The following is a 57,331-nucleotide window of genomic DNA, read 5'->3' on the forward strand; positions in this document are numbered from 1 at the left end:
GCCCTCGCTGGAGGAAGCAGAGTTGATCCGCCGGGGGCTTTCGTCAGCCACCTCGAAGGCATTTCGCACCGGGGATGGCAGTGTCGGCGCCGCCTATCGCGGTCTTGAGAGAGAAATGCGCGGGGTGCTGGACGAGGCATCGCCATGGCTGAAGGCCGTGCGAAAAGCCTATGCCACGGCATCGCAGATCCAGGAGGCGGCAGACGAGGGGTTGAAGCTCCTGAATAAGTCAGCCGACGAGGTGGAATTCATCGTCTCGAATGCTTCCAAGCCGGAACGCGAGGCAATGCGCAAGGGGCTTGCATCCGCCTTGAAACACGACATCGAGCGCGGGCAAATCAACCGCGACAAGGTGCGCAATATCTTCGGCAGCGAGCGAAATCGCCGCGTTCTGGAAACCATGTGGCCCGACAAAAAGGGTTTTGAGACCTTCCGAAAGCAGATGGAGAACGCTGCGGAGTTTTCCGCCTTCCGTCAGAATGTCCAGGGCAACAGCCGTACGCAGCAGGATCTCGCGGATGCTGGCGCCATGGGCGGAGGACTTGGGAGCGCCGCACGGAATGTCGTCATGACCGGGAACCTCCGCGGCGCTGCGGTCGATGCGCTGATGACCATCATCGGCCGCACGGTGAACCCGGCCAAGGGGATGCCGCCGGAGACGCTGAAGCGCATGGCGCAAATCTTGGTGGAGAAGAACCCCCAGGAAGTTCAGCGCCTTCTGACGCAGGTGGACCGCAATGGAAGGATCAGCGGGGATCTGCTGGTAAAACTTCTAGAACGCGCGCAGGCGTCTCCTGAATTACAACGAAACCTGACTGTGGGTCTGGTGACTCAGCAGTGAACCAGAGATAGCCGAGATAGATGGCGCCGACGATCACGGCGCCGAGAAGGTCGCTTTTGATCGTCTCGGCTTTTTCTTCTGCCGTTGGTTCTTTGCTCATGGAAACCTCAATTGCATACTGTATTAGCAATGTTTCCCTGATAGACCGTCCTGCAGCTCGTAGCCATCCGCGTTGGTTGTGGAGTCGACAGAAGCATACTGCCCATCATTGCCCCTGCCGCGAGTTGAGAATTTCTCGATCGCTCATTCTGCGCATGGATCGCCGCATACCTGGGCCAGTCGCATTGAATGCCGCTCTCCCTGACAATCTGTTTCGCGGCGCGGGTTTTATTCTCGTCAACGAGAAGCGGCTTAGGGTTTGATGCATGAAAGCAGATATCGCCCTGCGTTCCGTAGTTGATCATGTTGGCGCGTTCATTTTCAACTGATTGGCAGCTTGCAAGAGCGATAGCCGAGACAGCCAACAACGTAAAGCGGGTCATTGTATTAACCTCTAAATCTTATTGGTTTCGAGTGAAATTTGAATAGTCGTGATAGAAGTCGCTGAAAAAGCGCATCTCATCAACGGTTCGACTTGGCTTTACCCACTCGCAAGCCGAAATAATGGCGTCTGGTGCAGCAGAAATTGGAACAATGCGCTCTGCTAGATAGCCATCTTCTTCGCCAACAAAATAGAACAGGTCGCCCCGCTTTATCGGCTTGCCGCCGACTTGGCCCCGGCACTCTAGCGCAACCTTCCAATCCTCATATTCCGGCTCCCCGCGCGCGAACTGCGCAGCGGACGCCGTTGTCATGCCAGCGAGGGAAAGAATGGCAAGGCTAAGCGAAAGCCAAAAACGAACAGTCCGTGAGATGTACGAAGCGGCGGCAAAGGCGGGGTTAGGCGGCCCCCAGGCTGATCTTGCTGTCATTCAAGCAATCCATGAAACGGGTTGGGGTCGTTCTCCATCAGGACGCAACAACTACCATGGCATCAAGGACTTTTCGGGGCAAGGCACGAAACGCACAACCTGGGAGGTTGAGAACGGGCGGCGCGTGACCCGCAAAGAGCCGTTCGCCAACTTCGACAGCAAGGTGGGCAGCTTTGCGGGCTGGAAAGGCCTGATGGAGCGCGTTTACCCCGGCGTTATGCAGGCGAACACGCTCGATGAAGCCGTCTTGGGCCTCAATATCGGCGTTCCCGGCAAGCCGTCTTACGCCACCGACCCTCGCTATAACGAAAAGGTGCGCTCGATTGGCGGTCTGATTTCAGACTACCGACCCGAGATCGCGCCCAAAGGCCTCTTGGATTTCGCCGGCAACACCGAACTCAACGCCGACATCGAGGGGCTGTTCGGAACAGGGGCACAAACGGGACCATCGATCCTCGACGGCTTCGAAATCGTCTCCAACACCAATCTTTTCGGAGCGCCCCCGCCGACACCGAAGCCTGGGTTTGAGGCGCCGACGCCTCAGGCGAAGCCAAGCGCCATGCTTGACGCCCCTGCGGTTGTCGCCGCCCCGGTCGAGCCTGTTTCGCGGGGATTTCTCGCCGATCTTCCGGCAAGCCCGCGCGGTATTGGCGCGACACCGGCGACGGCCTATGAGCCGGGCCGCTCCATCTTCGACGGCATTGCGAATGTAGGTCCAAATGGCACAAAACCGGAGTGGACTGGGTTTCACAGTGTATCTGGCCGCAAAACCTACGTTGATCCAGAGGGCGTTTATTCAGAAAAAACGATCACTGTTCCGACAAATAAGGGGTGGGTTTCGTTTCCCTCAATTGATCGTTTTGGAAACAAACTGTCTGAACGACAAGTCACGGATTATATAAACAAAAATGGTCCAGTTGACCCGATCACAGGCGAAACTTTCCCGACGTTTGATAACGTAGACCAAGCCGTTGAATACGCGGTGCAACGCTCTCCTGGTTTAGTGCGTGATAACGTTGACGATCTTGAAATGGGTCGCGCCGCTGTCATGGCTACGAACCGCACGGCCATTGGAAGCGGCGACTACGGCCCCGGCGCGATGGACATGGGCGGATATGCCGGCATGAGCGTTCCGGAGGTTTCGCGTGCGCCGGCCGTTTCCGCCCGCGCTTCCGGTGAGATCGGCACCACGCCCGGCCTGACCGGGGCCGCCACGGTGCAGGTTGCCGAGCCGAAGAAGGACACCGGCCTGTTCTCCGATTTCGCGGACCCGGATACCGAGGTTCCGCGTACTGTCGGCGGTCTGCTTGGCGCACTTGGCGCCCCGACCAGCACCCCGATGATGAGCCAGGCGCGTCCGGACCTCCCAGGCATTGACGAGGTGGTCCCGGGGCAGACCCCGCCGCAGGTGGTCGATATGCCTGCGCCGGGAATGCCTGCTCTCGAAGCGCCCCGCACGATTGCGACCCGTGGCGCACCACGCGGCCCGGCCAATACCCCGGCGAAAACCCTGGCCGGCGCCGTGCCGGCGGTGGCGGAAGCGGTCGGCCGCTACGGGTTGAACCCAGACCCCGGGCCTGGCTGGTCCTATGGCTTCTCCCCCTATGGCTCCGGAATTTCCAAGGTGCACGACAACGCGCCGGAGCGGGTCAAGGCGGCCGGCACCGGGTCCGGCCTGTTCGGGGCGTTCAAGGACGATTTCGGCATCGATCTGACCCCGAGCGCGGGGCTCATGACCGGGCCCATTGCAATGGGGCTCGACGCGGCCGGGGGCGGCGGGCTGTTCAGCCTGGCGAATGCTCTTGGCGGGTCTAAGGCCATTGTCGACCGCATGGACGTTGTGGACCGGGCGACACGCGACCGGATGGACGGGGCGCAGAACGAGGGCGGCGGGTTCCTTGGCGGCCTGTTCAGCGACCCGATCGGCCGCGTCTCGCGGCAGGCGAGGTCTGAACTCGGCACCCTCGGCGGGGTGTTCGGTGGCGGTGGCGGGGCGACGGCCACCCATGGTGGCGGAAGCGGCGGCGGGTTCCTGTCCGGGGTTGGTGATTTCCTTGGCGGGATTTTCGGTGGCGGCAATGTGGCCGGGCCGATGGACAGCGTTGGCGCAAGCCGTGGGTCGGCGGGCGCTGCATCGGCGCGCGGCAGGTACTGAAGGGGCACCCATGAGCATTTACGATCTGAGTACGACCGCTGGTGATAACACCACGGTCGGCGATGTGAACGTGGCCGAAGGCTGCACCCCGGCCAATCTGAACAACGCCATTCGCGGGCTGGCTGCAGACCTGCGCGCGCTGCTCAACGATATTGGCGGCAAGGCGACGGCTGGCGGTTCGGCGAACGTCTTGACGCTGACCACGGACAGCGGGCTGACGAATTACGGTGATGGCTTCATGTTCGCGTTCGTTGCGGGCGCTGACAACACCGGGCCGGCCACCCTGAGCATCGACGGCGTGGGAGCGAAGGCGATCCGGAAGAACGGGGACGCGGCGCTTGAAGGCGGCGAGCTTGTCACGGGCGGCCATTACCTGGTGCAGTATGACGCGAGCGCAAACGGGGGCGCCGGGGCGTGGTTGCTCGTCAACCCGACCGTTGTGCTTGACGCTGCCCTTGCAGCGCTGGACGGGCTGACGCCGGCCGCGGACAAGCTGCCGTATTTCACCGGGGCGACGACTGCGGCACTTGCCACGCTCACAGGCTATGCGCGGACGCTGCTTGACGACGCCGACGCGGCAACGGCGCGGGGGACCCTCGGGCTCGGCACGATGGCCACGCAGGCGGCGAATAACGTTGCGGTCACCGGCGGCTCCATCGACAACACGCCCATCGGTCAGACCACGCCAGCGGCGGTTGCGGCCACCACGTTGAATGTGACGCACTCGATCAGTATCTCCGGCCCTACGCCGGTTATCAATTTCTCCGACACAGACGACACGGTTACGGGTCAGATCGGCTCCGGGACGAGTGATTTCAACCTCACGTCGAACAAGCCGTTTGACCTTCGCCCGGAGGGTACACGCGCGGGTTTCATCACGGCCAATTATTGGGCGTTTTATTCCGCAGGCGTGGAGACGGCCAGGCTCACCCCGACCGGCCTCGGCATCGGCACGAACAGCCCGGGCAAGCGCGTCGAAATCGCCGGCGATGGCGGATCGCTTGAGGTCGGCTTGCGCCTGCGGACGACGGGCGTCGCGCATTACTTTGATTGGGTGCTGGATACGTTCGGAAACCTGCAGGGGTATCTGGACGGCGTAGAACGGTTGCGGGTCGAGGCCGACGGCACGCTTGATGTGGACGCGCTCACGATCAACGGCCAGCCGTTGCCGATCACCAAGCCGCCCTACAACAGCGGAGAGCAGGTGATTACCGCCGGTGGTGCACTAACGCTGCCGCACGGGCTGGGCGAGGCACCGAAGGTCCGCGAGATGGAACTCATCTGCAAGACGGCCGAGCACGGATATTCTGTCAACGACGTCTACCCGCTACCGTTTGGCGCGCTGTATGTTGCGGCTGGCATTGGCGTGGGTGCTACCGTTGATGCCACCAACTTCAATATCATCTTTGGCGCGGTCGGCATTTACATCCTGAACAAGACGACGAAGGCCGGCGCCACGATCACGCCGGCAAACTGGCGGTTGATCGTGAGGGCTTACGCATGACCACGAAATACTTCGCAGACGCCACGACTGGCAAAGACCTTGGTGGTTTCGCACCGGCTCCGGCCTATGAGGTGCGCACACCGCAACCGCCGATCATTGACCCGGAGACTGGCGCTGAAATCCCGCAGGACGATCTAGTCGAGACCGTCACGCCGGAGGTGGTTCCGCCGCCGAACAGCGTGGGGGTGCCGGGACCGCCTGAACACGGCGACATGGTGTGGAACGGCAGCGCATGGGAGTGGCCAGCTCCTACCGTCGCCGATCTTCATGCGCACCTGTCACATATTCGTCAGATGCATGAGGCGGTCGGCGTGACCGTCACGGTCGGCTCGGATGCCATGGAGATCGAAACCGATCTGGCGTCACAGGCTAAGATCCTCGGCGCCCGCGTTGCTGCGGATAATGACCCAGGGTTCGCGACTACCTGGTCGGCGAAGAATGGCTATTTCTCACTCGACGCGGCGGGCATCGTTGCCGTTTCGGACGCTGTCCTTACCCACGTCAACACGTCGTTCGCGGCCAAGAAGTCCGTTGCCGATCAGATCGAGGCGGGGACCTTGACCACCCCGCCGGAGGTCGAGGCGGCATTCACTGCCGCGCTGGCCGGATAAGCCTCTACGCATTCCGCATCACACCGCCTCTGGGCGGTTTTTTTGTGCCTGAACCAAGGACTCTACCCATGAAGATCAGCAAGCGCGGGCTGGCGTTCATCGCCGGCCATGAGGGCTTTGTGTCCAAGGCCTACCGTGACTCGGTGGGCGTCCTGACCATCGGCTACGGCTTCACGATGCGCAGCCGTATCTTCGCGGCCTACTGGCGGGCCAAGCGGGGCAGGGCGCTTCAGCTTGGCGACAGGATCAGCCGCGACGATGCCGATACCGTCTTGGCGAAGCTGGTGGACGAGGAATATGGCGTGGCGGTCACGGCCTACTTCGGCGATCTGCCGCAGCACCAGTTCGACGCGGCCTGTTCGGTCGCCTTCAACCTCGGCCCAGGCGCGGTGAAATGGCGCTGGGGCCGGGCGCTCAAGGCCGGCGATGTCGACGGCGCGGCAATGATCCTCGCGGCCAACTACAACACCGCCGGTGGTCGCCGGCTGGCCGGGCTGGTCCGGCGTCGCAAGGAGGAGGCATCTCTGCTCGCCAATGGCAATTATGGCCACGGGTCAGCGCCCGCGCCCGATGCCCAGCATGACGGCGATCTTCTCCGCCAGCTTGGCTACGACACCGACAAGTGGCCGGTCGCGGTCCGCTCGTTCCAGCGGGACAACGGCCTTGTGGTAGACGGCATCTTCGGCCCGGCCTCCCGCGCCACGGCAAAGCGGCTCCTCACAGTGAAGGCAACGCGGAAGGACATCGGCGGCGCCGGGGTTGCGGCCTTCATCGCAGCCATTGCCGGCTATGTCTCCGATCTGCCCACTGCCCAGGTTTTGCTGTTCGTTGGCGGCATCGCCGTTTCCGTTCTCGCCGTCTGGTGGATCCGCGGTTTCATCGCCACCCGCAAGCCGAAGGGAGACTGAGCCATGAAATACGCACCCTACGTGCGCGTTGCCCTGCGCTACATCATCGGCCCGGCGCTCGGACTGGAAGGCATGGCCGACGATCCGGACATGGTGATGGTGGGCGCATTGCTGCTCGCCGCCGCGATCAATGAAGGCTGGTTCATCCTCGCGAAAATGCGGGGGTGGTCGACGTGACCATCGCCGCCCTTCTGTCCGTCCTGCGCTCCAAAGCCGGCCTTGTGGGGCTGTTGATGGTCGGCGTGATGGTCGCCGCATGGTGGCATGGCCGGACGCAGTACCGGGCCGGATACCAGGCTCACGAAACCGAAATGGCGGTCGCGGCTGCCCAAGCTGAAAAGGAGCGGCAGCATGATGACACGCGCCTCCGCAATCTCTCTGATCACGATCTTTGCGTTGAGTACCTTGGCGCTCGCGGGATGCCAGTCGTCGGGTGCGACCGGTTGCGCGGGCTTCAGGCTCAATGACCTGTCGCCTCGGGGCTTCTCAGCGCTGGTTCAGGCCGATCGGTCCGGCGCCGAGCGGGTCGCCGGCAATGACCGCAATTTTCGCCGCCGGGGGTGCTGATGACTGACGCCGACCAGCGCCGCGAATGGCACCTCGACCGCAAGGTGACCATCGGCCTTATCGTCGCCCTGATGATGCACGCCGGGTCCACCGTCTGGTGGGCCGCCAGCATCAGCAACCGAGTTGCTCACCTTGAGGACGTCGCCGACCGGACGCAAGAGCAGCCGGAACGCCTCGCCAGGCTCGAAGCACAGATCGCCAGCCTGTCTGATTACCTGCGCCGGATCGACAGCAAGATGGACCGGCTTTTCGAAACCCGGAAATAACGGGGGCTCCCATGACCGCCGACCAGCTTTGCAACATCCGCCGGCCAACCGGAGAGACGTATATCGTGGTCGAGATCGGCGCGCAGCGGCACGTCATCTCCGATCGCTACGTCATGGCGAAGCTGGCGCGCCAGCTTGCCGAGGCGCTGGAAGGGATCGCCATGAACGAGGCAGCCCGGCCTCCGCCCCCGCGATGAGCCTACAGCGGGCGCTTTAAGGAGTGCTCGCAGGTTCAATGAACCTGGGTTCAGTGCCGGCGATGCAAATCAGTGCGTTTTGCCCCATTGTAAAGACTGCTCTTTTCGCCAGAAAACAATAGGTTAGGCGAAAACACGTTCCTTGGTAAGGGAGAGGTCGAGAGTTCAAATCTCTCCGGCAGCACCATTCTTCCCCTTGAAATCGTTATTCCCTCTTGCTTTTCAGCCGCTTGCATACATGCTGCGTCTACACAGACGCATACACATGGGCATGTCATGGCAGGCAGGATCCGGTACCTTCACGAGGACACCCGCGGTCGATCCTACGCGAGAGTGAGCGCCGAAGATCGAGAGCCTGCGGAAATAGCGCCGCTGCATGGTTTTCGGCACTTCTTCAAGACGAACGCCAGGACGCGATCCTGCCGCCGAGACCAATACAGTTACGGATGGCGCTTCGGCACTGAAACCTGCGGGCGGGGGATGAGTGTCTGAGTTGGCGCAGAGCCCGCCTGCTTCGGATTACACCGCCGCGCTGCGGTTGATCTCGTTGATCGCGTCGACCAGCTCGTCGGCCCGCGTCAGGTCGAAAACCTGCTCCGGTCCACTCGGTGCCACATCCGTGAACGGGCTCTCGTAGAGCAGTTGCGGATCCATCACGCCTTTTTCGGTCAGGTGGTCGACGATCATGTCGATGAACTCGATCTGTTCCGGGGTGGAGGCGGCATCTGCGACGAACGCGGAGAAGGCGCCGCGAACCGCCTGGCGGTCGAGCACGCAGACCTCGATACCAAACGGTGGCGCCCCCTTCCGGAAACGCCGCCGTTTGCCTTTTCCGATGCCATCGGCCCAATCAGGCGTCGATATTCACCTCAACATCGAGCAGCGGCGCATATTGCTGTGCGCCGAAGATGTCCGGATCGCCTGGGCTCCCGCTCGGACGGGGGCGCAGGATGGTGAACTTGATCGCATTGGCCGGATCGTATTCGACAAAGTCGGTGATGCGGTTGTCGCTGATATTGAACAGGGCCGAAACGGTTGCCCGCGTCAGCGCGCCGGAGCGCTTGACCGTCTCGTAGACCTCACGTTCGCGGAAGATCACATCGAAGGTGATCTTGTCCGTGCCCGCGTTCTTCGACCGAATGGTCTTGGCCAATTCGGAGAGCTTCTTCGTCGTCATCATCATGCGGTCTCCAGAACGTCGGCACCGACGATCTCGCTGTGGGTGGGGAACAGGGCGAGCGGGTCATTCACCGCCATGGTGTGATTGAGGGTCCAGCGGCAGCCGGGGCTTGCCTCCATCACCTCGTCGAAGACAAAGGAGACACCACCGGCCGTCCCCTTGACCTCCGGCAGGCGGGCATAGAACAGCTGCCGCGTGCCGGTGATGGTCAGCTCCTCGGCCATCTCCCGGGTCGGCGCCACCCCTTGCACGACAATCAGCAGCTCATGGGCCGGCTTGTCCTTCAGCGGCTCCATCTCGCCCATGATGCCGTTGCGGCCGAAGACGTTGTAGTGAAGCTCCCAGCCGCTGTCGCCGAAGCGCTCGCGTACCTGGGTCCGCGCCCATTCGATCACCGCATCGACATTGGCGATGGTGTAGGGATCGCGAATCCCGGCCATGCCGACAAAGCGTGCTCCGAGCCGCCCCGAGCCCTCGAGCTTGACGCGGAACTCCTCAGCCGGAACGAACTGCATTCCCGTGACACGGGTGGTCTTCTCGGTGACCTGCTCGTAGCGACAATCGGTCATGTCGAGCAGACCGCCGGCGACATATTCGTGGAACGGGTTGGAGCGTTCGTACATGGCGTGTCCCGCCACCGAGGCGACGGTGCAGCGTTGCTCGGGATGCATGGCCGTGACCTCGACCCACTCGGGCGTGATCTCGCCCATCACGGTTTCCTTCGCGCCATAGGGCTCGGCGCAGAAAGACGCGCATTCCAGCACCTTGCCGAGGTAGTAGGCCTGGGCGTCCGGATAGCCCTCGTGCAGGGCTGCGGAAGCGAAGACCGCACTGTCGGAAGAGCGCCCGCCGATGATCACGTCGCAGCCCTCCTCCAGCAGCGCGCGGAACGGGTGCACGCCCGCCATGGCGACAATGCGATCCGTGGCGTCCAGCTCCGCCTCATCGAGATCCGGCCGTCCGTCCAGTCCCTGGACCGGCGATCCACCGCGAATGCTGGCGCGCACGACCTCCTTGTCGACCTCCGAATAGAACCAGCCGAGGCGGAATGGCGCCAGATCGTGCTTGCGGGCCAGGTCGCGAATGATCTGCACATACATGTCGACCCGGCTGTTGGTGCCGGTGTCGCCGGCCGAGCCGATGATCATCGGCTTTCCGGTGCGGCGCGCCGCCAGCAGCATCACTTCCAGATCGTGCTCCTGCCAGGCGCGGGGGCTGGCGCATGTGTCGCTGCCGAGCGGAACCGGACCGATATCGTCGCTGCCGGAATCGGCGGCGATATAGTCCGTCCCCGCCGCGACGGCGATATGGAAACTCTCCGTCTTCAACGGCGCGAAGCCCAAATGCCCATTCGGGCAAATGACCTTGAGCGATTTCGTCATGTCTGAATTCTCCGATCTGCAAAATCCCGACCGGCTCTATGCACGGGGTGTGCCAACTCAAAATATCAAATCAAGTCACTGAAATATTTGATAAATAAAAAACAACCTCAACCACCCAGAAAAGAGGCGCGCCATTCACACGCACCCGCGCGCGGATCTCACGCGCCCGTCATTCCCAGTTTGATCATCTGATGGCGCAGTGCGTGGCGGCTGATCTTCAACAACCCGGCCGCCTCCTTGAGATTGTTCCTGGAGGCCGCCAGCGCCTGCTCGACAAGCTGACGCTGATAGGCTTCGGTCGCGGCGCGAAACCCCATCGCCAGATCGATTCGGGCAGTTGGATGTTCCGCACAAGCCCCGCCCCGGACGGTTCGCAGGATTCGGTCCGGCAGGTGATGCGGCGCGATCACGTCGTCATCCTCAAGAATGAAGATGCGCTCGATCAGGTTTTCCAGCTCGCGAACGTTTCCAGGCCACCGGTATTGCAGGAAGATTTCGGCGGTTTCCGCTGCAAGCCCCTTGATGGTCCGCCCATACCGCCCGTTGTATTTGGCGATGAAATAGTCGGATAATTTCAACACATCGTCGCCCCGCTCAGCCAGCGCGGGAATGTTGATGGCGACGACCTGAAGCCGGTAGTAGAGGTCCTCACGGAAGTTACCGGCCACCACCTCCGACAGGAGCACCTTGTTGGTCGCCGCGATAAAACGCACGTCGACGGCGGTGGTCCGCACCGCGCCAACCCGGCGAAATTCATGGGTGTCGAGCAGGCTGAGCAGCTTGGTCTGCAGCATCGGCTCCATTTCCCGGATTTCGTCCAGGAAGATGGTGCCATGGTTTGCCGCCTCGACCAGCCCGACCTTGCGATCGATGGCGCCGGTGAAGGCTCCCTTTTCGTGGCCGAACAATTCCGATTCCAGCAGGCTTGAGGGAATCGCGGCGCAGTTGATATCGACGAACTGTTTCGACGCCCGGCTGGACAAGCGGTGCAGCATGCGCGCGACCATGCCCTTGCCGGTGCCGGTCGGCCCGTAGATCAGCACATTCTGCGCCGGCGAGCGCGCAACCCGCTCGATCAGCGCACGCAGCGCCAGGATGCTCGGATGATCACCGATCAGGTCATTCTGATAGCCCGTCATGCACGTCCCTTGCCGCGCCTTGGACGCGCCAACCGCGCTCACAGGGCGAACCGTTTCCACTTCCCGAGACATGGGGTTCCCTCGTGGAAATATAGACACCGATCACGCCAGGAATAAACCACCGAGGAAATGGTTTGCGCTTCGGCACCTTGTGCATGCTGACACACCGGTGCGGAACGGCCCTCGTCGTCCGCATGCCGGGCCATCAGCCGCATGACCTCCGTCACCTCGCCGGAAAGCCGGGGCAGGGCACTGGAGAGAAACGCCAGACGGGTTTCCGAATTGGCGGCGACCCGATCGTCCTCCGGCGGCAGCGTATCGCCGGCCAGAGCCTTGGACACGAAGTGGTTGGTGCGCAGAACCCTGTTCTTCTGCTCCACCGCAACCTGCCGCGCGCCGAGCTCAACTGCCGCCACCGCACCGCCGGCATCGGCAAGAACCAGCGTCCCGCCGCCGGCATGGGGCACCGAGCGGATGAAGGCGAGTGCCTCGGCCACGCTGGCACAGCTGGCGAGGATCCGGTTCATCAGGAAGTACCGCAGCCAGCCCATTTTATGGGTTTTTGCGCCAACCTGGGTATCGGCCAGCATCAATCCGCGCCCATTCATGCCGCTGGAATAGGCACCGGGACTGCCCAGGCTGCCAACGCACAGCATCGACCCGGTGGCGATGTCCGGCCCGGTATGGCGAAAAACGGTCTGCACCCCCAGATGGGTTCCGGAAAAATCCCGGTTCTTGGCGACGACCGGGCCGGCCTCGCCGGCGCCAATGGCAAGCGCACTACAACCATCGCCGTCAAGCGGGGCTCCATCGAGCATGGCGCCCTCGCCAAGGTCACCGACGATCCGCAGATGCAGATGGTCGAACAGGTCGTCCATATCGAGGCCGAAGCCTTCGGCGATGCCGGAAAGCTCCGCCAGAGACCAGGGATCATGCATTTCGGCGAAGCGCCGCTGTGCCACAAGATAGGCGCGGACCTCCTCGTTGAAGGCGCCGGCACGGCGGGCCTGCGCCACCCGCGCCACCGTCGCGGCGATGACCTGCGCCGGCGCGACGTCGCCCGCCTCCGCCTGACCGAGACCGCGTTGCCGGCTGTCGCCGCGCAGATCGAGGGCTTGCCCCTCTTCGATCCTGACCGCCTCCATCAACACCCCTCCGCGCGCGATGCCGTCTCCAGAACGGACAGGTTCTCATGCAGCCGGTGGCAGGCCACCCTGTGCCCGGGTGAGACTTCCTCCGGCACCGGCGCCGCGTGCTTGCAGGCATCGGTAGCCAGTGGACATCTTGTGTGAAACTTGCAGCCCGGTGGCGGATCGAGCGGCGAGGGAAGGTCGCCGGTCAGGCGCACGCGCTGGTGATGTCCGGGCGCATCGACATCGGGCACCGCCGACATCAGGCTCTGGGTGTAGGGGTGGCGCGGCCGGGCCAGCACATCGCTCGCCGGCCCCATTTCGACGATCTCGCCGAGATACATCACCGCGACCCGGTTGCTCAGATAGCCGATCACGGAAATGTCGTGGGAGATGAACAGGTAGGTCAGGCCCATCTCGTCCTTCAACTCCAGCAGCAACTGGATGATCTGCGCCTGGATCGACACATCGAGCGCCGACACCGGTTCGTCGCAGACGATGAATTCCGGATGGCTGATCAGCGCCCGGGCAATGCCGATCCGCTGCCGCTGACCGCCTGAGAACTGATGCGGATACCGGTCGAGATGTGCCGCGTTCAGCCCGACCTTCTCAAGGATGCCCACCACCTGATCGCGCATCTCGGACCGGCTGGCCGCCAGCCCGTGCAGACGCAGCGGCAGCCCGACGATATCGGCCACGGTCGAACGCGGATTGAGCGAGGCATAGGGGTCCTGAAAAACGATCTGCATGCGCCGGCGCATGTCCTTCAGGGCGCCGGCGGACAAGGCGGTCACGTCGGTGCCATCGAACAGCACACGGCCTGCGGTCGGTTCATGCAAACGCAGCACCGCGCGCCCGAGCGTGGACTTGCCGCAGCCGCTTTCGCCGATCAGACCAAGGATCTCGCCTCGATCGACGTGAAACGAGACATCGTTGACCGCCCGAACGGAAAAGGGCTCGACCCCGGTCAACCGATTGGCAAGGCTGCGCCGGCCCTCATAGACCTTCGACAGGTTCTCGACCTGCACCAGCGGATTTGTCAGGGATGTCATGCAACCGCCTCCTCCGCGATGGCAATGCAGCGCGCCCGGCGACCGGGCCCGGCAGGGCGCATTGCGACAGTTTGCAGACAGCTGTCCATCCGTTCCGGGCAGCGCGAATAGAAGCGGCATTGGGGTGGCAGTCCGACAAGGTTCGGAACCTGCCCCTCAATCGGCCGAATTGGCTGACCACGCATGGACAGCCTCGGGATCGAAGCGAGCAGACCGCGCGTGTAGGGATGGCGCGGATTGGCGATGACATCGACCGTCGCTCCCTCCTCCACGACCTGCCCGGCATACATCACCATCACCCGATCGCAATGCTCCGCCACCACGCCAAGATCATGGGTGATCAAGACAACACTCATCCCGAGCCGGGCACGAATGTCGGAAATCAACTCCAGCACCTGCGCCTGGATCGTCACATCGAGCGCTGTGGTCGGCTCATCGGCGATCAGGAGCTTCGGTCCGGGCGCCAGGGCAATGGCGATCATGATGCGCTGGCGCATGCCGCCGGAAAACTCGTGCGGGTATTGACCCAGACGGCTATCCGGCGAGGGAATGCCGACAAGCCGCAACATCTCCACCGACTTCTCTCGGATCGCGCGGCGCCGCGCGCCGCCGCGCGCCGGCAGGTCCTCGTCGTGGGCATTCAGCATCTCTGCCAATTGCTCGCCCACGGTCAGCGCCGGATTGAGCGCCGTCAGCGCGTCCTGCATGGTCATGGAGATATCGCGGCCGCGAATGGCCCGCATGTCACGCGGACCAAGGCCGATCAGATCCCGGCCGTCGAAGCGGATCCGCCCTCCGGCGATCCGCCCCGGCGCGCGAACCAGCCCCATGACGGAGGAGAAGGTCACGCTCTTGCCCGAACCGGATTCACCGACAACGCCAAGGCATTCGCCGCGCCGCACGGTAACATCCACCCCGTCGACCGCGCGCACCGCGCCTTCGCTCGTGTCGAAAACCGTACGCAGGTCCTCAACCTCAAGCAGGATATCGTTCTGGGACATGGTCACTCCTGAAACCTCGGATCGAAGGCATCGCGCAATCCCTGGCTGGCCACGTTGATGGCGAGCACCAGCAGGAGGATCGCCAGGCCGGGGAAGGTGCTGACCCACCACGCGCCGAGAATGAAGGCGCGGCCATCGGCAACCATCGAGCCCCAGGACGCGGTCGGCGGCTGCACACCAAGACCGAGAAAGCTGAGGCTGGCCTCCAGGATGATCACATGGGCGATGCGGATGGTTGAAACGACGATCACCGGCGACAGGATGTTCGGCAGGATTTCCCGCGCCATGATATGCGCCGAGGAGGCCCCCAGCGCCCGGGCCGCCTCGACATACTCAAGCTCCCGGGTCGCCAGGGTCTCCCCGCGCACCACCCGGCAGGGGATCACCCATTCCTTGTAGGCCAAGGCCAGGATGATGTTGACGAGGCCCGGTCCCATCATCGCCATCAGGCCGATAGCGAAGATCAGGTAGGGGAAGCTCAGCAGGATATCGACGAGACGCGAGATCGTCACATCCACCCAGCCGCGGAAATAGCCAGCGGCCAGCCCGGCGGCGATGCCGACCGTGGTGGCGACGAAGATCACCGCCGCGCCGATGAAAATCGAAATGCGCGAGCCGTAGATGATGCGCGACAGGATATCCCGCCCCAGCGCATCGCAGCCCAGCAGATAGCTCCATTCGCCCCCCGCCTGCCAGGCAGGCGGTTGCAGCCGGCGGAAGAGATCCGTCTCGTTCGGATCGTGCGGCGCGATCCATGGCGCAAAGATCGCCAGCAGCACGAACAGGAAAACAACTGCAACGCTCGCCATCGCCAGACGATTGGCGGCGAACCGCGCAAGGTTGCGTCGGAAGATCGTTTGCCCAGCACCGGACGCGACGGCGACCGGACCTGCATCGATGTCGGCGACCGTCACAGCTTCACCCTCGGATTGAGCGTTGTGTAGAGAAGGTCGGCGATGAAGTTCAGCAGCACATAGGTCACCGCGTAGAACAGCACCGCCGCCTGGACGAGCGGGTAGTTGCGCAGAAAGACGCTCTCCACCACCAGCCGGCCAAGCCCTGGCCAGCCGAACACGGTCTCGACGATCATGTTGCCGCCGAGCAGCGAACCGGTTTCGATGGCGGCGACCGAGACGGTGGGGATCAACGCGTTCTTGAGAGCGTGGCGGAACAGGATCCGGCCACGCCTCAGCCCCTTGGCCTCGGCAAAGACGATGTAATCCTGCCGCATCACCTCAAGCATCGATGTGCGGGTGACCCGCATCAGAATGGCCGTCATCGGCAACCCAAGGGTGATCGCCGGCAACAGGATATGCTTCAGCGCATCCCAGAATGCGTCCGGCCGGCCGCGCAACAACGTGTCGATCAGGAGGAAATGGGTGATCGGCTCGATCTCGCTGTCAAAACCGATCCGGCCGGAGACCGGCAGCAGTTGCAAATGCACCGCAAACAGCATCAAGAGCAGAATGCCGAACCAGAAACCGGGCAGGGACACGCCAAGCAGCGACCCGACCGTGGCCATCTTGTCGAGGATGGAATTGCGCCGGATTGCCGCCAGCACACCGAGCGGAATTGCCGTCATCAGGGCGATGACCAGAGCCACCAGGCTCAGCTCGATGGTCGCGGGCAACCGCTCGACGATCACATCGAACACAGGTCGGCGATGGTAGAAACTGGTTCCGAAATCGCCCTGCACCGCATTGCCGAGGAACACCAGAAACTGACGATGGACCGGCAGGTCCAGCCCCAGATCCTCGCGCATCGCCTGTTCCTCTTCCGGCGTAACGCTCTGATCCCCGATCATGATGTCCACCGGATCCCCCGGGGTAAGCGCCATCATCAGGAAGACGATGACGCTCACCCCAAGCAATACGGGGACGAGATGGAGCAGCCGTTCAGTGAGCTTGCCCAGCGACATATGCTTGTCCCGTCCGTGTTATGGGTCAGTCGACGCAAGCGTCGTGCAGGTTGATGCGGCTGTCCGCGCTCGGACGCCATCCCTTCAGGCGCTTGGAAACGCCGTAGATGTCCTGCGGCACCCAGAGATAGACATAAGGCAGGTCGGCGTTGACCATCTGCTCGGCCTTGCGGTAGAGCGCCGCCCGCTTTTCCGTGTCCAGCTCCACCGCTGCCTCGTCCAGCAGCCGATCCAGTTCGGGATTGGCATAGCCGGCGGAGTTGCCACGGTCATTGGTGCGGTGGGTCGGGGTGAAGATGTCGAACGGATCGAGCGAACCGTTGCCCCAGGAGGTGAAATACATGTCGCCGGACTTCGGACCGCCCTTGGTGCGCCACTTCTGGGTCATCTGCGCGCCCTCGCCCACCGCGACCCGGGTGCGGATCCCCGCCTTGGTCAGCAGGGAGGCAACCGCCTCGGCGATATCCTTGTAGGCCCCGACCGTATCCATGGTCACGTCAATGCCGTCCGGGTAGCCGGCCTCGGCCAGCAGAGCCCGGGCCTTGTCCGGATCGTACTCGTAGCGCGGCAGGTCGGTGCTGGCGGCAAAGGCATCCGGCGACAGGATGCCCTCGATCCGGGCGGCATTACCGCCAAGAATCCGGTCGATGATCAGATCCTTGTCGATCGCATGAGCAGCGGCACGGCGCACCTTGGCATCGCCGAACAGCTCCCCTTCCATGTTCATGGCAATGAAGAAGCTCCGGGTCCCGTTGACGGTCATCACATCCGTGCCCGGGTTGTTCTTCACCTGCTCGACGGAGAAGGGCGGCAACTCGTTGATGATGTCGACGTCGCCGGAGAGCAGCGCGGCCACCCGAGACGCGGATTCGGGAATGATCTTGAAGATCGCCCGGTCGACACAGGCCTTGCCAACCGGCTCAATGGAGGCGGCGCCGCCATAGTAGTCGTCGAAGCGCTCCATGATGATGGCATCGCCCTTGCGCCAGGCAACCAGCTTGAACGGACCGGTGCCGTTCACCTGGGTCGCCAGACCTTGCGTTCCGACCTTTTCTACGAAGGCCTTGGAGACCACTTCCTGAAACGGCAACATGGCCGGCAGGATCGGCCAGGGCTCGGACAAGGTAATGCGCACCGTGTTGCCATCGCGCACCTCAACCGACTGTAACGGCCCCAACAGGCTCTTGCGCGGGCTGGTCTGGCCCTCGCCCATTGCCCCTTCGGCCGTCAGTCGTTCGAGGGTAAAGCGAACATCCTCGGCGGTCAGCGGCGAGCCATCGTGAAAGGTAATGCCCTCCCGAATCCGGAAATCATAGACCGTCGGCGACACCATGACGAAGGCTTCGGCGATTTCCGGCACCACCTTCATCTCCCCATCGCGGGTCAGGAGGCCGTCATACATGTTGCGGATAATGGTCTCGGTTTCGCGATTGCGGTGATTGGCCGGGTCCAGCGTATGCGCATCCAGCGTGAACCCGACCCGCAACTCGGCCGCTTGCGCAGCGGTGAGCGATAAGGCCAGAGCCGTCGCCGACGCAAACAGTATCCGTTTCAGTTTGACCATCCTAGCTTCCTCCCATCGATGTTCTGGCCGGCATCGGTGCCAATGAGGCCGCACATTGCCAGCTTTCCCCATCTACGCAAACCTCGTGCCAAATTATCACCTCCGGAACGAGTTATTTTTTTATTATTTTTCAGAAGCTTAGATCCAACCTATTCATACCCCCCGCAAAACGTCGAGAGTTACGCGCGATTTACACGCTCATGTAGATTTTTCACGCACGCACATTCATCGAATGGAAGCAGTCCCTGGCAAGACGCGTTGGCGCTTCACCATCCCCCTGACCTTCCGCTGAGCGGGTCCACCGTTATGGTTAGGAAAACGGAGGATTCGAAATGGCGAACAAGCGCGATAAGCTAGAGGAAATTGTTACTGAGCTGCGGTAGGTTGAGGTTCTTGTCCGGCAGGGAATGGCGCGTATCGATGCGATCCGGGAGTTCGGAGAGGCGACTGAGTGCAAGCTTGGCTCACTCTTCACCATGTTGCCCAAGGGATCATCTTCGTTTCCTCGCCTTGGGAAATCGATGGAAGCGACTCCAAAGACGGGGGACACGCCAGTTCGACTACATCGAGATGTTCTACAATCCGAAGCGCAAGCACGTCAGGAACGGGATGCTGTCACCCGTCGAGTTCGAACGGCAGCAGGAAATGTAACACGAGGGTGTCCACCAAACTCGGGGCTATTCAGATCGAGACTGCGGCGCTCTCAAACCTGTCGATCACCCCGGCGGGTCGCCCCTTTCGCAGGGGCGGAGAGCGTAACATCCCCGCCCGGTGGACACCTTGACGGGGGCCGCTCTCAAGGCTCATCCGCCGAGGATCAGGCGCGGCAGGGTGAGAGAGAGTGCTGGCAGGAAGGTCGTCAGCAGCACCACCGGCAGATAGGCCAGGAAGACGAACACCAGCGTTGGCAGAAGCATGCGTGCGAGCGGCACATTGCCGATCAGCCCGGCGAAATAGAGGATCGGCGCCGTTGGCGGCGTGATCAGCCCCATTCCGAGGTTCGTGGCGATGATCGCCGCGAATTGTACCTGATCGACGCCTGCTTGTTGCATCACTGGAAGCAGCAGCGGGGCGGCCAGCAGGATGCCGCTGACATCCTCCATGAACATCCCGACGATCATCAGGAAGATGTTGGCCATCAGCAACAGGATGATCGGGCTCTCGCTGACCGCCAGGAAGCTTTCGAGAATCTGCTGCGGCACGTCTTCCAGCGTCCAGACCCGGCCCAGCATGGATGCGAAAAAGATCATCAGCAGCAGCACGCCGGTGGTGCGCCCGGCGCGCCAGATCACGTCCGCCAGATCGCGCCAGTCGATGTCGCGATAGAGATAGATCGACACGGGAATGGCGTAGAGTACCGCCACGGCGGCAGCCTCGGTGGGGGTGGTCACCCCGCCATAGATGAAGCCCAGGATCAAGACCGGCATCACGAGGCCCATGCCGGCCCTGCGGCCGCGCCGGGCCACTTCGCGCGCGAACTGGCGGGCGTCGACCGATGGCGGCGTCACCAGCGGCATGCGCCGGGTCAGCACGCGATTCCAGAACGCCAGCAGTGCGCACAACAGAAGACCCGGCACCACCGGCGCCAGAAAACTTGCCAGGATCGAGGTGCCGGTGACCCAGCCGAACAGGATCATCGAGGCGCTCGGCGGGATCAGCAGCGCCAGCACCGCCGAAGCCGAGACCAGCGCCGTGGCGTAGCCCCGGTCATAGCCTCGGGCCTCCATGCGCGGGATCATGATCGTGCCGATTGCCGCCACCGCCGAGGAGGCCATGCCGGAGATGGCGCCGAACACCGCCGTTGCCAGGATCACCACGATGCCGAGCCCGCCGCGCATTCGGCCGACGAGGCTGTCGGCAAGATCCACGAGCCGTTCGGCGATCCCGCCGCGGCTCATGATGCTGCCGGCCAGAATGTAGAGCGGAATGGCGATGACCACGATGGAGGAGAGTTTCGAATAGCCCGCTCCGACCAGAAAGCTGGCCGAGCCGAAATCGCCGAACAGCACGAGAAATAGAACCGCGCCGGCGAAACAGAAGGGCACCGGCACGCCAATGACAAGAAGCAGGGTCAATAGGAGTGCATCGTAAATAATGATGTCGCTCACGCCGTAGCCTCCTCGTCGGTCGCGGGGCCCAGCACCAGGCGGCGCAGCCGCTCCAGCAGCTCGACCACGAAGTAAAGCGTCATCAGGCTGAGGCCGACCGGTTTGATTGCGTAGACCCAAGCCATGGGTAGGCCGGTTTCAAGCGACATGGTGCCTCGGCCGATGGTGTAGTCGAGGTACTGCCAGGCCCACAGTGACATCCAGCCGGCAAGAACCACGGTGATCAGTCCGGCGAGAACGCTGAGCGCTAGGCGGGCCCGACCGACGGGCAGCACCAGGTCCACGAGGCTTGCCGAGATATGGCCACGTTCCCAGGCGCCGTGGCTGGCACCGAGGAAGTAGAGATAGACTGCGACGAAACTCGCCAGCTCCTCGATCCCGAAAATCGAGATGCCAAGCACGTAGCGGGTGAAGACCTGAACGGCGATCAGCAGTGTGAGTGCCGCGCCGCAAACCACGAGCAAGATCCGCTGCACGCGCAGCGTCCAGTTCCATGCCGTCAACGCGCCGCCTCGCAGAAAGCGGGGGGTGTTCACCGTGTCCGGCGCGGCGGCGAGCGGCGAGGCCCTGACACCCGCCGCTACGGTTTCCGTTTCCGTCTCGTTCTGCATGTCTGGGCGTCCTCCCGATCGCCGTGTCACTGCCCTGCGACAAAAAGCGGATCGCGCGGTGGCCGCGACGATCCGCTCCGTCTCCCGAATGGTGTTCGGATTACTCCACGCCGAGCGAAGCCTTCAGCTTGTCGAACGTCTCCTCTCCGAGTTCGTCGGAGATCTCCGGCCAGACGTCGCGACGCACGATCGCGGCCAGTTCCTCAAGCTCCGCCTTGTCGAAGGTGACCACGTCGATGCCGACCTCGCGCATTGTCTCCAGGGCGGCGGCGTCGGCCGCCGCGACATCCTCGAAACGTTCGGCGCTGACCTGTTGCGCGGCCGCCAGCAGCACCTTGCGATCCGCTTCCTCTAGGTTCGCGTAGGTGTTGGCATTGACGATGAACCAGTCGCCCTCGAAGTGGGTGTTGTACTGGACCCACGTCCTGGTGATGTCCTCGAAGGATTCCAGCGTCATGTTCGCGGTACCGCCGACCTGGCCGTCGACCACGCCGGTCTGCATGCCGGTGTAGAGTTCCGCCCAGGGCACCGTCGCGGTGTTGTAGCCCAGACGCTCCAGCAGCACCCGGTGGGTGATGCCGCCCGGCCACACCCGCACCTTCAGGTCATGTTTGGCGTCGAAGTCCTTGACGTTCTCGACCGGCTTGGCGAAGCCCGCGCCGCCCATGCCGGCGCCGAACACACCCAGTGGGGTCAGGCCCTGCGGTTCCAGAACGTCGTTGACGATGGAGAAGACTGCGCCGCCGGGCGACAGCGATTCCCGGGCTGTGTCGTAGTCGATGAAGGCATAGGGAAACCAGGTGATGGCGAGGCGCTTGTCGCTGCTTGTCGCCAGCGGCTGCATGGCCATGTCGACCGCGCCCTGAATGACCTGTTCGTATACCTCCGTCCAGTCGCCAAGCTGGCTGGCGGGATAGACCTTGATCTTGATGCGCCCTTCGGTGCCCTGTTCGACCAGATCGGCAAAGCGCAGCGCCGCCGTCTCACCCTCGGAGCCGGGCTTCTTCAGGGTCGACAGACGCAGGGTTTCCGCCTGAACGCTGCCGCTCATCAGCACCGCTGCGGTCGCTGCGGCAATCGCATAGGTGGCGAGTTTTTTCGCGTGATGTCTCATTCGGGTGCTCCTCCAGCATTGCCCCGCTCTTTCGCGCCAGTGCGGCGCGGCCTCCGTGAGCGAAGATTGTGTGACCATACAAAACGATCAATCAAACGCTATCAGTGATTTTTTTGGTCCGTCAATCGGAGATTTAGGAGATTTTATGAAAGAATCTGGCGCGCACCCGATATTGCGTCGCGTAAGATATCGTGCTTGTCTGGCTATTGTCCGGTATTTACGTCAGACAAAAAGCGGTGCTATGCCATGGAGTGGAAGGTCTGGCGGTCGAGGGCGACACGCGAGCGGTGAGAGGCGCAAGGCGAGACGGGCGAACCACCTGGCGGCGTGGCTGACGGCGCAAGGGTCCGTCGACGCGATGGGGCGAACGGCCAAACGGGTGCAAACCGGTCGAAAGGCCAGACAGGGGCGTGCCGGTCGAAAAGACGGAGAAGAGAGGAGAGGGCTGCTGTCCGCACTGTTCGACAAGACCGCGTTCACTGACGCGGAGACGCCGATCTACCGTCAGATTGCCAACGCCATTGCCGCGAAGATCGCATGCGGCGAGTTGGTCGCCGGGGAACGTTTGCCGCCGCAACGTGACATCGCGCGTCAGGCGGGCGTGAATCTGACCACGGTCACCCGCGCCTTTGCCGATCTGCAAGAGCGGGGCCTGGTCACGAGCCGTCCGGGGCGGGGGTCAATGATCGCCGAGGGGCGGGAGGCGGCGCGTTTCAAATCCGCGCCGCTGGATGAGCAGGGCTACATCGACCTATCGGTGAACCGGCCGGCGACGACCGGCTATCTGGAAGCGCTGGGAGCGCTCTTGCCGCGCCTGCCGGAAGACCCGCGTTACGCCGCGCTGCAGGATTTCCACGAACCGGAAGGCCCCGACTGGGCGCGCGAGGTGGTCGCCGGCTGGCTCGCCACGCAGATCGGGAGTGAGGCGCCGCCTCAGCGTCTGCTGGTGACCAACGGCGCGCAGCACGGACTGTCTTGCGTGCTGTCGGCAATCGCGCGACCGGGCGACGTCATTCTCGCCGACGCAGTGACCTATCAGGGCATCGGCGCACTGTGCCGGTCGCTCGACCTCGTTCTGAAGCCGGTGGAGATGGACGGTGAGGGCATGCGGCCCGACGCCTTTGCTCGTGCCTGTGCGGAACTGACGCCGCGCGCGGTGTTTCTGGTGCCGACGCTGCATAATCCGACCACCGTCACGCTGGCCGGCGACCGCCGTCGTGCCTTGGCCAAAACCGCCCGGAGCCATGGCGTTCTGCTGATTGAGGACGATGTCTACCGGCCGCTAAAGGACGATACGCCCCAGGCTTTCGCAGCCAGCGATCCTGACATCACGATCCATCTGGGGAGCTTTTCCAAGAGCATCGCTCCAGGGCTGCGCTTCGGTGCGGTGCTGGCGCCGTCTGCCTTGGTCGGGGAGATCGCGGCGATGCTGCGCATCAATTGCTGGAGCACTGGGCCGCTGACGGCGCTGATCGCCGCACGGATGATCGAGGACGGGGACGTGGGGCGGATCCTGGAGGGGCAGAAGCGCGAGTTCGAAGCGCGGCAGGCGCTGGTTCGCGACGTGCTGCATGAGATCGATCTGGTACAGGACCCGCAGGCGCCCCACGCCTGGGTGCATCTGCCGGAGCCGTGGCATGCCAATGCCTTCGTGCGTGCGGCGGGACTGGCCGGTGTCGGTGTGCTGTCGGGCGAAGCTTTCGCCATCAGCCGCAATGCCGTGCCGCATGCGGTGCGGATCAACGTCGGCGCGGCGCGCTCGCGCGCGCAGCTGCGCGAGGCGCTGACGCGCCTGCGCAAGGTGTTGCGGGACGGCCGACACCTGCTCGAGCCGGTGATCTGATCCGCCGAGAGTTTCCGTGAGGGCGGGGCGCTCGGGGGCGCGATTTTCAGGATTTTTTGAAAGCGGGAGGGATGTCCATGGCAGGGGCGTCGGACACGGAAGTGCTGGTGATCGGCGGCGGAGCCATTGGCCTGACAATTGCCTTGCGGCTGGCGGATGACGGGCGCGCGGTGACCTTGCTGGAGCCCAATGAGCCGGGCTCCGGCGCCTCTTACGGCAACGCCGGTACGATCGCCGAATATGCCATCATACCGGTCGGCACGCCGGGGGTGCTGCGAAACCTGCCCGATCTGCTGTTCAGCCGTGTTTCCCCGCTTTCGGTGCGCAAGGCGGCGCTGCCCACGCTGTTTCCCTGGCTGCTGCGTTTTGCCTATGAGTCTCTGCCGGGGCCCATGCGCCGCAACGTCGCCGCGCTGGCGCCTCTGCTCGCCGAGGCCTCCGCAGGGTGGCATGAACTGTCCGCGCAGATCGGGGCGGAGGATCTGTTCCGCCACAATGGCTGCGTTTACGCCTATACCTCAATGCGCGATTTCAAGGCTGCGGAAGCGGACATTACGTTGCGTGGCACTTACGGTATCGCGCAGGAGTTGCTGTCGAGCGACGCGTTGAGCCGGCTGGAGCCGCAGTTGCCGCCCTTCGAGGGGGGCGCGGTGCTGTTTCCCGGTGCGATGAGTATGACGGATCCGGGTGAGGCGATGCGGCGTCTCGCGGTGGCGGTCACCCAAGCGGGCGTGCGCATCCTGCCCCGGCGGGCCATACGGCTGGAACGCCAGAGCACCGGCGTGCGGGTGACCACACCCGAGGGGGCCATCACCGCGCGCCGCGTCGTGATCGCGGCCGGTGCGCATTCCAGGGCGCTTGTGGCGCAGGCCGGCGAGCGGGTGCCGCTCGACACGGAGCGCGGCTACCACATCGAGTTCGATATGCCGACGCCGCTCTTGTCGCGTCCCGTCTCGCCCACCTCCCGGGGCTTCTACATGGTGCCGATGCAAGGGCGTTTGCGTATTGCCGGGCTGGTGGAACTGGGCGATCTGGCCGCGTCGGCGAACGAGCGGCGGTTTGCCCAGTTGGAGGAGGGCGCGCGGACCTTCTTCCCTGATCTGGGCAAGCCGGATCGGAGCTGGCTGGGCTTTCGCCCGTCGATGCCAAATTCGGTGCCGGTCATTCGTCCGGTGCGGGGCGCGCCCGACGTGATCCTTGCTTTTGGCCATGGCCATCTGGGGCTGACGCTGGCGCCCGTCACCGCCCGCATCGTTCGCGATCTGGTCGCCGGGCGCGCGCCGGCCAATTGACTTCGCTGAAGCTGCTCCCTGATCATCGGACAGGATCTGGCATAATTTAAGCTCTTCGTTGCACTTGCTGATCGGTGCCGGCATCGTCAAGGCAGATGGCAAGCCGAAGTTCTCATTCCACGCGCTTTCTCATGCCGCCGCCTCGCTCTTTATAGAGCGGGGTTGAGCGTCTGAGTTGGCGCAGAGGCCGCCTGCTTCGGATTACACCGCCGCGCTGCGGTTGATCTCGTTGATCGCGTCGACCAGTTCGTCGGCCCGCGTCAGGTCGAAAACCTGCTCCGGTCCACTCGGTGCCACATCCGTGAACGGGCTCTCGTAGAGCAGTTGCGGATCCATCACGCCTTTTTCGGTCAGGTGGTCGACGATCATGTCGATGAACTCGATCTGTTCCGGGGTGGAGGCGGCATCTGCGACGAACGCGGAGAAGGCGCCGCGAACCGCCTGGCGGTCGAGCCCCACCAGCGAGCGGATGAACGTGCCGAGGCCGTTGCTGGCCGTGGACGCCTTCTCGATCAGGTCCGCATCGCCGACGCCGGCCGTCACGAGCATGTCCTGGAGCTGGTCGAGATCCGTTGCCGTGAGCGGCTTGCCGCGCCTGAGCTTCTGGAGCGCGAGATTGTCCTCGTGCTCCAGCAGAAAATGCCGGGCCTTGCGTTTGAACTTGACGAAATCGACCTCGCCGACCTGCGGCAGCGTCACGTCGCCGGCCACGCCCAGTTCGTCCTCGAAATTCGAGTAGACGATCGCCTTGCGCTTCTTGTCGATGTGCGGGACGAGGTCGCGCAGGCGTCGGCGCACGAGCTCCAGAAGCGGTACGGTGACGCCGTCCCACCACGGATCGCCCTGGATCTCCTGAATGAGCGCGGCTTGCGCGGCAATCGCCGGGATGGCCGTCTGCTCCTCCAGCGCCGAGGCGATCTCGACGAGCTGTTTCTTCAACCTGTCGAAGGAGGGGCTGGCCTTCAGCAGCGCCAGTTCCAGCGAGAACATCAACAGGTCGAAGCGCTTGCTCTCCTCGGCCTCGTGCTTCGTTTCCGTCGGCAGGCCGGCGACATCGTTCAGAAGCTCGTCGCGCTTGTCGTCGCTGAGCTGGTTCCAGCTCTCGCGCTTCTGGTATTTCTCGACGGCGCGGCGTTTGGCGCGGACGATGAAATTGTCGAGGTTCATGCGCGCGACGTAGTCGATCAGGAATTCGAGCGCGTCGTCGCGGATCGTCCTCTCGTCGAGCGGCCCGCGCCCGCGTTCCTCACCCTCGCCTTGGTAGGGGGCTCCATCCTCGTCCATCTCGAAACGGATATCCGTCGCCTGCTTCTCGTCGATGGCGCGCACCAGGTCGAACCGGGCCTGGAACAGGCGCTCGCTCAGCGACTTCGCCGAAGCGCCGTCGGTCACGGCCGGGTTCTGGCCGAAGAACTCCAGGTTCTGGCAGAAGTCGAAGACGTAGAAACACTCCTTGTCCCGGCCCGGACCGAAGAGATCGGGGCAGAGCCGCGTTCCGCGGCCGAGGATCTGCCAGAACTTGGTTTTCGAGCGGATCAGCTTGAACAGAACGAGGTTCACCACCTGCGGCACGTCGATGCCGGTGTCGAGCATGTCGACGGAGATGGCGATATGCGGCGCCTTGTCCCTGGTCGAGAAGTCATCGATCAGGCTCTGGGCATAGTCGGTCTTGAAGGTGATGACGCGGGCGAAATGGCCGGCGAGTTGCGGATAGGCCGCGTTGAAGCGCTCTTCGATGAACTCCGCATGGGCCTGGTTCTTGGCGAAGATGATCGTCTTGCCGAGCCGGTCGCCGCCCTCGACCTTCAGCCCGTGGGTCATGACGTGGGCCAGCACCTTGTCGACCGTGTCGGCGTTGAACAGCCATTTGTTGACGGCCGCCGCACTCACGCTGTCGGGGACGTCGTCCTCGTCCCATTCCAGCATGTCCCACTGCTCTTTTTCCGCCTCGCTCAGGTCGTCATAGCGAATGCCCTCACGGAGAAACCGCAGCGGCACGGAGACGGCCTCGGGCGGCACCAGGTAATCGTCCTCCACGGCCTTGTCGAGCGGATAGGCGTCGGTCGGAACCCCGTCCTCAAGACCGAACAGCCCGTAGGTGTTGTGGTCGATCTCCTCCTTCGGCGTGGCGGTGAGGCCGACAAGCAGGCTGTCGAAATAGTCGAAGATGGCGCCGTAGCGCTGGTAGACCGAGCGGTGCGCCTCGTCGATGACGACGAGATCGAAATGACCGGGGCCGAACATGCGCCCCTCGGCGCGTTTCTGGTCGATGAGGTTCATCATCGTCGGATAGGTCGAGACGTAGACCCGGCCCTGCGTCGCCTTCTCCGTGACCAGATTGACGGGCGCCGCCGAGGGCAGATGCGTCTTGAAGGCGGCAACGGCCTGGTTCACCAGCGCGACGCGGTCCGCCAGAAACAGGATGCGCTTGGCCCAGTTGCAGCGCATGAGGAGGTCGGCGAGCGCGATGACGGTGCGCGTCTTGCCCGAGCCCGTCGCCATGACGAGCAGCGCCTTGCGTTGGCGCTCGTTCTCGAAGCTGCGGCCGATCGAGGCGATGGCGCGGGTCTGGTAGTAGCGGCCGGCGATGGACCTGTCGATCTGCTTCACATCGGCGATCGACGCGCGGCTGGTGCGCCGCTGGATGGCGAGTTGCAGCTCGTCCTTCTTCAGGAAGCCGGAGACGGTGCGCGGCGGGTAGAACGCATCGTCCCAGATCCAGTGCTCGTAGCCGTTGGTGTAGAAGATCACCGGCCGCTGGCCGTAGCGCGCCTCAAGACAGTCGGCATAAAGCTTCGCCTGCTGCTGGCCGGCGCGGGCGTCGCGCTTCGTGCGCTTGGCCTCTATGACGGCGAGCGGCTTGCCATCGTCACCCCACAGCACATAGTCGGCATAGCCCTTGCCCCCGCCGTTTGGCATGCCGGTGACTTCGAACTCCCGGTCCTCGGGCTTGTCCAGCCTCCAGCCGGCCTCGGCCAGCAGCAGGTCGATGAAATAATCCCGCGTCTCGGCTTCGGAATAATCGTGGGTGTCCGGCCGCTGCGCGTTGGCCTTGCGCAGCTCGGCGACCTCGGCGCGCCGCGCTTTCAGCTCCTCATCGAGCGATGCCGTGTCGCGCAGCACCCTGGCAAGGTTCTCGTCGCGATCCTCAAGCTGCTTCTGCATCTCCTGGATGCGGGTGAGGGCGGAGCGGACGATGTCGTCCTTGCGCGACAAGTGCCTTTCGTCAAAGGCGAGATCCGGCGGCGGTTGATGGCGGGCATAGGTGCGCGCCAGCCAGTAGCAGACGTGGAAGAGTTCCTTGACCGCCTGCCGCGCATCGCGCTGGGGGATGTCGCGCGCCTCGTGCACGGCGCGGTTGCCGATGCGGATGATCAGTTTTGCCTTGGTGAAGACGGCGTCGCCCATCGCCGCCTTGAAGCTCGGCTCATGCACCAGAGCGGACAGGTTGTCCTGATAGGGAAAGCGCAGCGAAGCGTCGTTTTTGAAGGCCCATTTGACGGCGATCTCCAGCGTGCGCCGGGCATAGAAGGCGCTGGCGCGCGGGTCGCCAAGGCTGAGCGTTTCGGCGCGCAGCGCCGAGGCATGGATGTCGGGAAAGTCGGCATCCAGAAAAGCGAAATTGGACATCCAGGACCTGATCGAAAACGAGCAACGCGGGCAGTCGCCTTCAGACTAGCGGCTGGATTGCAATCAGGACAAGAGGAAAGGGGTGTTCGACGGTGTCGTGCGCCGCTCGTCGCGAAACGCGCTGGCGTTTCGTTTGCTGTCGCGTGGCTCTGACGCCGGAAGCCGCGCCTGAGCCTGGGAGCCGGCAGCGCGCGCGTTCAGGTCCCGCCGGTTATTCAGAGCTCCCCGGTGAACGCGCGGTGCTGGAGGGAGGTGAAGAATTCTTCAAAAATAGCTAGTTGTCGCAATAACTTCGTACCATATGCCCTGATCGCATCGACATTGTCTGTGTACCGCTGTTGATCTGATCGCGTGGGGACTGGGATTTCGAGTTCTCCAACTTGCCTTGCAGTCAGTTGCCTGACGGCTGATCCTGATTGTGTTCGTAGCAATTCTTTTCGCGTTTTCTGATTTGTGATGTAGTCGAGAAGATATCTTGGAGTTATTTCGTTACCGACTCGGATGATCATCATCTGCGCGTTGATGAAACCAGTTTCAAAACATGTGTCAAAAATCGCAGCGCTCCCGAGCGTTCCCCGCAACGTGATGATGATATCTCCCCGCTTGAGCTTGCCTCGTGAAAGAGATTCAAACTTAGCTTTGGTTATGAAGTCGCATTTCTCGAGGTCGAGCTTTGAATTTCGAATATTCTTTGTGCTTAGAAACGGAATTCCAGAAGTCTGAATGTCATCGCCGCTAGGATACTTCGACGACCGATCGCCGTTGATGAGTTCTACGAGTGCGCTGAGCTTCCTCGTTTTGTGTTTCTGATCCCCGAACATCTCCAGAAAGATCGACTGGGTGAGGCTGTCGAGCAGGGCGATGGCTTGCTTGCGCTTCTGTCGCAGGCTGTCGGCCTTATCGAGGATCGCCGCGATCCGCCGCTGCTCGTCGAGCGGCGGGAGGGGGATTTCGAGATTGGAGATCTGGTCTCGCGTGACCGACGCTTGATTGACCCAGCTTCGGCACATTGCCTTGAAGCAGCCAAGCTCAAATTGCCGCCGAAGCCAGCGTGCCACGTAAGCAGGCTCAGCCCAATCGACTCTCGTTCGTAGCCGAAGGAAGTGGTTGCTGAACGTCATTGCTTCATCCGCTCCTTTAAAGAGAGCGGTTTTTCCGACGAGGTCAGGGCTATTTGTAACGTTTAAAAGAATATCTCCGGACTTGAGCGTGAGTTCTTCCTTGACCTTTTTCATCGGAACTCGGCGGATCTTTGTCCAGTTTAGCGTTCCGTCTCGCTCAATATTATTCATCCTAAATTGGATGGTGCCATTCGGGTCGTCTATCCCGCATGCAAATCCGCTTCTTAAATCGTCTGCAATATCTCCCAGCCTAGCAGTGCGAACACTCACAGCATCGCCTCCAGCTCATCGAGCCCGGCGACGATCTCCGCTTCCAGCGCCTTCAGCTCGGCGATGATCTCCTGCGGCGGGCGGTGCTCGACCGCCTCATGCTCCACTTCCTTGTAGCGGTTGATGGAGAGGTCATAGCCGGCGGCGGCGATATCCGCCTTCGGTACGCAGAAGCTTTGCGCGGTGCGCGGCCGGTCCCGCTCGGCGCCGCCGCGCTCCGCCCAGCGCATCAAAACGTCGGGCAGGTTGTTCTTCGCGTGCTCCTCCTCGCTCAAGTCGCTTTCCGGCACCGGGCCGAGCTTGTCCTCGGAAAGGAGCGTCTGGCGCTTGTCGTCGAGGCTGAGGCCATCGGCCTGCACATCGTAGAACCAGACGTGATCCGTGCCGCCGGAATCGGTCCTGGTGAAGAGCACGATCGCCGTCGATACGCCGGCATAGGGCCGGAACACACCGGACGGCAGCTTGACGATGGCATCCAGCTTGTGATCCTCCACCAGCATCTTGCGGATCGTCTTGTGCGCCTTGGAGGAGCCGAACAGCACCCCGTCCGGCACGATCACCGCCGCCCGCCCGCCGGGCTTCAGGAGCTTCAGAAACAGCGCCATGAACAGAAGCTCGGTCTTCTTGGTCTTGACGATCTTCTGCAGGTCCTTGGCCGTCGTCTCGTAGTCGAGCGCGCCGGCAAACGGCGGATTGGCGAGGATGAGGGAATAGGCGTCGGCATCGCCGGTGTGGTCCTCGGCCAGCGAATCCTTGTAGCGGATGTCGCCGCCCTCAATGCCGTGCAGCTGCATGTTCATCGAGCCGATGCGCAGCATGGTGCTGTCGAAATCGTAGCCGTGGAACATGCCCTGGTGGAAATGGCGGCGCAGCGCCTCATCGCGGAAGATCTCGCCGTGATGCGCGCGCAGGTACTCGCCGGCGGCGACCAGAAAGCCGGCGGTTCCGGCGGCCGGATCGCAAATGACATCCTTCGGCGTCGGCTCGACCAGTTCCACCATCAACTGGATGATGTGGCGCGGCGTGCGGAACTGGCCGTTCTGGCCGGCCGAGGCGATCTTCGACAGCATGTATTCGTAGAGATCGCCCTTGGTGTCGCGATCATCGAGCGGAATTTCGGCGAGAAGGTCGACCACCTTGGCGAGCAGCGCGGGCGTCGGAATGGTGAAGCGCGCGCCCTTCATGTGCTCCGCGTGGGCGCTGCCGTCCTCGGCCATGTCGCGCAGGAAGGGGAACACGTGCTCGGCGACGATCTCGAACATCTCCGCCGGCGCCTTGTCCTTGAAGACGGACCACCGGAGGTCGCTGTACGGCCGGCCACGCGGATCGTCGCCTTCAGGGAAGATCACCCGCTCCATGGGCTTGCCGAAGCGGTTCGCCTTGCGCTCCTCCCGCGTGTGGATGTCGTCGAGGCCGCGCATGAACAGCAGGTAGGTGATCTGCTCGATCACCTCCAGCGGGTTGGCGATGCCGCCGGTCCAGAAGGAAGTCCAGACCGAGTCGATCCTGTTCCTGAGTTCGCCTGTGAGCACGACCGTCGAATCCCCGTTGTGTCGATGCGTTTGCGGCGCACCTTATGGGGGAGCGGTGCACGGTGGAAGAGGCCACCGTGATCGCAGTGCTTTAGCGGTCCGAAACCGCCGCGCCATCAGTCGCAGAAACGCATTGTCTTCGCATGGCAAGGCTCACAGTGCGTCGAGGGGAAAGACAGGGCGACGGAGCCGGGTATAGGTGCGCCGGGACAGATCGGGCGAACACAGTCCCCCCGCGTCGGTCACGATGATTTCGGAGGCAATGGGCCGGAAGGCGCCCTTGAAGTGGTTCATGGACTTCACGGCGAGGATCGATTTCTCGGACGGTTCGATCCCGACCACGCGCAGGATGTTCTGGTCGTAGACCTGCATCCGTTCGGAGACGATCATGATGTCGAGGCCGCCGACGCGCAGGCACACACTGGTTCCGGTCGAAGCGGGCAGGCCGGTGAACATCGGTCCTTCAAAGTGGAAGTGACCGTCGCTGACCGCCATGACCGTGCCGGTCACCTCGATCGGTCCGCCGCCCACCGTCGGGTCGGTCTTTCCGCCGATGGCAAGGGTGACTTCGGCACCGACGCCGCGTCCCGCCAGCAGCTCGGCCGCCTCTGGGTCCAGCAGCGCGCCCGCGGCCGCGTTCTCGACACCGGCGTCGAGAAGCGCCGATATCAGCGCCGTGCAGTCGCTGTGCGCACCGCCCCCCGGATTGTCCGCGTAATCGGCGATGACGACGGGGCCATTGCCGGTCCTTGCGGATTTCAGTCTGCGCATGCACTCGTCGAGCGGGACGGGGCCGTTCCAGGTGTCGCGGCGGTCCCAGATTTCACCGCAGATCCGCCGTGCCACCGCATCGGCGGCCGCGCGGTCCGTGGTCTGTTCGTCGTAGGTCACCAGAACGCTGGGGCCAGACGCCCAGACATCGGCGTCGGGAAAGCCGGCATTGATCGCCACGTTCAAGATGCCGGGCGCTTCCATCTCGCGCGCCGCGCTTTCCAGCAGGCGGCACATTGGCCCGTCATCGGAGGTCCGGCCGTCATCGCACCCCAGCAGGACCGGCGGGCGGTGAACCACGGTCTTCGGTGCGCTGCGCCCGGCCATGGCCTCATGCAGGCGTTCGCTGGCCTCCTGGCCAACCTCGCGCAGGTCGACATGCGGATAGGTGCGGAAGGACACTGCAATCTGGGCCAGGTCCGACAACTCATCGAAGACATTGGCATGCAGGTCGAGCGTGATCGCGACGGGAACGTCGTTCCCCACGACCGCGCGGATTTCCCGGAGGAACTGGCTTTCGCCGTCCTGATCGGTCTCGGTCACCATGGCGCCATGCAACGCGACGAAGACGCCGTCATAGGGACCGCCGTCCTTGAGCCGCCGGATGCATTCATCTGTGATTTCGGTGCGGGCCGCTTCCGAAACCGGCCCGCCGGGCTGGGCGTGGGCGCCAAGGATATAGTCGGGCGACCATCCCTTTTCCTCTGCGACATCGATACAGCCGCCGATCTCGGACCCCGTGCCCCTGAATTCCGCAAGAACATCCTGCCCCAGGAAATATTGGGTGGAGCGGAAATCCTTCATTTCGGTCGACAGCGAAGTGAATGTGTTGCTCTCGTGAATGAAGCCGATAACGGCCACGCGGAAACGCATGCCCTACCTCTCGTTTTGCTTGAGAATGGCCCCTGAAATGCCGGGGCGGTCGATGCGATCAGTGATTGATGATCTGTTTCAGAAACTTGGCTGAACGTTCTTCCTGCGGATTGGCGAAGAAGCCTTCGGGGTCGTTGACCTCGACGATCTCGCCTGCATCCATGAACACCACCCGGTCCGCGACCTTGCGGGCAAAGCCCATTTCGTGGGTGACGCACATCATGGTCATGCCGCCGCCGGCCAGATCGACCATCACATCCAGGACCTCGGAAATGCTTTCCGGATCAAGGGCGGAGGTCGGTTCGTCGAACAGCATGATGTCCGGCTCCATGCACAGCGAACGGGCGATCGCCACGCGCTGCTGCTGTCCGCCCGACAATTGGGACGGGTACTTGTGCGCAAAGCCCTCCATGCGCACCTTGGCCAGATAGTCCATGGCCTGCTTTTCCGCGTCGGCCTTCGGGATCTTGTGGGTACAGATCGGCGACAGGGTGCAATTTTCCAACGCCGTCAGATGCGGGAACAGGTTGAAATGCTGAAAGCACATGCCGACGTGATTTCGCACCTTTCGGATCGTGCTGGTTGTTTCATCGAGCTCGATCCCGTCCACATAAAGATGGCCGGACTGGTATTTCTCCAGCGCGTTGACACAGCGAATGAGCGTCGACTTGCCCGATCCTGAAGGACCGCAGACCACGATGCGTTCGCCCTTGGCAACGTCCAGATTTATGTCCTTCAGAACATGGAACGCACCGAAGTACTTGTTCATGTTCGCGAACTTGATGGCGGTATCGGCAAGCATGTCCGATCTCCTTGTTGATTGACCCGGGATCAGGCGCGTCAGGCCATCCATTTGATTCTGGCTTCGAACCGGCGCAGGGCCCATTCGATGAGCAGAACAAGGACCAGGTAATGCGCGGCCGCGATGTAGTAGACGCGCAGATCGAAGGTCTCGGAGAAGATCATTCGCGCCTGTCCCATCAGGTCGAAGACCGTGATGATCGCCAGCAGCGAGGTCGCCTTGACCATGAGGATGTATTCGTTGCCGAGCGGCGGCAGCGCCTTGGCGAAAGCGATCGGCAGCAGAACCCGGCGAAAGCTCGTCCAGGGGGTAAGGTTCAGTGCCGCATTGGTTTCCAGGACCGAGGCCGAGATGGTGTCGAGACTGCCCCGGATGATTTCCGCCTGGTAAGCGGCTGTGTTCAGCACAAGCGCGAGAAGGCCGCAGTAATAGGCATCGCGGAAGAACCACCACAGACCGAGCCCGCGAAGCTCCCGGCTGAACTGTCCGGAGCCGTAGTAGATCAGGAACATCAGCACCAGAAGCGGAACGCCGCGGAAGATGTTCACGTATCCAAGCGCCAGAAAGCCCAGGATGCCCTTCGATTTCGACCGGGCAAGAGCGATCGGCAGGGCCACGAAGAAGCCGATCACGACCGACAGGGTGCTCATGACCGCCGTGAGGATCAGGCCGTCGTTCCAGCGCGACATCTCTCCGAAATAGAGCTCAAACATCGCCATTCTCCTCGCGGATAAAGCCTCTGGAGACGCGCTTCTCGATCTGTTTCTGGGCCCTGGTCGAGAGGGTCACCAGCAAGACATAGATCACCGCGATCAGGCCGAAGAACAGGAACGGCTGGCGGGTGGTGTTGATTGCCAAGGTTGCCACATGGGTCAGTTCGAACAAGGTGATGACCGACACCAGGGAGGTGTCCTTGAGCAGGATGACCCAGAGATTGCCGAACCCGGGAATGGCATGGCGCCAGACCTGCGGCAGGATGACCTTGAAGAAGGCGTTGAACGGAGAGAGACCGAGAGAGGCGGCCGCCTCGAATTGTCCCTTGCCAACCGCGTTCAGCGCAGCGCGCACCACTTCGCTGCCATAGGCGCTGATCACGAAGGCGAGCGCCATCATGCCGGCCACGAACGGGCTGATGGACAGGTGGGAGCCGGGCGCCACGGTCTCGACAACCCAGGAAACGATGGCTTGCGACTGGTAGTAGAGGATCAGAAGCGTCAGGATTTCCGGCAGACTCTTGAAGACGGTCGTATAGGCACGTCCGAACAGTCTGACCGGCGTGTAGCGCGACACCTTGGCCCAGTGGATGAGAAACGACAGGACGATGGCGAAGGGAAAGGTGGCGATGGCAAGGCCGAGCGTGACGCCCAGACCATGCAGCAGTTCATCGCCCCAGCCGCCGCTGCCATAGGAAAGAGAGTTCAACCAGGTCATGTCGTCCTCTGTCGGGCCGCGCCGGGGGGGGGGCGCGATACCCGCTGTGCTGAGGGGAAACCGGCAGGCCGGGCCTTTGCGTCAAGGCGTCCGGCCTGCCCGGGATGACCTGCGCCGCGGGGGGCGCGGGCGCATGCGGATTACTGGTTGAACAGTTCGCTCACGTAGCCCGGCTTGCTCATGATGTCGAACTCGAAGTACTTCTTGCGGATCTCGTCATAGGTGCCGTTGTCCATGATCGTCTTCAGCGCCTTGTTGACCCGGGCCTGCAACTCGGCATCGTCCTTGCGGAAGGCGATGCCGGCGCCGACAGTGCCGTCCATCAGGAAGCTTTCTCCGACGAATTCACAGCAGTCCACGCCGTCGTTCATCCAGTCGCCGATGGCGAACTGGCTCGCCAGAACCAGATCGATACGGCCGCTTTCCAGATCCATCAGCGCTTCGCCGAGCTTGGGGAAGAGCTTGATGTCGCTGTCCGCGAACCAGTCGTCCAGCACCTTTGCCGACACCGCGCCCTGCTGCGCGCCGATGGTCAGGCCCTTGAGCGTCTCGGGCTTTGCGTCGTCGAGATCGACGTCCTTGAGCTTCACGAAACGCATGGCGTTGTAGTAATAGGGATCGGTGAAAATCACCGCTTTCTGGCGTGCGGGCGTGATGGCCATCGAAGCGACCATGAAGTCGAACTTGTTGGCGTTCAAAGCCGGAATGATGCCGCCCCAGTCATGGACGCTCCATTCGCACTCGACCTCCATCACCGCGCAGATGGCATTGCCGATATCCACGTCGAAACCTTCGATCGCACCATCTTGGGAAACAGAGTTGAACGGAGCATAGGCGCCTTCGGTGCCCACCCTGAGCGTCTCGGCCGTTGCCGATGCCAGCCCCGATAGCGTCATCGCAACCGTGAGTGCCGAGATTTTAAAGAGTGACTTCATATTTGGATTCCTCCACCGCAGCTGTCTGAGCAAGCTGCCTCATCGACGTGACTTGTTCCCTATTTCCGCTCCGGATATTATTTTTTTTCCATCAACCGGTCGGATCATCGTGTTTTTTTTGAAAATATCCCTGCGTCGCTTGATCAAACAATGCAAAAGAATTATTCCAAGGCATGAGGAAATCTAATGAGGTGGCGCGCGCCAGATCCGAGCGGAAACGGATCCCGAGCCTGAAGGCCATACGAGTCTTTGAAGCGGCCGCCCATCATCTGAGCTTCACCAGGGCGGCGGACGAGCTATCCGTGAGTCAGGGAGCCGTCAGCCATCAGATCAAGCTGCTTGAAGAAAATCTCGGTGTTCGCGTCTTCGTTCGCGGCAGCAAGGGAATCTCCCTTACGCCTCAGGGAATGCTTCTGAAAGAAACCTGCAAACGCGCCCTCGACGAGATCAGTGAAACTTTGTCCCTCATCCGAAAGACCCGCGACACGAAGACCCTCAGCGTCAGTGCGGGGCCATTCTTCGCCCTGAAAGTGATTGCTCCGCGCATTTCGGATTTCATGAATGAAAACCCGGGACTGCAGCTGCATCTGAACAACGTCAGGTCCAGCGCATCCTCGCCCGGACCCAATGACGTTTTCATAGAATATTGCGAGGAAGCGCCTGCCGGCACGCATTCGTTCGAATTGCTGCGGGAACAGCTGGTGCCCGTCTGCGGCGGAGATCTCATCAAAAGCGTCGAGAACCCGATGGAATTGCTGAGCCGCCCGGATATCACCCGTCTGAACTATCGCGACCTGAAGGACTGGGAGACCTGGCTCGGCCAGGAGAATATCGAGACCGGCGGCAATCACCCCAATCTCGTTTTCGACGATCAGCACACGATCATCGAGGTCGTCCGCTCCGGTCAGGGGATCGCGCTTGCGGATCGTTCCCTGATCGACCAGGACGTGAAGGCCGGCCGGATCTTCGTGATTTCCGAAAGCTATATCCGGCCGCCACTTTCCTACAAGTTCGTGTGTGCTGAAGACATTATCGCCGCCACATCATATGTGGACGTGTTCAGAAAGTGGCTGATGGACGAAATTTCCGAGATTCAGATGCGCAGCGGAAGCACCTGATCGTTGACAGCCACCGATCGAGGCGCGCTCGGGAGGGGCGCCGTCTACCTGGGCAAACATCGGAAGGCCTATATTGCGCTGAAACCGGTGCTGAACCAGCATTTTGTCCTCAAGGGAGGCGGGGGCACGCCACCAAATCAATACCAAAATTCTCAACACTCTAAAGGAAGGAGCAACGTCGCAAGATGGGCATCCACGGCCTTGATGACGTCTTCGCTCAAAGCCAGGTTTGTTTTCTCATTCGCCCAAACCTCCTGAAACGCAGCAACCGTTTCTTTGGCTGTGTCCAATACCAGTTTTTCAGGCAGCTTGGCTTTAGATGCCAATACGGCAAGCTCATTCAGCGTGAGTTCTGCCATCACGTTTGTGCTGGCATATTTTAAGGCCGCTGTTTTGCTTGGGAGATATGGGATCGTCGCAAGTAAATCATAGGCTGGTGCGATACTCGGTGTTTTCCGATCATAGTAGATCAATGACCAATTTTTCAGGTGCATATCGTCATTGCCAATAAGCGTCGAATACACCAAGCGTCGGATAAATTCCGCGATATCGTTTTGGGTAGTTTCAATACCCAGCACGGTTGCGATGTTTCCATAACTCGCTTTCTCGTATTTCTGATGCGGATAGCGCCCGAAAACCTGTGCGAAGTCCTCGATATGCATAGGGCCATCGTCGCTTCGGTCGAAGCGTTTGATAGCGAAAGCTTTTTCGCCCAGTAATCTCCCAAGTCCATCCGGCAGACCATCGATGCTTTTGAGATCAACTAACTCGATTTCAGGAACATCAATCCCGATCTGCTGTGCGATGGTCATGAAGGAGAATTCGTTCTCCGGAACGCCTTCGAACCTGTCTGTGGGGAGCTTCACGATCCACTCCCCGCCGATCCCTTTAGCGGGTATTGTCAAACCACCATTCTTGCCTGCATTGCGCAGAGCCGAAAACTTCAACTGAACGCCAGCAAGAGAGAAGCGAAGGGCCTGTTCTTTGCGCGCTTCTTTCTCCTTGGCAGTTGTCTCGTCGCCATCATCTGGCAGTCCCTCGCCGTCATCAGGCACCACGGTGACCGCACCAGGTAAGTCCTGACCGAGTGCCCACAGGAGATAGAGTTCTCTGACAGGCTTCACGCCTGCCTGCTCAGCCAGATAGTTCCGGAGGGTGCCTTCCGGCAGCAGGTTTGAGAAGAATGGAAGAAGGTTTGGGCCGGTCGATTCAAACTTGGTCAGCAACTCTCCAAGGGGGTTTTTAAAAGACAAGCTCAGCGTGTCGCGGTTCTTACCCGCGATATAGGCCTCGTTGAATGAAAAGATCGAGCGGTCTCCCGGCAGCAGGTTGAGCGTACCGATCTTGTTGCCATGAAGAAGGATGTTAAGTGCGGATACATCAGTCATCGTCATCCTCCAACGAGTAGGCCGGACGTTCTAACAAGTCGGCCTGTTCGTGGCGGTGAACTAAGCTATTGCGAAGTTCTCGTAAGTTTTTTGCAACGCGCGCCAGCCTTCTGACCAGTTTGGCTGTCTCGGAAGAATTGTCATTGAGGCCTTCGATGAGGTTCGGAAGTTCGGCTGGAATATTTATATGCAGGATGGGAGAAACAGCCTTTTCCAGACGGACATAGGCGTCCGTATCGTAGTTGAGGGCTTGTACCCCCTTTAGAGCACGATCAATTTGCTCAAACACATCGACATGGTTGTTGGGAATGTGGGCGGCGTGTCGGATGTGATCGAGTGCCTTCTGCGCACCGCGAATGACACTTAAAGCAGGCGCTGTGCGGTCTCGTGGAAACCCTGCAACAATACTCTCAACTGCTGGCAGAGCTTTTTTGGGCACCAGTTTAACTTCCAGATCAAGTGCACGAGCGATCTGGATCAAACTGGAGAGTTTGATATCCACACTGCCCTTTTCGATTTTGGAGAGATGACTTTGCGGCAGGCCAATAAGGTCACCAAAACTGGTTTGGCTTAGCCCTTTGGCTTTGCGGGCATTCTTGATTGCCTCAATGATCTCGCGATTCTGATTCATAATATATTCTCGCATATAATTTTTCATAATTATATGCGTGGGCATATTTATAATTCAAGAGGTTTGTATCATTTTCATATAGCAGGACATATAATTTATGTCAGATATATGCTTAGGTATATATTTCGGGGGCTCCAATAGAAACAACAGATATCTCGCGGCGCCAATCGCGACCAGGCTCTGATGACAAAGTCTCGCATCCATATGCACGCAGCAGCCAAATTTGGGAACGCGGCGAAGGACGCTTTGGTCTTGTCGTAGCGGGTGGCGGTCCTGCGGAACTGTTTGACTTTGTTGAACATGCGCTCGATCCGGGTTCTGTCCTTACAGGCTCGGAAGTCGCAACGTATGGGTTCCCTGCGGTTTGCCTTCGGCGGAAGGACCGGGCTGATGCCCGCCAGCCGCAGGCTTTGACGCACGGTGTCGCCGCCATATCCCTTGTCGGCCAGCATCAGGCGCGGTCTGCCAACCGGCATCTCCGGCAGGGGTTTGAAGGCGTTGTAGCCTGATGCTTCGCCACCTGTCAGGACAAAGCCAAGAGGGCGCCCCTGACCATCTGACGGGCGTGGATCTTGCTCGTAGAGCCGCCGCGTGATCGACCAAAAGCCTTCTTACGAGTCCGCCCTTTTGCGCCTGCGGCCTGAGAATGGCCCCGGACTGCAGTGCGGTCGATCATGTGTTGCCAGTCATCGGTGGGCCGAAGCTCCACCGGTGTTTCCAGCAAGCCGTCCCAGATGCCTTGTCCCGCCCACCGGCGAACGCGGACATAGACCGAGTTCCGTTTTCCATAGCATTCATGCATATCGCGCCGCGGGCACCCCACCCGCAACACACGCAGCATGCCGGTGAGAGAACGCCGATTATCCTGCGCCGGGCGCGACTTTCGCCCTCGCTCTGAGGGAAGACGCGCTTCGATCAATTCCCCTGCTGCGTCTGTCAGATCACCACGTGCCGAGACTGCCTCCCAAAAGACAGTCTTGAATCACCGCTCTGCTGATTTGGGAAACCACTTTGTCAAAAGGGCATAGATGATTTTTGCGGAATTCCGCGAGGTTCGCCGAACCTCGGTATAGGGAGCCAAGCATGCGCGCGTTCTCGAAGCGGCTGGCCCGGCTCAGGGCTGTGCTCGCATTCTTGGAACGAACCCGTTTCGACGATCTGCGCCAGGCATGCCCATGACGCCGCCTGTGGAGCAACCCTCCTGCGCGGCGACGTCGTCCTTCATCTGGGCGTTCCTCAGAAGCTTCTGCGCGCGCCGGAGGAGGGCGCGCGCAAATTCCCGGTCTTGGTGACCCGTTTCGTCGAAAAAGTGTTAGCCGCGCAGGCGCAGCAGGTGTTCGGCAAGGAAATCGAGCCGGTCCTGCCCCCAGAAGACGGTGTCATTCACCACGTAGCTCGGGGCGCCGAAGACCCCGTGCCGTTCAGCGGAACGCACGTTTTTGCTGAGCTCCTCGATCACCGTGGGATCGGAGAGAAAACGCAGCGCCTGATCCGGACGCAAGCCTGCCTCCGAAGCGATTTCGATGACAACGTCATTGTCGGCGATGTTGCGCTCTTCCTGCCAGACGGCTCGCATATAGGCCTCGATCAGCTTGCCGGTGGCGACAAAACCGTTCAGGGCAGCGCCGGTCACGACCCGCAAGGCCGCTTCATTGTCCACGGGGAAGTGGCGCGGCGACATGTTGAGCGGAAAGGCCAGCCGGTCGCACCATCGCCGCAGCTCGGCCTCGCGATAGGCCTGCCGCTGGGAGGACCTGTCGCCGAGCAACTGACCGCCGGTCGCGGCGAACAACTCGCGATGGCGAACCGGCAGGTACCGGATCGAGGCACCATGATAGGCGGCGAGCCGGTGCAGTCGCTCATGCCCCAGGAACGACCAGTCGGACGAGAGCCAGAAGTAATAGTCGATGGTGCTCATGTTCACCCCTCAATCGGACGGAGTTCGCGCCGGGACGCCACGATCAGCCAGCACACGGAAACCGCAAGCAACGCCATCGCACCGAGCCGAACGGCCGGGTCCTCCAGAAGCATCAGCGCGATACCGAGCGCTCCGGCGGAAATCCGCATGAGCAGCGGGACCGGCCGCTCGAAGAAACCTTCAAGCGAGATCGCAAGAGCCAGGATGGCGAACAGCCCCACCAGTCCGCCCCAAACCGCCCCGGCAAGGGTTCCTGAAAGGATCGGCGTGAAGAAGAACAGCAGCGGGACGATGTAGATGCCCTTTGCCAGCTTCCAGGCGATGACCCCCGTGCGCATGGGCGGGGCCAGGGCGATGGCGGCCCCGGCAAATGCGGTCAGGCACACCGGAGGGGTGACGTTGCTGTCCTGGCTCAGCCAGAAAATCGCCAGATGAGCCGCCAGCAGGAACAGGATCTGCTGCTGGGAGGTGAGGAGCGCGGGAACCAGTTGCGAGACGATCTCAGGCGGCAGATTGGCGGTGACCTCCCGCGCCTCCGCCGGGCTGAGGGCCGCGAAGTCGGTGCCCGGTGCCGCCAGCATCAACAGCGCGCGCGCATTGCCGGGCAGGTCGTTGCCAGTCAGCATCTGGCTGACCAGGTCCAGGGAGGCGATTTGCGCGATGGCGGGGGCACAGAGCGTTGCCAGAACCACATAGGAGGCGGTCACCGGCAGACCGACCCCAAGGACCAGCGAGGCAATCGCCACCAGCAGGAGCGCCAGCAGAAGGCTGCCCGACGACCATTCCAGGATGAACATGGAAAATGTCGTCCCGACCCCGGTCATGGAGATGACGTTCACCACCAGCCCGATCGACACCAGAACGATCCCGGTCAGGACCGCATTGCGCGCGCCGCTTTCCAGGGCGCGCAGGATCTGTCGCCACCCCATCTTGCGCTCGGTCAGCCACGAGGAGGCGATGATGACGAGAATCGCGGCGCCGGCCGCGTAAACGGGGGTGAACCCCAGCACCATCATCACAATCAGAAAGCCGATCGGCAGAATGAAGGACGCACCCTGCTTGACGAGAAGTCGGGCAAAGGGCTGTTCATCCTCGTCAAAGCTGGCCTTCAGGCCCGCACGTACCGCTTCGATCCGCACGAACACCAGGACGGCGGCGAAGAAAAGCAGGGCCGGAACGATGCTCACCGCGACGATCGAGGCATAGGGGATCTGGGTATAGGAGGCGATCAGAAACGCCCCGGCGCCCATCACCGGGGGCATCAACTGTCCGCCGGTCGAGGCGGTCGCCTCGACCGCTCCGGCGAACTGGGGAGAGAAGCCGCTCCGCTTCATCAGCGGGATGGTCACGACACCGGTGGAAACCGTGTTGGCAACGGCGGAGCCGGAGACCGTGCCGGTCATCGCCGAGGCAAAGACGGCCACGAACCCCGCACCCCCGGTGAAGTTCTTCGAGAACCTGCGGGACAGCGCCAAGATGAAGTCGCCGGCACCGGACTGCACGAGGAAGGCGCCGAACAGGACGAACATGAACACGTAGCTGGCGGAGATACCCGCGATGCTGCCGAACATGCCCTCATCGGTGTAGACACTCCTGAACAGCACTGTTTCGATGCTCAGCCCCGGAAAGCCAAGCGGGCCATCGAGGTAGCGCCCCCAGAAAAGGGCGTAGCTCAGGAACAGGGCGATGATCAGGGAGACGACGATGCCGGCCGTCCGCCGGGTCAGCTCCATGGCGCCGACAATGACGATCACAACGGCGGCCATTTCCAGCGTATCGAACTGCAGGCCACGACCGTAGAAATCATCCTGCCGGGCCCATACGACCAAGGTCGCCAGCGCGACCGTCCAGCAGGAGATATGAGCGATCGTCGCGCTGATGGGGCCGCCCCTGCGCGCGGCGACCGCGAAGGGCGCAATCACGCACAGGCTGGCGAAATGCACGCAGGCCAGCAACAGCGGCTCCACCAGCAGCAGCGTGTTCATCACCACATGAACGAGCGACACCGCCGCGCAGAGCAGGGACGGAACGGCCTTTGCCAGAAGCGCAAGGCCACGCGCATCAGTGGAGCGCGGCGTAGAGCCGCGCTCGCAAGCTTCGATATCGGCCATCGTCTAGTCCGCGGCCTTCAGCGCGGGAACCGGCGCGCCCGCCTCGCGCAAGAACTGCTCCGCACCGGGATGAACGGGCAGCGGCACGCCGGTGAGTGCGCGCTGCAGATCCATTTCCTTGGTTGCCGAGTGGATCGACTGGAGGAACGCGGCGTTCGTGTAGATCGCCTTGATGATGTTGTAGACATGCTCGTCCGGCACATCGGCGTTGCAAACGAGCAGATTGGGCGTGCCGATGGTCCGGATCGGGGTGTCCTGGCCGGGATACGTGCCGGCGGGAATGGTGTAGGGCGCCCAGGTGCCCAGCCCGCCATCCGCCGCTTTCGCTTCTTCGGGCGTGTATTCCAGAAGAGAGACCGCATCGCTTGCGGATGCCATCAGCCGGGTGACGCTGCCGACAGGAACCCCGCCGCCAATGATCGCGCCATCGATCTGCCCGTTCATGAATGCGTCGACCGTCGCCCCATAGGCGATGTGAACCTGATCGAACTCCTGCTCCGGCCGGTAGCCCAGATTTTTCAGCATCACGGTGTTGGAGCCGAGCGTTCCCGAGTTCTGCCGCCCCAACGAGACCCGCTTGCCGCGCACATTCGCGAAATCGCTGATCGTGCCCGACTTCACGAATTCCTTGCGAATGATCGGATGTTCGACATTGGTCCAGAGCATCGTCACGGCGCGCAGATTGGACTGAGGCCCAAGCGCCTTGATCGGGCCGGTGCCCGTGCGCGCGAAATAGCCATAGAGGGACTGAATGATCGCGAACTGCGCTTCGTTCTTGTCCAGCAGGTGGACGTTTTCTCCCGATCCCGCTGAATTGATAACGCTGAGCTTGATGCCGGTCGAGGGCTGCAGCTTCACTTGCGTCAGCGTGGCCAGCGCAACGCCAACCGGGTAAAACGTACCACCGGTGGAGGCGGTCGACAGAATGTAGTTGTGCTCCGTCGCCGCCAGTACGCGCGTTCCGGCGGCAATGCTTGCCACCGCACCAAGGCTCGCACCCAGAAACTGCCGTCGATCAAACTTGCTCGAACTCAGCATGTCTTCCTCCCTCGCTTGTTCGTGTGCGAGGCACCCTATCGGAGGAGATGCGTCCTGAGCAGTCGCGTTTCTCAATGTTACATATAAGTCTAGCTTATGAATTGGTGGGCGCTTTGCAGAAACTCGTCCCAGAGCGCACGCGCCGGGGCAGCCAGCCGCTGGTCGCTTCGCCGCACCAGCACGACCTGGCGCGTGATGCGCGGCCAGTCCAGCGACACCCACTCCAATGCGCATTCCGCCGCCCGCGCTTCGGCCAGCCCGCGCGGCAACAGCGCGACGAGGCCGCCCACCCCCGTCATGGTCAGCATCAGGCTGACATTGTCGACCTCCATGGCGATATCGAGCGGCCGGCTCTGCGTTGCCCGGTCGATCAGCGAACGCAGGGCGTATCCCTTCTGGAAGGCGATGATCTGATGCGCCTCGGTCAGAGTGCGGGTCGCCTTCAACTGCTCGGCCACATCCGTGCCGGGCTGATAGACCGCGACGATTTCCTCCAGAAACAGGTTTTCCAGATGCAGGTCCTGATCCACCGCCGCCGATCCGTAAATCAAGCCAAAATCGACGTTTCGGACACGAACGAGGTTGAGAACGTCCAGCGTGCTCCTTCCCTTTACGTCCAGGCGTGCGCCCAGGTTGCGCAACCGGTATCCCACCAGGGTCTCCGGCAGGAAATAGGAAAAAAGTGTATGCACGGCCGCGATTGACAGGCTCTGGAACTGATTGCTCTCAAAACGTGTCTCCGCCCATGCGAGCTCGATTGCATGAAAATGGGTTTCGAGCCGCCCCTTCATGTATTCGCCAAGCTGCGTGAGCAAGAGGCGGCGACCGCCACGATGAAAGAGAGGACGCCCCAGGGAGCGCTCCAACTGGGCAATCTGCTGGCTCAGCGCGGGCTGGGACAGGCCCAGGCGCTCGGCTGCGGCGGTGAAGGTTCCTTCCGACGCGACCATAAGGAAATAGTGAAGTGCGTGATAGTTGAGCGGCGGCATCGGTCCTGCCTGGATAAGTTGGGGTTATAGTCTGTATTGCCCGGAGCGCCTTCGTCAACCGCAGCCGTGCCGATATGGATTGTGCCCGTCAAAAGGAGCACAGCATGACCCATTTTTCCTCTGCGGATTTCGACAAGACCCCGCCGACCATCGTCCCGGTGGTGCCCGAGCGCCTGATTCACAAGAGCGTTCTGTCGGAAAAGCAGGATGCCTACTCGAAGGAACGCAAGCACCCGGTGTCCTTCGTGGACCTGCCGTCCATCACCTTGAGCATGACCATTGGCGGTCTCGTTCCCGGCGGCGCGTCCAACAAGCACCGTCATACCTATGAGACGATGCTGTTCGTTCTGGAGGGCAAGGGCTACACGGAGATCGAGGGGCGCCGGGTGGACTGGGAAAAGGGGGACGCCCTTTATATCCCCGTCTGGGCTTGGCATCAGCATTTCAATCTCGATGACAACGAACCGGCCACCTACCTGGCCTGTGAGAATGCACCGCTGTTGCAGAACCTCGGCGGGCTCGGCTTGCGCGAAGAGAGCTGATCACCGGTCCCGATAAATCTGGCAGCTCGGCGGTCTCCGCCGCCGGGCTGCGAGGGGCTGGCTGGCGACCGGCAGGCTGAAGGGCCGGGGAGGGGGCGTCCGGGCACTTCTGGTTGTGCCATCGGCTCTGCCCTCCCGCCTTGGTCATGCGGGTGCCCTGCATCCTTGGGGTTTTTGCTGACTGGTCATTCAATCGTCATGAAAACGCAGTCCGTTTTTCACATAGCCGGAATAGATGGGGCTCGGACGAGCTCCCCATCGGGGCTCCACGTGCAAATCGGAAAAAAACATGACGTCACAAGTTTACAGCCGCCGGGCCATCCTGCGCGGAGCCGCTACGGTCGCGCTTGCAGCTCCCTTCGTTGCCCGTGGATCCTGGGCGCGCGCCAGCTCCGGAGAGCTCCGCCTCGCCGCATGGGCTGGCTATATCTCGCCGGAAATGCTTGAGGCCTTCGAAAAGGCGACCGGCATCAAGACGACCTACACGCCCTACGGCACCAACGAAGAAATCCTCAGCATGATGCGCGTCAATCAGGGCGGGGGATTCGATGCGATCTGGCCGGCTCTCGACCGCGTGCCGAACTACGTCGAGGACATGCTGATCCAGCCCATCGACGAAAGCCGCGTGGAATGGGATCGCTGCATCGACAGCGCGATCAAGAGCTCGGAGACCCTGGGCGCCGTGGTGAACGGCAAGCGCTACCAGGTGCCGACCGACTGGGGCACCGAGGCCCTGACCTTCAACACCGAAAAGCTGTCGCTGGAATACGGCACGGCCTCCTACGCGGATCTGTGGCAGCCGGAACTGGCCGGCAAGGTCACCGTGCGCGGTCACTCGGCGCTGGTCGGCATCGCGCTGTGGCTGGAGCGGGAAGGCAAGCTGCCGCGTCCCTTCCTTGACAGCTTCAAGGATGCCGACGCGATGCGCGCCAACTATGACGTGATTCTGGCCGAAGCCATCGCCCGCAAGAAGACCATCGCCCAGTTCTGGTCGAACCAGAACGAGGCACAGGGCGCATTCCGCACCAACGGCTGCATTCTGGGCCAGACGTGGGATTCCACTGCTGCCGGGCTCAAGGAAGAAGGGCAGCCGATTTCCTATCTCGCTCCGCGGGAAGGGGCTCTGTCCTGGATGGAAGGCATCTCGCTCCCGGTCGGCTCGGAAAATGTCGAACAGGCCTATGCCTTCATCAACTGGATGCTGACGCCGGAAGCCGGCGCGATGTACGCCAGCCACGCCAAGGTGAACACCACCGCCAAGGGCGCCGACGCCTTCCTGCCGCAGGAAATGAAGACCTTCTTCCAGACCGCCTATCCGGGCGATGCCATCGACAATCTGTGGTGGTGGCCGGTTCAGGAGAACTGGTTCGTCGAGCTGCGCGGCGAGTATCAGGACCGGTTCCTCAGTGCTTGATCTTCCTTCGGTCACAGCCGGGGGCGTCATGGGCGAGAGGCCTGACGCTCCCGGTCAGCCGCCCAGTGCCGTGAGCCTGAGGGGCGTCGAAATGCGTTTCGGCGCCACTCGGGCCGTGAAGAGCCTCTCCCTGGACGTGCGCCAGGGGGAGTTCTTCTCGATCCTCGGGCCGTCCGGCTGCGGCAAGACCACCTTGCTGCGCCTGATTTCGGGCTTCCAGCAACCCACTGCCGGGCAGGTGCTGATCAACGGCACGGACATGGCGGGCGTGCCGTCCAACATGCGCGCCACCGCGATGATCTTTCAGTCCCTGGCGCTGTTTCCCTTCATGCGCGTTTGGGAAAACATCGCCTTCGGTCTGGAGGCGCGCGGTGTCGGCACGGCCGAACGTCGCCGCGAGGCGGAGCGCCTGTTGGAGCTGATTGCGTTGCCCGGTTACGGCAACAGGATGCCGGGTGAATTGTCCGGCGGTCAGCGCCAGCGCGTGGCCATCGCTCGCGCCCTGGCGATCCAGCCGCAGGTTCTGTTGCTGGACGAACCGCTTTCGGCGCTCGATCTGAAGCTGCGCCAGCATATGCGTGCCGAGTTGCGCGATCTGCAAAAACGGACCGGCGTCACCTTCATCTACATCACCCACGACCAGTCCGAGGCGCTGGCCATGTCGGACCGGGTGGCGGTGATGAATGCTGGCCAACTCCAGCAGGTCGGCTCGCCGCAAGAGCTGTACAGCCATCCGGCAACGTCGTTCGTGGCTCAATTTGTTGGCGAAAACAATGCCTTGATGGGTACGGTCACGGAAGTCTCCGGCGGGACGGCTGTGCTGGAAGGCCCTCAGGGGCGGTTCGCGGGCCGGGCTGGACCGGGCCTCAAGCCGGGTGCGAAGGCGCGGCTTTATGTGCGGCCGGAGGCGCTCTCTCCCTCCCGGGAGATCGGCGAAAATCGTCTGAAGCTGGCCATCGAGCGGTTCGATTTCGAAGGCGCTTTCGCAACGGCCTATGCGGTTCTGCAAGGGACGGGTTCGCCGCAGCGGATGTCCTTGACGATTTCCCAGCAAGGGTTGTCCGACGCTCCGGCCATAGGCGCACCATTCACGGCCGGGTTCTCGGCGGAAGATGCGATTGTGCTGAGCGATGACTGAGATATTCGACCGTTTCGGCAAGCCGCTCGGCGGCATTTTCCTGGGGCTTGCCCTGTTGTGGCTGGCCGGCATGGTGCTGGTGCCGGGCGTCTTCATGATCAACGCGTCGCTGCGGCCGCATCTGCCGCCCCCCTTGCGCGGGGGCGAGCTCGATGTCTATGTGCTCGACAACTTTGCCTATCTGATCAACCACGTGAACCACGGCCGGATCTTCTTCAAGACGGTGTGGTCCAGTGCGCTCGTCACGCTGGCAACCCTTCTGCTCTGCTACCCCATCGCCTTCTGGCTGGCGAAGGTGGCGCGGCGCTGGCAGGTGGCGGTGATGCTGGTCCTGCTGTTGATCCCCTACCTGATGAACGAGGTGCTGCGCGGGCTCGCCTGGTACATCATCCTGGCCTTCAGCGGTCCGCTCAACGCGATCCTGATCGGGCTGGGGCTGATGGACGAGCCGGTGCGCTGGTATGGCGATGGCGGTGTCGTGGCCGGGATGGCCTATGCCTATCTCCTGTTCATGCTGTTTCCGATCTACAACGCCATCTCGACCCTTGACCGGGCGCAGATCGACGCCGCCCGCGATCTGGGGGCCAGTGCCTGGCGCATTCACCGCCGGGTTGTGCTGCCGCATGCCAAGGTGGGCATCGCAACCGGTTGCGTCTTTGTCTTCATGATGGCGGCGGGCAGCTATGTCGCGCCTGCGCTTCTGGGGGCGCCGGGCAGCCGGTGGTTCACGCAGATCGTCTATGAATGGTTCTTCGAGATCGGAAACTGGAACCGTGGCGCGGCCTATGGCGTGGCGCTGATGGCCATGTGCCTGGCGGTCGTCCTCGGTCTTCTGGCGCTGTTCCGGGTCAATTTGGCGAGTGCCGTAAAATGACGCAAACCACAACCGCCACCGCCACTCTGGACGCGGACCTGCCGCCGATCATCCCGGCACGCCGGCTGTCCCATTCCGGCATGGGCGTGCTGCTTGGCCGGCTCCAGCCCTTGGCTGGACGGATCTATCTGCTCGTCTTCGTGCTCTTTTTGATGTCGCCGTTGCTGATCCTGGCCGCCGCGGCCTTCAACGACAGCAGCTTTCCGACCATCCTGCCATGGCAGGGCAGCACCATCAAATGGATCGTGGCGCTGTTCCATGACGGGGAAATCGGCCAGGCGCTGATCAGTTCGGGCATCATTGCCGCGGGCGTCATCGGGTTGTCCCTGCCGGTCGGTACGGCAGCGGCGCTGGTGCTGACCAGCCTGCATGGGCGCACGCGCGGGGTGGTCTATGCGCTGATGGTCTCGCCCATGCTGATCCCGGGCATCGTGATCGGCATTTCGACGCTGCTCTTCTGGCGGCAGGTCGGGGTCAATGGCGGCTACTTCCTGACGATCCTGGCCCAGTCGAGCTTCATCATCTCCTTCGTGATGCTGATGATCGTTGCCCAGTTGCAACGGTTCGACCGCACCATGGAAGAGGCCGCGCTTGGGTTGGGGGCGTCGCGCCTGCTGGTGTTCCGGCGCATTCTTCTGCCCTATCTGCGCCCCGCCTTGCTCGCCGCCTGCTGCATCGCCTTCCTGCAGTCGTTCGAGAACTACAATACCACGCTGTTCGTTCGCGGCACGGAAACGCCGCTGACGATCTTCATCGCCACCAAGGTGCGCACCGGGCTGACGCCGGTCATCAACGCGCTTGGTCTCGTCATGATGGTCGGCACGATCATCGGTGCGGTCATGTGGGAAATCGCCCGCTACCGGCGCGCGGTACGATCCGCCGCCATCTGACCGGCACAGCTTGTGTGTCTCCCTCTGGCGACAGACGTCGCCGGAGGGAGTTCCCTATCCAGAACAAAAGGTTACTACTTTGGCCAATGGTGTTTTCGGCGTCGGCATGTCGACCCGCACGCGCGATGGAGATCTTGCGGATCTCGGAGCGGAGCTTGATTGTCTGGAAGATCTCGGCGTCGATCTGATCGAGCTGTCCGCCTTCGACTACGATCTGGTGATCGGCGGCAAGATCCGGGACGCCCAGTTCAAGACACTGCGCGGGCTGTGCGCTGGCCGCCAGCCGGCGTTTTCGGTGCATGGGCCGCTGTCCCTCAATTTCATGGACGTTCCGGACCGGCTGGAGCGGCACTATCACCTGCTTGAAACCTGGCTCGATATCACGGCGGAGCTGGGGGCGGAGCACTATGTGGTCCATGCCGGCATGACGCTGGAAACTGATCCGGCACGCCAGCAGGAAGCCTATGTGCGTCAGCGCGATTGGCTGGCCCGTGCCGGTGACCTGGCCCGGGCGCGTAATCTCCATATCTGTGTCGAAACCCTGTTCGAACATGACGACTGGAAGCACACGCCGACACCGGCGAGGCTCGCGGAGGAACTGACCGCGATCGGCCACCCCAATGTCTGTGCGACCATCGACTTCGGACACAGCTATATCAAGCTGGATGCCGATGGCCGCAGAGACGATCTGCCGGCCGAGGCAGCCCTGCTTGCGCCCCAGGCGCGTCATCTGCACATCCATGATTGTTTCGGGCGTCAGGATGACATGTGGGTCTATACCGAGAGCGAGCGGCTTGCCCTGGGGCTGGGTGATCTGCATCTGCCGGTGGGCTGGGGCGATATTCCCTGGCAGGAGATCATGGCGGCCTGTGTCTTCCCCGAAGGGGTGGTGTTCAACATCGAGTTGAACCCGCGCTTTTCCGCTGCGGCGCGCGAATGCATCGCCGCGACCCGGGCTCTTGCGGCCCAGGCGCGAACCCGCGCGGCGGACAAGACCGGGGGCTGACCGGAACCGAGTGCAGTGACCTGTTTGGTCGCGAACGGCCTGCCGCGCCATTCGGTGTGCGCGGTAGGCGGCTACTCGCCCGGATTTCTGCGATTTCCGTGAGACGTAACCGCCGAGAATCATATAAAAAACACGTGATGCGGACGCATCCGGCCGATGATCCGGGCGGATTGTGCGTTTCGTTTGAAACGGCCTTATTGGGAACGTTCAAATCCTTGTTGATTTTACGCTTTTCCCGCCGGAAAACCGGCGCCCTTTCGCGAACGCACCCCTGAAGAGCTTCAGGAGGCGGCATCTTCGGATTCGGACGAGGCATGCGCCGCTGCAAGCGGGGCGGCGCGGCAAAACGAGACACGAGAAGGCGAGGGTATGGCCGAGGGAACACAAAGCTTCGATCGCGCTGTGGGGCTTCTCGACATCGTTTCCCGCAACAACCGGGAGGGCGTGGCCTTCGCCGATCTTCTTACCTCGGCAGGCCTGACGCGCCCGACGGCGCGGCGCCTGCTCATGGCGCTCGTGAAGCATGGGTTCGTGGAACAGGATGCGGCCAGCAAGCGTTATTTTCTCGGTCCCAAGGTCTATGACCTTGCGCTGCTTGTGCTGCCGTCGTTCGACTTCCGGGAAATCTACCAGCCAAGCCTGACCCGTCTGGTGGAGGACACCGGCGACACGGTCTTTCTCAACCGGGTCGTTTCAGATGACATGGTGTGCATTGCCCGCGAAAGCGGCAGTTTTCCGGTGAAGGCATTCATTCTTGATCTCGGCGTTCAGCGGCCGATTGGGCTCGGCGCCAGCGGGATCGCGGTGCTTGCCGCCATGGACCCAGCCGATGCCGAGGCTATCCTGGTGCGCAATCAGGCGCGAGTGGCGGCGCTTGGTGGAGACGTGCAGGCGACGGCGGAGGTGGTGGCGGCATCGCGGGAGCGCGGCTATGTCTCGCGGGATGTGCCCGGTCTCGGCACCCGCACCATCGCCATGGCGCTGCATGACAGCACCGGCAAACCCTTCGCCTCGCTCAGCGTTTCCACCATTCGCGACCGGATGCAAGGGGAACATCTGGAGGTGGTCGTGACCGCGATGGGCGAGGAAGTGGCGCGGATCCGCGAGAAGCTCAGCCGCCTGCGCCCACAGCACACCGGCTGATTCAGACGGATCGGTCCGCCGTTGGAGAGGGCGCAAAGACAAAGGGTGCCAACCGGACGGCGGGCACCCTTTGTCATTTCGGTGTGGAGTGAACGCGGACGTCTGGGCTGCCGGGTAGTCGCGCACCGGTGGTAGTCCTCGTTTTTTCCTCTTGGCTGGCGTCAGTAGCCGCCCGCTTGTCCCGGTTCCGCCGGGACGGCGGCGCGAAAGCTTTGCGCCAGGGCGGAGGTCGCCCCGGAAAACAGCGTGACGTCGGTGCCGACGGCCACGAACCGTGCGCCATCGGCGAGACACTCCCGCGCGAAGGTCTGATCGGCGGTCAGGAGCCCGGCCGGCTTGCCAAGCCGTTGCAATGTGGCGATGGCATCGCGCACCGCCTGCTTGACAGCCGGCGCGCCCGGACGTCCGAGGTAGCCCATGTCGGCGGCAAGATCGGAAGGGCCGATGAACACCGCATCGACACCCTCGACGGCGGCGATGTCCGGCAGGGCGGCGAGGGCCTTTTGCGATTCCACCTGCGCGATCAGGCAGATTTCCTCATCGGCGGTTGTCAGGTAATCGCCGATCCGGTTGAAGGCGGAGCTGCGCGCCAGCGCCGCCCCGACGCCGCGCTTGCCGCGCGGCGGGTAGCGCACCGCCTCGACCAGAGCCGCTGCCTGTGCGCCGCTTTCCACCATCGGCACCAGCAGCGACTGTGCGCCGATGTCCAGAAGCTGCTTCAGGATCCAGGTTTCGCCGACCGGCGCCCGGATCACCGGGGCGACCGGATAGCCGGCGAGCGCCTGCAACTGACCGACCATGCGCTGCAGGTCGTTGGGCGCATGTTCGCCGTCGATGACGAGCCAGTCGAACCCGGCACCGGCACAGATCTCGGCGGTATAGGCATTGGCAAGACCCATCCAGAGGCCGATCTGCGGCTCTCCGGCGGCAAGGCGGGCCTTGAACGGATTTTTCGGAGCGGGCATCGCAAGCCTCCCTTAGCGGAAATGAACACTGACTGTTCCGGCCTTGCCGAAGTCAGCGGTGATGGTGTCGCCGTGCCGGGTTTCAATCGGTCGGATGAAGGATCCGGAGAGCACCACCTCGCCGGCGACCAGGCCGGCTCCAAGGCTGTGCAGCCGCCGGACCAGCCAGACAATGCCCATGGCCGGATGGTTGAGGACCCCGGCGCCGAGACCAGTCTCCTCCACCACGGCGTTGCGCGAGACGATGGCGCCCATCCAGCGCAGGTCCGCATCAAGCGGGCGCATCGGCCGGCCACCGGTGACGATGCCCGCATTGGCGGCGTTGTCGGCGATGGTGTCGATGATGTTGCGCATGGCGCCGGTTTGCGGATCCTGGCGCTGAACGCGCGTGTCGAGGATTTCAAGCGCGGGCAGAATGTAGTCCGTCGCATTGAGCACATCGCAGACGGTCACCTCCGCCCCTCGCAGCGGCGCCTTCAGGACGAAGGCGATCTCCGCCTCGACGCGCGGCTGGATGAAGCGATCCTCGGGCACCGCATCGCCGTCCTGAAAGCGCATGTCGTCGAACAGGATGCCGGAGTCCGGCGTGTTGATCTGCAGGGCGGCCTGCATGGCACGCGAGGTCAGGCCGATCTTCCAGCCGATCCGCTTTCGCCCGGCCGCGTCCTTGAGCGCGACCCAGCGGTCCTGGATGCGGTAGGCATCGGCCATGTCGGCTTCGGGGAACCGTCCGGAAATCAGCGGGATCTGGGTGCGCGAACGCTCCGCTGCATCCAGCTCGCCGGCAATTGCCGCGATATCGGCGTCGGCCAGCATCACATATCCTCCGCGACAACGCCGTTGCGCAAGAGGCCGATGCCTTCCGCCTCGACCGTGATTTCATCGCCCGGCTTCAGCCAGACCGGCGGATCGAGCCGCGCACCGGCGCCGGTCGGGGTGCCGGTGACGATGATGTCGCCGGGGGCCAGCGTGGTGAAGGTGGAGATGTAGTTGATGAGCTTGCGGAAGCTGAAGATCATCCGGCCGGTCCGGTCCTGCTGCCGCACTTCGCCGTTCACCCGGGTGGTCAACCCGATGTCGGCGATCTGCGCTTCGTCCACGAACGGCACGATCCATGGCCCCATGGCGCCCGATGCGTCGAAGTTCTTGCCCTGGGTGACGTTGAACTTGGCGTGGCGCACCCAGTCGCGGAGGGTGCCTTCGTTGCAGAGCGTGACCGCCGCCACATGCGACAGGGCATCGGCCTCGGCAATGCGGCGCCCGGCCTTGCCGATCACCAGTGTCAACTCGCCCTCGTAGTCGAGCTGCTCGGATTCGAGCGGACGCACCAGCGGCCGGTCATGGCCGGTGAAGGAGCCGGGGAAGCGGATGAAGAGCGAGGGGTTCGCCGGCGCCGCCTTGTTGTCCTTGTACTCTTCGTTGCGGTCCGGAAAGTTCACGCCAACGCAGATGATCTTCTGCGGCGCCTGAAGCGGGATTTCGTAGCGAATGTCGTCCAGGCCGAAGTCCGGATTGCGGCCCGCCGCCGCATCGACCGCCCGGCGCAAGTCGCCCGCGCGAACCACCTCCTGAAGGTCCTGCCAGCGCCCGCCCTCATGGGCGGACAGATCGACGGCGCCGTCCTCGGTGATCAGGCCGAAGCGCATTTTTCCATCGGCGGTGAAGGTTGCCAGGCGGCCATAGTCAGACATGTCTTGTCTCCGATCGTGCATGAAGGAGGCGGTTCCGGTGCGTGAAAGGCACCGGATCGGCCATTGGGTGTAAGGGGTTCTGTTAGCTGGCCGGCTGCGCCAACCGGGTCTTGGCGGCGCGCAGGCACGGCCAGGCCAGAAGGGCTGCGGTCAGGCAATGAATGGTGATGCTCGTGGGGGAACTGACGAGATAGGTGTAGTCGCCGCCCGAGATCATCAGCGCCCGGCGCAGGTACTCCTCGACCATCGGTCCGAGCACGAAGCCGATCAGCAGCGGGGCGGGGGGAAAGCCGTAGCATCGGAAGATGTAGCCAAGCCCGCCCATCCCCAGCACCAGCCAGATGTCGAAGGAGGAATTGGAGACACCGAAAACACCGGTACAGACAAGGGCGATGATGACCGGAAAGAAGAACCGGCGCGGCACCGAGACCAGTTTGGCCCAGAATCCGATCAGCGGTACGTTGAGCATGATCAGGAAGACGTTGCCGAGCCAAAAACTCGCCACCAACCCCCAGAACAGGTCCGGATGCTCGCCGACGAGCTGTGGGCCGGGCGAAATGCCATGGATCATCAGCGCGCCGAGGATGATCGCCATGGTCGGCGTGCCGGGAATGCCGAGGGTCATGGTGGGAATGAAGGCGGTCTGCGCGGCGGCGTTGTTGGCCGCCTCGGGCGCGGCGACGCCATTGATGCGGCCGGTGCCGAACTCTTCCGGATTGCGGGTTGTGGATCGCTCCAGCGAATAGGCGAGGAAGGACGCGATCGTTGGTCCGGCGCCGGGCAGGGGGCCGAGCGTCCCGCCGACGGCGGCGCCGCGGAAGACGGAGGGAATGATGACGCCCAACTTGCGGAAGGCGGAGAACATCGCCCGCGCGTTCACCGCGATCGGCTTTTCAGCCGATTGGCAGGCGCGGATGTTGGCGATCACTTCCGGGATGCCGAACAGGCCCATCGCCACGGCGACGATGCTGAGCCCGTCGAGCAGGTTGGGAATGCCGAGGTCGTAGCGCGGCAGGCCGCTGTTGAGATCGAGGCCGACCGTGCCGAACAGCATGCCGATGGAGACCATCGCGATCCCCTTGAGCGGACCGCAGCCGATGACGGACGCCCCGGCGACCAGCCCGAGAAGCAGGGTCGCGAAATATTCCGCCGGCCCGAAGGACAGGGAGAAGCTGACGATCAGCGGCGAGAACACCACCATGGCGACGATGCCGAGGGTGCCGCCGGCAAAGGATGAGACCTGGGCGGTCAGCAGCGCAAGACCGGCCTCGCCGCGCCGCGCCAGCGGATAGCCGTCGAGCGTGGTGATGGCATTGGAGGCCGTGCCGGGAAGGTTCAACAGGATCGAGGCGATCGACCCGCCGTATTCCGCGCCGTAGTAGACGCCGGCAAGCATGATCACCGCCGTCGTCGGTTCCAGATTGAAGGTCAGTGGCAGCAGGATCGAGATGGCGGCGATCGCGCCGATGCCCGGGAGTACCCCGACGATGTTGCCGAGAACGACGCCGGCGAGACAATAGATCAGGTTGATCGGGTGGAGCGCGGTCGCGAAACCGGAAATAAGCTCGGTCATGATGAAAGATCCGGCAGGAAGGAGAGCGGCATGCCAAGCCCCTTGACGAAGACGGCCCAGGTGAAAACGGAAAGCCCGACACCGACGAGGAGCGTTTCGACGGGCCGGAACCTTTGCGGGGCGGCGGCGAGCAGAAAGACGGCGATGACCGTCGTTGCCAGCAGGCCGGCGCTTTCCATCAGCACCGCATAGAGCGCGATGGCGCCACCGACGCAGACGAGCGCCCGGAGATCGAGTGTCATG

General features: G+C 62.6%; 54 protein-coding genes and 1 pseudogene (2 of these 55 cut by a window edge). 20 read left to right on the forward strand and 35 right to left on the reverse strand.

Annotated elements, in window-relative coordinates:
* Window positions 1–841, forward strand: partial view of a hypothetical protein gene (locus tag LC062_RS06755; protein ID WP_224910262.1) — the end only. 1,175 nt of this gene lie to the left of the window's left edge; 841 of the gene's 2,016 nt are visible here — the last part of the coding sequence; its start codon lies beyond the left edge, outside the window; the stop codon is at window positions 839–841.
* A 107-nt stretch (window positions 842–948) separates the two neighbouring features.
* On the opposite strand, the gene LC062_RS06760 is transcribed toward LC062_RS06755, so the two are convergent.
* On the reverse strand, window positions 949–1,323 hold the full coding sequence (locus LC062_RS06760) for a hypothetical protein (protein ID WP_224910263.1): 375 nt from the start codon (window positions 1,321–1,323) through the stop codon (window positions 949–951).
* A gap of 18 nt (window positions 1,324–1,341) precedes the next feature.
* The gene (locus tag LC062_RS06765; protein ID WP_224910339.1) at window positions 1,342–1,752 is read right to left on the reverse strand and encodes a hypothetical protein; all 411 of its coding nucleotides are present in this window, start codon (window positions 1,750–1,752) and stop codon (window positions 1,342–1,344) included.
* Here LC062_RS06765 and LC062_RS06770 point away from each other — a divergent pair.
* The 8 genes from LC062_RS06770 (at window position 1,694) to LC062_RS06805 (ending at window position 7,960) form a co-directional block, all read left to right on the forward strand.
* Complete coding sequence (locus tag LC062_RS06770) at window positions 1,694–3,907, forward strand: glucosaminidase domain-containing protein (protein WP_224910264.1); 2,214 nt, start codon at window positions 1,694–1,696, stop codon at window positions 3,905–3,907. The genes LC062_RS06765 and LC062_RS06770 overlap by 59 nt on opposite strands.
* 10 nt (window positions 3,908–3,917) lie before the next feature.
* A complete protein-coding gene (locus tag LC062_RS06775; RefSeq protein WP_224910265.1) occupies window positions 3,918–5,411 on the forward strand; it encodes a hypothetical protein in 1,494 nt (497 codons plus the stop codon).
* Window positions 5,408–6,022, forward strand: a complete 615-nt coding sequence (locus LC062_RS06780; protein ID WP_224910266.1) for a DUF4376 domain-containing protein — start codon at window positions 5,408–5,410, stop codon at window positions 6,020–6,022. Before LC062_RS06775 ends, LC062_RS06780 begins: the two co-directional genes overlap by 4 nt.
* Before the next feature lie 68 nt (window positions 6,023–6,090).
* Window positions 6,091–6,930, forward strand: a complete 840-nt coding sequence (locus LC062_RS06785; protein WP_224910267.1) for a glycoside hydrolase family protein — start codon at window positions 6,091–6,093, stop codon at window positions 6,928–6,930.
* A 3-nt stretch (window positions 6,931–6,933) separates the two neighbouring features.
* A complete protein-coding gene (locus LC062_RS06790) occupies window positions 6,934–7,107 on the forward strand; it encodes a hypothetical protein (protein ID WP_224910268.1) in 174 nt (57 codons plus the stop codon).
* On the forward strand, window positions 7,104–7,397 hold the full coding sequence (locus LC062_RS06795) for a hypothetical protein (protein ID WP_224910269.1): 294 nt from the start codon (window positions 7,104–7,106) through the stop codon (window positions 7,395–7,397). Before LC062_RS06790 ends, LC062_RS06795 begins: the two co-directional genes overlap by 4 nt.
* 99 nt (window positions 7,398–7,496) lie before the next feature.
* On the forward strand, window positions 7,497–7,763 hold the full coding sequence (locus LC062_RS06800; protein ID WP_224910270.1) for a hypothetical protein: 267 nt from the start codon (window positions 7,497–7,499) through the stop codon (window positions 7,761–7,763).
* An 11-nt stretch (window positions 7,764–7,774) separates the two neighbouring features.
* On the forward strand, window positions 7,775–7,960 hold the full coding sequence (locus LC062_RS06805; protein ID WP_224910271.1) for a hypothetical protein: 186 nt from the start codon (window positions 7,775–7,777) through the stop codon (window positions 7,958–7,960).
* Between the two features lie 519 nt (window positions 7,961–8,479).
* Here the strand turns inward: LC062_RS06805 and LC062_RS06810 are convergent.
* The 10 genes from LC062_RS06810 to LC062_RS06855 all read right to left on the reverse strand — a co-directional run bounded on the left by LC062_RS06810 (window position 8,480) and on the right by LC062_RS06855 (window position 18,326).
* On the reverse strand, window positions 8,480–8,734 hold the full coding sequence (locus tag LC062_RS06810) for a type I restriction-modification enzyme R subunit C-terminal domain-containing protein (RefSeq protein ID WP_224910272.1): 255 nt from the start codon (window positions 8,732–8,734) through the stop codon (window positions 8,480–8,482).
* A 76-nt stretch (window positions 8,735–8,810) separates the two neighbouring features.
* Window positions 8,811–9,143 carry a DUF4387 domain-containing protein gene (locus LC062_RS06815; protein ID WP_224910273.1) on the reverse strand — a complete coding sequence of 111 codons (333 nt, stop codon included), beginning with the start codon at window positions 9,141–9,143 and terminating at the stop codon, window positions 8,811–8,813.
* Complete coding sequence (locus LC062_RS06820) at window positions 9,140–10,522, reverse strand: acyclic terpene utilization AtuA family protein (protein ID WP_224910274.1); 1,383 nt, start codon at window positions 10,520–10,522, stop codon at window positions 9,140–9,142. Before LC062_RS06820 ends, LC062_RS06815 begins: the two co-directional genes overlap by 4 nt.
* A gap of 158 nt (window positions 10,523–10,680) precedes the next feature.
* The gene (locus LC062_RS06825) at window positions 10,681–11,661 is read right to left on the reverse strand and encodes a sigma-54 interaction domain-containing protein (protein WP_224910275.1); all 981 of its coding nucleotides are present in this window, start codon (window positions 11,659–11,661) and stop codon (window positions 10,681–10,683) included.
* A 38-nt stretch (window positions 11,662–11,699) separates the two neighbouring features.
* Window positions 11,700–12,806: a C45 family autoproteolytic acyltransferase/hydolase gene (locus tag LC062_RS06830; protein ID WP_224910276.1), complete on the reverse strand. Its 1,107-nt coding sequence runs from the start codon at window positions 12,804–12,806 to the stop codon at window positions 11,700–11,702.
* Window positions 12,806–13,834 carry an ABC transporter ATP-binding protein gene (locus LC062_RS06835; RefSeq protein ID WP_224910335.1) on the reverse strand — a complete coding sequence of 343 codons (1,029 nt, stop codon included), beginning with the start codon at window positions 13,832–13,834 and terminating at the stop codon, window positions 12,806–12,808. The genes LC062_RS06830 and LC062_RS06835 overlap by 1 nt, the downstream gene beginning before the upstream one ends.
* A 5-nt stretch (window positions 13,835–13,839) precedes the next feature.
* On the reverse strand, window positions 13,840–14,844 hold the full coding sequence (locus LC062_RS06840; RefSeq protein WP_224910277.1) for an ABC transporter ATP-binding protein: 1,005 nt from the start codon (window positions 14,842–14,844) through the stop codon (window positions 13,840–13,842).
* A gap of 2 nt (window positions 14,845–14,846) precedes the next feature.
* Window positions 14,847–15,758 carry an ABC transporter permease gene (locus LC062_RS06845; RefSeq protein ID WP_224910278.1) on the reverse strand — a complete coding sequence of 304 codons (912 nt, stop codon included), beginning with the start codon at window positions 15,756–15,758 and terminating at the stop codon, window positions 14,847–14,849.
* Window positions 15,755–16,762, reverse strand: coding sequence for an ABC transporter permease (locus LC062_RS06850; protein ID WP_224910279.1), 1,008 nt, complete (start codon window positions 16,760–16,762; stop codon window positions 15,755–15,757). The genes LC062_RS06845 and LC062_RS06850 overlap by 4 nt, the downstream gene beginning before the upstream one ends.
* A 25-nt stretch (window positions 16,763–16,787) precedes the next feature.
* On the reverse strand, window positions 16,788–18,326 hold the full coding sequence (locus LC062_RS06855) for an ABC transporter substrate-binding protein (RefSeq protein ID WP_224910280.1): 1,539 nt from the start codon (window positions 18,324–18,326) through the stop codon (window positions 16,788–16,790).
* A 420-nt stretch (window positions 18,327–18,746) separates the two neighbouring features.
* Between LC062_RS06855 and LC062_RS21555 the strand changes: the two genes are divergently transcribed.
* Window positions 18,747–18,977, forward strand: coding sequence for an IS3 family transposase (locus LC062_RS21555; protein WP_404829691.1), 231 nt, complete (start codon window positions 18,747–18,749; stop codon window positions 18,975–18,977).
* Window positions 18,978–19,129: 152 nt separating this feature from the next.
* On the opposite strand, the gene LC062_RS06865 is transcribed toward LC062_RS21555, so the two are convergent.
* The 3 genes from LC062_RS06865 to dctP form a co-directional block, all read right to left on the reverse strand.
* Entirely contained in the window at window positions 19,130–20,434 is a 1,305-nt protein-coding gene (locus LC062_RS06865) for a TRAP transporter large permease (protein ID WP_224910281.1), read from the reverse strand.
* Window positions 20,431–21,045: a TRAP transporter small permease gene (locus LC062_RS06870; protein WP_224910282.1), complete on the reverse strand. Its 615-nt coding sequence runs from the start codon at window positions 21,043–21,045 to the stop codon at window positions 20,431–20,433. Before LC062_RS06870 ends, LC062_RS06865 begins: the two co-directional genes overlap by 4 nt.
* Window positions 21,046–21,145: 100 nt before the next feature.
* The gene (gene dctP / locus LC062_RS06875; protein WP_224910283.1) at window positions 21,146–22,159 is read right to left on the reverse strand and encodes a TRAP transporter substrate-binding protein DctP; all 1,014 of its coding nucleotides are present in this window, start codon (window positions 22,157–22,159) and stop codon (window positions 21,146–21,148) included.
* Window positions 22,160–22,517: 358 nt separating this feature from the next.
* Between dctP and LC062_RS06880 the strand changes: the two genes are divergently transcribed.
* On the forward strand, window positions 22,518–24,002 hold the full coding sequence (locus LC062_RS06880) for an aminotransferase-like domain-containing protein (protein WP_224910284.1): 1,485 nt from the start codon (window positions 22,518–22,520) through the stop codon (window positions 24,000–24,002).
* Between the two features lie 77 nt (window positions 24,003–24,079).
* Window positions 24,080–25,294 carry an NAD(P)/FAD-dependent oxidoreductase gene (locus LC062_RS06885; RefSeq protein WP_224910285.1) on the forward strand — a complete coding sequence of 405 codons (1,215 nt, stop codon included), beginning with the start codon at window positions 24,080–24,082 and terminating at the stop codon, window positions 25,292–25,294.
* Window positions 25,295–25,495: 201 nt separating this feature from the next.
* Here LC062_RS06885 and LC062_RS06890 read toward each other — a convergent pair whose 3' ends face one another.
* The 8 genes from LC062_RS06890 to LC062_RS06925 all read right to left on the reverse strand — a co-directional run bounded on the left by LC062_RS06890 (window position 25,496) and on the right by LC062_RS06925 (window position 36,659).
* On the reverse strand, window positions 25,496–28,924 hold the full coding sequence (locus LC062_RS06890) for a DEAD/DEAH box helicase family protein (protein WP_224910286.1): 3,429 nt from the start codon (window positions 28,922–28,924) through the stop codon (window positions 25,496–25,498).
* A gap of 215 nt (window positions 28,925–29,139) precedes the next feature.
* Window positions 29,140–30,315, reverse strand: coding sequence for a restriction endonuclease subunit S (locus tag LC062_RS06895; protein WP_224910287.1), 1,176 nt, complete (start codon window positions 30,313–30,315; stop codon window positions 29,140–29,142).
* Window positions 30,312–31,847, reverse strand: coding sequence for a type I restriction-modification system subunit M (locus tag LC062_RS06900; protein WP_224910288.1), 1,536 nt, complete (start codon window positions 31,845–31,847; stop codon window positions 30,312–30,314). Before LC062_RS06900 ends, LC062_RS06895 begins: the two co-directional genes overlap by 4 nt.
* 153 nt (window positions 31,848–32,000) lie before the next feature.
* Window positions 32,001–33,491: a M81 family metallopeptidase gene (locus LC062_RS06905; RefSeq protein ID WP_224910289.1), complete on the reverse strand. Its 1,491-nt coding sequence runs from the start codon at window positions 33,489–33,491 to the stop codon at window positions 32,001–32,003.
* A 58-nt stretch (window positions 33,492–33,549) separates the two neighbouring features.
* Window positions 33,550–34,293 (reverse strand): amino acid ABC transporter ATP-binding protein, encoded by a 744-nt coding sequence (locus LC062_RS06910; RefSeq protein ID WP_224910290.1) that lies wholly within the window; start codon window positions 34,291–34,293, stop codon window positions 33,550–33,552.
* A gap of 38 nt (window positions 34,294–34,331) precedes the next feature.
* Window positions 34,332–35,006: an ABC transporter permease subunit gene (locus tag LC062_RS06915; RefSeq protein WP_224910291.1), complete on the reverse strand. Its 675-nt coding sequence runs from the start codon at window positions 35,004–35,006 to the stop codon at window positions 34,332–34,334.
* Window positions 34,999–35,724, reverse strand: a complete 726-nt coding sequence (locus LC062_RS06920; RefSeq protein WP_224910292.1) for an ABC transporter permease — start codon at window positions 35,722–35,724, stop codon at window positions 34,999–35,001. The genes LC062_RS06915 and LC062_RS06920 overlap by 8 nt, the downstream gene beginning before the upstream one ends.
* Before the next feature lie 140 nt (window positions 35,725–35,864).
* Window positions 35,865–36,659, reverse strand: coding sequence for a transporter substrate-binding domain-containing protein (locus tag LC062_RS06925; protein WP_224910293.1), 795 nt, complete (start codon window positions 36,657–36,659; stop codon window positions 35,865–35,867).
* A 191-nt stretch (window positions 36,660–36,850) separates the two neighbouring features.
* Here LC062_RS06925 and LC062_RS06930 point away from each other — a divergent pair, with 191 nt between their 5' ends.
* Window positions 36,851–37,777: a LysR family transcriptional regulator gene (locus LC062_RS06930; protein ID WP_224910294.1), complete on the forward strand. Its 927-nt coding sequence runs from the start codon at window positions 36,851–36,853 to the stop codon at window positions 37,775–37,777.
* Window positions 37,778–37,929: 152 nt separating this feature from the next.
* Here the strand turns inward: LC062_RS06930 and LC062_RS06935 are convergent, their stop codons facing one another.
* The 7 genes and pseudogenes from LC062_RS06935 to LC062_RS06970 all read right to left on the reverse strand — a co-directional run bounded on the left by LC062_RS06935 (window position 37,930) and on the right by LC062_RS06970 (window position 45,852).
* Window positions 37,930–39,165 (reverse strand): type II toxin-antitoxin system HipA family toxin, encoded by a 1,236-nt coding sequence (locus LC062_RS06935; protein WP_224910295.1) that lies wholly within the window; start codon window positions 39,163–39,165, stop codon window positions 37,930–37,932.
* Entirely contained in the window at window positions 39,158–39,796 is a 639-nt protein-coding gene (locus LC062_RS06940; protein ID WP_224910296.1) for a helix-turn-helix domain-containing protein, read from the reverse strand. Before LC062_RS06940 ends, LC062_RS06935 begins: the two co-directional genes overlap by 8 nt.
* A gap of 179 nt (window positions 39,797–39,975) precedes the next feature.
* Window positions 39,976–40,736: pseudogene (locus LC062_RS21645) on the reverse strand (IS5 family transposase); the annotation flags it as partial.
* Between the two features lie 372 nt (window positions 40,737–41,108).
* Complete coding sequence (locus LC062_RS06955) at window positions 41,109–41,714, reverse strand: 2-hydroxychromene-2-carboxylate isomerase (protein ID WP_224910297.1); 606 nt, start codon at window positions 41,712–41,714, stop codon at window positions 41,109–41,111.
* 2 nt (window positions 41,715–41,716) lie between these two features.
* Entirely contained in the window at window positions 41,717–43,825 is a 2,109-nt protein-coding gene (locus LC062_RS06960) for a TRAP transporter permease (protein WP_224910298.1), read from the reverse strand.
* A gap of 3 nt (window positions 43,826–43,828) precedes the next feature.
* A complete protein-coding gene (locus LC062_RS06965) occupies window positions 43,829–44,863 on the reverse strand; it encodes a TAXI family TRAP transporter solute-binding subunit (RefSeq protein ID WP_224910299.1) in 1,035 nt (344 codons plus the stop codon).
* Between the two features lie 89 nt (window positions 44,864–44,952).
* Window positions 44,953–45,852: a LysR family transcriptional regulator gene (locus tag LC062_RS06970; protein WP_224910300.1), complete on the reverse strand. Its 900-nt coding sequence runs from the start codon at window positions 45,850–45,852 to the stop codon at window positions 44,953–44,955.
* Between the two features lie 104 nt (window positions 45,853–45,956).
* On the opposite strand from LC062_RS06970, the gene LC062_RS06975 reads away from it, so the two are divergent.
* The 7 genes from LC062_RS06975 (at window position 45,957) to LC062_RS07005 (ending at window position 52,859) form a co-directional block, all read left to right on the forward strand.
* Window positions 45,957–46,394: a cupin domain-containing protein gene (locus LC062_RS06975; RefSeq protein WP_224910301.1), complete on the forward strand. Its 438-nt coding sequence runs from the start codon at window positions 45,957–45,959 to the stop codon at window positions 46,392–46,394.
* A gap of 289 nt (window positions 46,395–46,683) precedes the next feature.
* Complete coding sequence (locus tag LC062_RS06980; RefSeq protein WP_224910302.1) at window positions 46,684–47,808, forward strand: extracellular solute-binding protein; 1,125 nt, start codon at window positions 46,684–46,686, stop codon at window positions 47,806–47,808.
* 91 nt (window positions 47,809–47,899) lie between these two features.
* Window positions 47,900–48,946, forward strand: coding sequence for an ABC transporter ATP-binding protein (locus LC062_RS06985; protein WP_224910303.1), 1,047 nt, complete (start codon window positions 47,900–47,902; stop codon window positions 48,944–48,946).
* Complete coding sequence (locus LC062_RS06990) at window positions 48,939–49,820, forward strand: ABC transporter permease (RefSeq protein ID WP_224910304.1); 882 nt, start codon at window positions 48,939–48,941, stop codon at window positions 49,818–49,820. The genes LC062_RS06985 and LC062_RS06990 overlap by 8 nt, the downstream gene beginning before the upstream one ends.
* Window positions 49,817–50,710 (forward strand): ABC transporter permease, encoded by an 894-nt coding sequence (locus tag LC062_RS06995; protein ID WP_224910305.1) that lies wholly within the window; start codon window positions 49,817–49,819, stop codon window positions 50,708–50,710. Before LC062_RS06990 ends, LC062_RS06995 begins: the two co-directional genes overlap by 4 nt.
* Before the next feature lie 79 nt (window positions 50,711–50,789).
* The gene (locus LC062_RS07000) at window positions 50,790–51,716 is read left to right on the forward strand and encodes a sugar phosphate isomerase/epimerase family protein (protein ID WP_224910306.1); all 927 of its coding nucleotides are present in this window, start codon (window positions 50,790–50,792) and stop codon (window positions 51,714–51,716) included.
* Window positions 51,717–52,085: 369 nt separating this feature from the next.
* A complete protein-coding gene (locus tag LC062_RS07005) occupies window positions 52,086–52,859 on the forward strand; it encodes an IclR family transcriptional regulator (RefSeq protein WP_224910307.1) in 774 nt (257 codons plus the stop codon).
* A 161-nt stretch (window positions 52,860–53,020) separates the two neighbouring features.
* Here LC062_RS07005 and hpaI read toward each other — a convergent pair whose 3' ends face one another.
* From hpaI to LC062_RS07030, 5 genes are all read right to left on the reverse strand, one after another.
* Complete coding sequence (gene hpaI, locus LC062_RS07010) at window positions 53,021–53,824, reverse strand: 4-hydroxy-2-oxoheptanedioate aldolase (RefSeq protein WP_224910308.1); 804 nt, start codon at window positions 53,822–53,824, stop codon at window positions 53,021–53,023.
* Window positions 53,825–53,836: 12 nt separating this feature from the next.
* Window positions 53,837–54,640, reverse strand: a complete 804-nt coding sequence (gene hpaH, locus LC062_RS07015; protein WP_224910309.1) for a 2-oxo-hept-4-ene-1,7-dioate hydratase — start codon at window positions 54,638–54,640, stop codon at window positions 53,837–53,839.
* Window positions 54,640–55,470 carry a fumarylacetoacetate hydrolase family protein gene (locus LC062_RS07020; protein ID WP_404829692.1) on the reverse strand — a complete coding sequence of 277 codons (831 nt, stop codon included), beginning with the start codon at window positions 55,468–55,470 and terminating at the stop codon, window positions 54,640–54,642. The genes hpaH and LC062_RS07020 overlap by 1 nt, the downstream gene beginning before the upstream one ends.
* Before the next feature lie 127 nt (window positions 55,471–55,597).
* Window positions 55,598–57,088 carry a tripartite tricarboxylate transporter permease gene (locus tag LC062_RS07025; RefSeq protein ID WP_224910311.1) on the reverse strand — a complete coding sequence of 497 codons (1,491 nt, stop codon included), beginning with the start codon at window positions 57,086–57,088 and terminating at the stop codon, window positions 55,598–55,600.
* Window positions 57,085–57,331, reverse strand: partial view of a tripartite tricarboxylate transporter TctB family protein gene (locus tag LC062_RS07030; protein WP_224910312.1) — the 3' portion only. Its footprint extends 200 nt past the window's final position; the window shows 247 of its 447 coding nt (coding positions 201–447); the start codon falls outside the window, past its right edge; the stop codon is at window positions 57,085–57,087. The genes LC062_RS07025 and LC062_RS07030 overlap by 4 nt, the downstream gene beginning before the upstream one ends.

It is taken from the genome of Stappia indica, from assembly GCF_020177335.1.
Lineage (GTDB): Bacteria > Pseudomonadota > Alphaproteobacteria > Rhizobiales > Stappiaceae > Stappia > Stappia indica_B.

Coding starts and splice junctions, on each gene's coding strand:
- LC062_RS06760 (WP_224910263.1), bottom strand. CDS start 1,323: ATGACCCGCTTTACGTTGTTGGCTGTCTCGGCTATCGCTCTTGCAAGC.
- LC062_RS06770 (WP_224910264.1), top strand. CDS start 1,694: ATGTACGAAGCGGCGGCAAAGGCGGGGTTAGGCGGCCCCCAGGCTGAT.
- LC062_RS06765 (WP_224910339.1), bottom strand. CDS start 1,752: ATGACAGCAAGATCAGCCTGGGGGCCGCCTAACCCCGCCTTTGCCGCC.
- LC062_RS06775 (WP_224910265.1), top strand. CDS start 3,918: ATGAGCATTTACGATCTGAGTACGACCGCTGGTGATAACACCACGGTC.
- LC062_RS06780 (WP_224910266.1), top strand. CDS start 5,408: ATGACCACGAAATACTTCGCAGACGCCACGACTGGCAAAGACCTTGGT.
- LC062_RS06785 (WP_224910267.1), top strand. CDS start 6,091: ATGAAGATCAGCAAGCGCGGGCTGGCGTTCATCGCCGGCCATGAGGGC.
- LC062_RS06790 (WP_224910268.1), top strand. CDS start 6,934: ATGAAATACGCACCCTACGTGCGCGTTGCCCTGCGCTACATCATCGGC.
- LC062_RS06800 (WP_224910270.1), top strand. CDS start 7,497: ATGACTGACGCCGACCAGCGCCGCGAATGGCACCTCGACCGCAAGGTG.
- LC062_RS06805 (WP_224910271.1), top strand. CDS start 7,775: ATGACCGCCGACCAGCTTTGCAACATCCGCCGGCCAACCGGAGAGACG.
- LC062_RS06815 (WP_224910273.1), bottom strand. CDS start 9,143: ATGATGATGACGACGAAGAAGCTCTCCGAATTGGCCAAGACCATTCGG.
- LC062_RS06820 (WP_224910274.1), bottom strand. CDS start 10,522: ATGACGAAATCGCTCAAGGTCATTTGCCCGAATGGGCATTTGGGCTTC.
- LC062_RS06825 (WP_224910275.1), bottom strand. CDS start 11,661: ATGACGGGCTATCAGAATGACCTGATCGGTGATCATCCGAGCATCCTG.
- LC062_RS06830 (WP_224910276.1), bottom strand. CDS start 12,806: ATGGAGGCGGTCAGGATCGAAGAGGGGCAAGCCCTCGATCTGCGCGGC.
- LC062_RS06840 (WP_224910277.1), bottom strand. CDS start 14,844: ATGTCCCAGAACGATATCCTGCTTGAGGTTGAGGACCTGCGTACGGTT.
- LC062_RS06850 (WP_224910279.1), bottom strand. CDS start 16,762: ATGTCGCTGGGCAAGCTCACTGAACGGCTGCTCCATCTCGTCCCCGTA.
- LC062_RS06855 (WP_224910280.1), bottom strand. CDS start 18,326: ATGGTCAAACTGAAACGGATACTGTTTGCGTCGGCGACGGCTCTGGCC.
- LC062_RS21555 (WP_404829691.1), top strand. CDS start 18,747: ATGCGATCCGGGAGTTCGGAGAGGCGACTGAGTGCAAGCTTGGCTCAC.
- LC062_RS06870 (WP_224910282.1), bottom strand. CDS start 21,045: ATGCAGAACGAGACGGAAACGGAAACCGTAGCGGCGGGTGTCAGGGCC.
- dctP (WP_224910283.1), bottom strand. CDS start 22,159: ATGAGACATCACGCGAAAAAACTCGCCACCTATGCGATTGCCGCAGCG.
- LC062_RS06880 (WP_224910284.1), top strand. CDS start 22,518: ATGGGGCGAACGGCCAAACGGGTGCAAACCGGTCGAAAGGCCAGACAG.
- LC062_RS06885 (WP_224910285.1), top strand. CDS start 24,080: ATGGCAGGGGCGTCGGACACGGAAGTGCTGGTGATCGGCGGCGGAGCC.
- LC062_RS06890 (WP_224910286.1), bottom strand. CDS start 28,924: ATGTCCAATTTCGCTTTTCTGGATGCCGACTTTCCCGACATCCATGCC.
- LC062_RS06905 (WP_224910289.1), bottom strand. CDS start 33,491: ATGCGTTTCCGCGTGGCCGTTATCGGCTTCATTCACGAGAGCAACACA.
- LC062_RS06910 (WP_224910290.1), bottom strand. CDS start 34,293: ATGCTTGCCGATACCGCCATCAAGTTCGCGAACATGAACAAGTACTTC.
- LC062_RS06915 (WP_224910291.1), bottom strand. CDS start 35,006: ATGTTTGAGCTCTATTTCGGAGAGATGTCGCGCTGGAACGACGGCCTG.
- LC062_RS06920 (WP_224910292.1), bottom strand. CDS start 35,724: ATGACCTGGTTGAACTCTCTTTCCTATGGCAGCGGCGGCTGGGGCGAT.
- LC062_RS06925 (WP_224910293.1), bottom strand. CDS start 36,659: ATGAAGTCACTCTTTAAAATCTCGGCACTCACGGTTGCGATGACGCTA.
- LC062_RS06935 (WP_224910295.1), bottom strand. CDS start 39,165: ATGACTGATGTATCCGCACTTAACATCCTTCTTCATGGCAACAAGATC.
- LC062_RS06940 (WP_224910296.1), bottom strand. CDS start 39,796: ATGAATCAGAATCGCGAGATCATTGAGGCAATCAAGAATGCCCGCAAA.
- LC062_RS06955 (WP_224910297.1), bottom strand. CDS start 41,714: ATGAGCACCATCGACTATTACTTCTGGCTCTCGTCCGACTGGTCGTTC.
- LC062_RS06960 (WP_224910298.1), bottom strand. CDS start 43,825: ATGGCCGATATCGAAGCTTGCGAGCGCGGCTCTACGCCGCGCTCCACT.
- LC062_RS06965 (WP_224910299.1), bottom strand. CDS start 44,863: ATGCTGAGTTCGAGCAAGTTTGATCGACGGCAGTTTCTGGGTGCGAGC.
- LC062_RS06970 (WP_224910300.1), bottom strand. CDS start 45,852: ATGCCGCCGCTCAACTATCACGCACTTCACTATTTCCTTATGGTCGCG.
- LC062_RS06975 (WP_224910301.1), top strand. CDS start 45,957: ATGACCCATTTTTCCTCTGCGGATTTCGACAAGACCCCGCCGACCATC.
- LC062_RS06980 (WP_224910302.1), top strand. CDS start 46,684: ATGACGTCACAAGTTTACAGCCGCCGGGCCATCCTGCGCGGAGCCGCT.
- LC062_RS06985 (WP_224910303.1), top strand. CDS start 47,900: ATGCGTTTCGGCGCCACTCGGGCCGTGAAGAGCCTCTCCCTGGACGTG.
- LC062_RS06990 (WP_224910304.1), top strand. CDS start 48,939: ATGACTGAGATATTCGACCGTTTCGGCAAGCCGCTCGGCGGCATTTTC.
- LC062_RS06995 (WP_224910305.1), top strand. CDS start 49,817: ATGACGCAAACCACAACCGCCACCGCCACTCTGGACGCGGACCTGCCG.
- LC062_RS07005 (WP_224910307.1), top strand. CDS start 52,086: ATGGCCGAGGGAACACAAAGCTTCGATCGCGCTGTGGGGCTTCTCGAC.
- hpaI (WP_224910308.1), bottom strand. CDS start 53,824: ATGCCCGCTCCGAAAAATCCGTTCAAGGCCCGCCTTGCCGCCGGAGAG.
- hpaH (WP_224910309.1), bottom strand. CDS start 54,640: ATGCTGGCCGACGCCGATATCGCGGCAATTGCCGGCGAGCTGGATGCA.
- LC062_RS07020 (WP_404829692.1), bottom strand. CDS start 55,470: ATGCGCTTCGGCCTGATCACCGAGGACGGCGCCGTCGATCTGTCCGCC.
- LC062_RS07025 (WP_224910311.1), bottom strand. CDS start 57,088: ATGACCGAGCTTATTTCCGGTTTCGCGACCGCGCTCCACCCGATCAAC.